This is a genomic window from Aeromonas sp. LsrichE-8G, assembly GCF_022869435.1.
GTDB lineage: Bacteria > Pseudomonadota > Gammaproteobacteria > Enterobacterales > Aeromonadaceae > Aeromonas > Aeromonas caviae.
Genome location: NZ_JALIHH010000006.1, coordinates 108,969 through 155,390, shown reverse-complemented (window position 1 = coordinate 155,390; position 46,422 = coordinate 108,969). Strand labels below are relative to the sequence as shown.

Sequence of the window (46,422 nt, the reverse complement as noted above, 5' to 3'; positions counted from 1 at the left end):
GCATCTTCCATCGCGCCATCGCTCAGGTTGTACCAATGCTGCATGCAGTGAATGCGTAGCATGGTTTCCAGCGGATAAGGTCGCCGGCCATTACCAGCCTTGGGATAAAACGGCTCGATGACTTCCACCATGTTTTGCCATGGCAGGATCTGCTCCATGCGGGACAAGAAAATCTCTTTTCTGGTCTGACGGTGCTTACTGCTGAATTCACTGTCGGCGAAGGTAAGTTGATGACTCATGATGAACCCTGCTCCATGGCTCCAGATGACAAACATGATCTCATATCAGGGACTTGTTCGCACCTTCCATAGATGAGATTTTTACTCTTGCTGACAAATTGCTTTCTACAACTGCTGTCTACGAATAACCATTCCTTAGGGGGAGCGTCCTCCCCCCTTTTTTCTACGATGACCTAGCGCCCGCCTGCCACATCGATAAAGGTGCCGGTGGCATAGGAGGCCTCGTCCGACAGCAGCCAGGCGATGGCGGTCGCCACCTCACGGGGTTCGCCGCCCCGTTGCAGCGGAATGGCCCCCTTGATCCTGTCCACCCGGCCGGGCTCGCCGCCGTCGGCATGCATCTCGGTGTAGATGAAACCCGGACGCACCCCGTTGACCCGGATCCCCTGAGCCGCCAGCTCCAGCGACAAGCCTCTGGTCAGCACGTCGACGGCCCCCTTGGCGGCGGCATAATCCACGTACTCCCCGGGGGAGCCCAGCCTGGCAGCGGCGGAAGAGACGTTGACGATGGCGCCCCCCGCCGTCATGCGGCGCACTGCCTCGCGGCAGCAGAGAAAGCAGCTGGTGACATTGGTGGTCAGGGTCTGGTTGATGCGCTCGGCGCTCATCTCCAGTACCCGCATCTGGGGCTGCAACCTGCCGGCGTTGTTCACCAGGTGGGTAACGGGGCCGAGCCGCGCGTCCATCTCCTCGAACAGGCGCACCACCTCGGCCTCCACGCTGACATCGGCCTGCACCGCGATGCACTCGACCGGATGGGTGGCCAGAATCTCAGCCACCACCGCCTCGGCGGACGCCTTGTCCTGACGATAGTTGAGACAGAGATGGTAACCCTGCGCCGCCAGATAGCGGGCCGTCGCGGCCCCGATACCTCTGCCACCGCCGGTGATCAGCACCCGTTTGTTCATGAACCCTCCCGGTTCCCGGTTTCGATGACTGCTTCGCATAGTACCTCATGTTGGCGACCACACCTCGTCCCGTGACGCCCGGCACAACAACAAAGAGCCCGCACGGGGCGGGCTCTTGATGGCAATAACGGGAGGTTGGCTATTTGAACAGACCCTTGAGCAGCTGGTCCGCCACCCCCTTCACCCCTTCGTTGTCGGCCTTGTCACCCAGCAGCTTCTTGAGACCGCGCTCGGCCTCCTTGCGGGCCTTCTCCTCCAGCACCTTGTTGTTGCTGAGCAAGGCCTTCACGTCGAGCTTGTAGCTCGGCGCCTGCCAGTGGCCGCCGATGCGCACCGGTATGGTGATGTCCTTGAGCTCATCCACCGTCTTGCCCCCCTGCCCCTTGCTGCTCTCCACCACGGAGGTGAGGAACAGGAAGTCGAGGGTCTCCGGCACCAGGGCGGTCTGGCCCTGCCCCTTCACCCGCAGGGCGGGGGCAAAGAGCTGGATGTCATCGCTCCTGGCAACCCCGTTGGCAATCTGGAAGCTGGCGGTGAGGGCGCTGAAGTCGGTCTTGCGCACCTCCTTCACCTGATCCGCCCCCTTGCCGGTCAGGGTGGCCCGCGCCTCGCGGATCATCTCCGCCAAGTTGATGCCGTGCAGGGCGCCATCGCTCAACTTGAGGTTCACCTTGCCCTGCATCCGGCTGCGCAGCGCCTGCTCGGAGAGTCCTGAGCCCTGCACCTGCACCTCCAGATCCCCTTTGCCTTCCAGCAGGTCGGTCTGGGCCAGGATCTGCAGCAGGGGCCGCACATCGACTCCCTGCACCCGCTTGCTGGCCTGATAGCGGGCGGGTTGCTGACGGGCATCGAGCAGACCGCTGGCGGTCACCTTGCCGCCGGCCACCCCGGCACTGAACTGCTTGAGGGTGAGCTGACCACCGGCCAGGGCCAGTTGCAGATCGACGGCGCTCAGATCCAGCCCCTTGAGGCGCAGGCTACCCAGTTGCAGGCGGCCAGCCAGGTCCACCGACTTGAGGGCGGTCAGATCCGGTTCGGCCGTGGAGAGCGCCCTGTTGGCGGGCACGGCGGTCTGTGCCGGCGTTCCGGCCGGTGCAGCCGCTCCCGAGGTGGCGGCCACAGGTGCAGCCTTGGCCGGTTGACCGAGCCAGCCGTCGAGATCCAGCTTCTCCCCCTTGAGGTCAAACCCTACCCTGGGCACGGCGCCAAGCTGCACGCTGCCGTTGCCGCTCAGCAGAGCATCATCCACCCCCATCACCAGGTTGCTGAGGGTGACGGCCTGCTTGTCCAGCTCGGCGCGGGCAAAGCCCGCCAGCTTCACCTGCATCTGCGGACGTGGCAGGGCATCGCCGCTGAGCTTGGCGGCCAGCACGGCATCCGATATCTCCAGCAGTTGCCGGTTCTCATCGAGGCGCGCCTTGAGGGTCCCCTCCAGGGTGCCGGCCAGGGTCGGCTTGTCCGCTGCCCCCTGTGCCCCTTGCAGACTGAGGGTGAGGCTGCTCCACTGCCCCAGCGCCAGCCGATCGGCCTTGAGGGAGAAGGCATCCAGCCGCTGGATCGGTTCGCTCAGGCTCCCCGCCAGTGCGACATCTTTCAGCTCGCTGCGGCTGGCATCGGACGCCAGCTTGAGCTGGGCCGACCCCTTGAGATCAAACGCCAGTTCACCCTGGGCACCCTTGGCGGCCAGGGTCACCGGTACCCACTCCCCCGGGGTCAACTGCCCCAGATCGAGATCCAGCCGGTCGAGCCGGGAGACGGTGCCGCTGCGATCGTCCCGCACCAGGGCGCTGGCATCCACCAGCGCGATGCCTTGCAGGCTGATCTGCCAGGGCTGCTCGTCACTGGCGGCAGGGGTCGTCGTTGCGGCAGGCTCGGAGGCCGCCTCCCCCTTGGGGTCGGCGGAGGCCTGGAGCAGATCCCTCAGGTTGGAGCTGCCGTCAGCCCTGGTCTGGATAAACAGGTGGGCACCGCTCAGGGTCACCTTGCCTATCTCCAGCCGATGGGAGAGCAGCGGCAGCAGGCCCACCGAGGCCTCACCCTGCTCGAAGCGCACCAGGTCGGGTTCGGCAAAGCCGGCGGGGTTGCGCAGCGCCACCTTCTCGAGGGAGAGACCGAGGCTTGGCCAGAAGCGCCAGCCTATCGCCCCCTCCATCACCAGCTCGCGGCCCGTGCTCTTGCGCACCTGTTCCGCCAGCTGGGGTTTGAACTGATTAGGATCGATGAGGGACACCAGGGCGGCGATGGCCACCACGGCGGCCAGCGCCAGTCCCAGCAGGATGTAGATGATCTTCTTCACGACGGACTCCTTGAATGCGGATCTTGTGGCTGACTATACCACCGGGGGGATAACAGATGGGGCCCGTCTGCCAAAACAAGCCCGCGGCGAGACAGGGATGGTCGCAGGTCGGCGTTCAAACGCGCGGCAATAAAAAGGGCCCCGCAGGGCCCTGATGATAGTGGATGGCTGACGCCCGTCTCGCTCGGATCAAGGCTGACGCGGCAGCTCCCGGTAGCCCATCTCGTACAGGGTGAAGGCATAGATGTCCGCGCTCTGCTCGATCAGTTTTGCCACCGGCGTCCCCGCCCCGTGCCCGGCATTGGTCTCGATGCGGATGAGCTGGGGATGGGGGCCGGCATTGTCGGCCTGCAGGGTGGCGGCAAACTTGAAGGAGTGGGCCGGCACCACCCGATCGTCGTGATCCGCCGTGGTCACCAGGGTCGAGGGGTAGCTGACCCCGGGCCGGACGTTGTGCAGGGGCGAGTAGCCCTTCAGGTAGTCGAACATCGCCTCGCTGTCGGCGCTGGTGCCGTAGTCATAGGCCCAGCCCGCCCCGGCGGTGAAGGTGTGGTAGCGCAGCATGTCGAGCACCCCCACCGCCGGCAGGGCGACCCGCATCAGATCCGGCCGCTGGGTCATCACGGCCCCCACCAGCAGACCGCCGTTGGAGCCACCTCGGATCGCCAGCCGATCGGTGCGGGTGTAGCCCTCGGCCTTGAGGTACTCGGCCGCCGCGATGAAATCGTCGAACACGTTCTGCTTGTTCTGCTGGGTGCCCGCCAGGTGCCAGGCCTGGCCGTACTCGCCGCCCCCGCGCAGGTTGGCCACCGCATAGACGCCCCCCAGATCCAGCCAGTTGGCTACCGACACGCTGAAGCTCGGGGTCAGGCTCACGTCGAAGCCGCCATAGCCGTAGAGGATCGTCGGGTTGCTGCCATCGAGTTTCAGCCCCTTGCGGTAGCTGATGATGAGCGGCACCCGGGTGCCGTCCTTGCTCTGGTAGAAGCGCTGCTCGGAAACGTAATCCTCCGGTTTGAACGGCGCCGCCGAGGCGCGATAGAGGCTGATGGCGCCGCTCTTGGGCTCGAACCGGTAGAGAGTCGGCGGCTGGGCATAGTGCTCGAAGCCGAAGTAGAGGGCGGGATCATCGTGCTTGCCGTTGAAGCCGCTGACGCTGCCAAGGCCGGGCAGCGCCACCTCGCGCACCCGCTTGCCTTCGTAGTCGAACTGCTCGACCCGGGCGGTGGCATCCACCATGTATTCGGCGAACAGATAGCCGCTGCCGCTGTGCACCGTCAGCACCTGCTGGCGCTCGGGGATGAGATCCCGCCAGCGGGCCGGACCCGGGTTGGCGGCATCCACCGTCACCAGCCGGCCATTGGGGGCGTCCCGGTTGGTCAGCAGGTAAAGGGTGCCGCCCTTGTTATCCACCAGGCTCACGTCCGCCTCCAGATCCCCCTGCACCGTCAGCAGCGGCGCGTTCTCCTGGCTCAGATCCTTCACATAGAGGCGGTTGCCTGAGGTGGAGTTCGCCGCCGAGATAAGCAGGAAGCGGTCATCTTCGGTGACGGTCGCCCCCACGTAACGGTGGTGCTGGGCCGGGATGGCGCCGAACACCAGCCGGTCATCCTCCTGCGCCGTGCCGAGCCGGTGGAAATAGACCTTGTGCTGATCGGTCCTGGCCGACAGCTCGCTGCCGTCGGGCTTGTCGTAGCTCGAGTAGAAGAAGCCCTCGTTGCCGAGCCAGCTGATGCCGCTGAACTTCACGTCCTTGAGGGGCGCTTCCAGCGGCTGCTTGCTCTCCACGTCCATCAAGTGGATCTCGCGCCAGTCGCTGCCGGCCAGCGACAATGAGTAGGCCAGGATGCGGCCGTCCCGGGAGAAGCTCAGCTGATCCAGCGCCGTGGTGCCGTCAGGGCTGAGGGTATTGGGATCGAGGAACACCTCGGCCGGCTTGCCCTCCTGCTGGCGCCACAGCACGTTCTGGTTCTGCAGGCCGTCGTTCTTGAAGAAGTAGTGGTAGCGCCCCTCGCGAAACGGCGCCCCCTCCTTGGCGTAGTTCCAGGACGCGGCGAGCTTCTCCTTGATGGCGGCGCGATACGGGATCTGCGCCAGGTAGTCACGGGTCACGGCGTTCTGGGCCTCGACCCAGGCCTCGGTCTCGGGGCTGCGGTCATCCTCCAGCCAGCGATAGGGGTCGGCCACGGCCTGGCCGAAGTAGTGATCCACCTGCTCACCCTGGCGGGTGACGGGGTAGTGAAGGCTCGCTTTCCCTGACATGGCATCCTCTTTGGTTGACTGACCGCTGCACGCACACAGCAGTGACAGGGCCAGCAGGCTGACAATGGCTCGCATCGAGGCGGCTCCCTGCAATTTCGGTGAAGCGGGCAGGGTAACAAAGAGTGCCGGATGGCCCAACCCCCCAGCGGGGTCGGCGTCGCCCTGCCGCCCCCCTTCATCTCGCAGGAGTCATATGACTTTTTTCGCTTAAGTTTGCCGCTTTATTTTGTTTGTTATCCGGCCCCTGGGTCACAGGATGGAATAAGAAACCAGCCAACGTGACACATTCAGGATAAAGCATGCCGTACAGCTACCTATCACATCTGCGGTGCAGCAAGACGGGCGAGATCCATGATGCCGATCAGCCCCAGCAACTGAGCCGGGTCGGTGCGCCACTGCTCGCCAGCTACGATCTCGAGGCCCTGAAGCAGGCCTGGCATCCGGCCGCCCTGCTGGGCCGTCCCGCCAGCCTGTGGCGTTATCACGAGCTGCTGCCGGTACGCGACCCCGCCCAGGTGGTCACCCTGGGGGAAGGCTTCACCCCCCTGCTGCCCCTGCCCACCCTGGGCAAGCAGATAGGCATCCCGGATCTCTGGATGAAGGATGAGAGCGTCATCCCCACCGGCTCCTTCAAGGCCCGTGGCGCCGCGGTCGGCGTCTCCCGCGCCCGGGAGCTCGGCGTCACCCACTTCGCCATGCCCACCAACGGCAACGCTGGTGCGGCCTGGGCGCTCTACGGCGCCCGCGCCGGGCTGCGCAGCACCATAGTCATGCCCCAGGCGGCCCCCGCCATCACCCGGCTGGAGACATCCTTGGCTGGCTCCCGCCTCTATCTGGTGGACGGCCTCATCAGCGACGCCGGTCGCCAGGTGGCCGAGGCGGTGGCCGAGCAGGGACTGTTCGATGCCTCCACCCTTAAGGAGCCCTATCGCATCGAGGGCAAGAAGACCATGGGGCTGGAGATCGCCGAGCAGCTCGGCTGGACCCTGCCGGACGTCATCCTCTACCCCACAGGTGGCGGAGTCGGCCTCATCGGTATCTACAAGGCGCTGCGGGAATTGCAGGAGCTGGGCTGGGTCAAGGGCGACCTGCCCCGGCTGGTGGCGGTGCAGGCGAGCGGCTGCGCCCCCATAGTCCAGGCCTGGCAACAGGGGGAGCGCGAGTCGCGCTTCTGGCCCGACTCCCAGACCCTGGCGTTCGGCATCAATGTGCCCAAGGCGCTGGGGGACTTTCTGGTGCTGGACGCCCTCTATCGCACCGAGGGCTGCGCCGTCGCGGTGGACGACAGGGCCATCCAGAGCGAGATCCGCCAGCTCGCCTCCCGGGAAGGCAGCTTCGTCTGCCCGGAAGGGGCGGCCGCCTTCGCCGCCGCCCGCCAGCTGCGAGAGTCGGGCTGGATCCAGGGGGGCGAGCGGGTGGTGGTGCTCAACACCGGCGCCGGCATCAAGTACCCGGACGCCATCACAGTGCTGCCCCAGCGGCTGCGCCGTGACGGGAGGATCCCGGCATGAGTTTCGACTGGTCCTTTGTCCTCACCACCCTGCCGGCCTTTGGCCAATCGGTCTGGGTCACCCTGCAACTCGGCGCCATCGTCATTGTCACCTCCCTCACCGTGGCCCTGCTCAACGTGACGCTGCAAAGCTTGCACAAGCCCTGGCTGAACCGGGTGATCCACGCCTATGTGGAGCTGGCCCGCAACACGCCGCTCCTGATCCAGCTGTTCTTTCTCTACTTCGGGCTGCCGGCGCTCGACCTGTCGCTGTCGGGCTTTGCCACTGCGGTGATCGCCATGACCTTCCTCGGCGGCGGCTACCTGACCGAGGCGCTGCGGGCCGGGGTGCAGGCGGTCCCCGCCAGTCAGCTGGAGGCGGGTCGGGCCATCGGCCTCTCCCGCTGGCAACTGCTGCGCCATGTGCAACTGCCCCAGGCCTGGCTCGCCAGCCTGCCGGCGCTGTTTGCCAACTTCATCTTCCTGCTCAAAGAGACCACGGTGGCCTCGGCGGTGGCGGTGCCCGAGCTCCTTTACACCACCAGGAACTACATCGCCCTCTACTACAAGACCTACGAGATGCTGGCGGTGCTGACCTTGATGTGCGTGTTGATCTTTCTGCCGCTCTCCTTGGCCCTGCGCGTCGTTGAAAGGAGGCTGCAGTATGGTCAGTTCGGTCACTGAATCGCTGATGCAGGCATCTATTTTCCTGCTGCCACCGTCACTCGCCACCAATGCAGAGGAAAGGAGGGATCAATATGGTCAGTCCGGTCACTGAATCGCTGATGCAGACGAGGATCCCGATGTGGGGACTTATCTTTCTGCCGCCGTCACTCGCCACCCATGCACAAAGAAGGAGGGATCACTATGGCCAGTCAGGTCACTGAGCAGTTGACGCAGGCGCTGCCGCTGCTGGCGGTGGGCGCGGGTCAGACCCTCGCCATCTCGCTGCTCGCCATCCTGTTCGCCACCCTGGGCGGGGTCGGTTACGGCGTGCTGGCCCAACAGGGGGGAAGGCTGACTCGGGGAGTGTTGCGGGTCTATCTGGAGCTGTTTCGGGTGGTGCCCGTGCTGGTCTGGCTCTACCTCTTCTTCTTCGGGCTGCCGATCTTCTTTGGCGTAGACATCCCGGCCTTCTGGTGCGCCGTGCTGGTGCTGGCCCTGTGGGGGGCCAGCGAGGTGGGCGAAGTGGTGCGCGGCGGCCTGGGATCCCTCGCCCGCGGTCAGCAGGAGGCCGGCCTGGCGCTCGGGCTCTCCCGCTGGCAGCTCTATCGCCACGTGCTGCTGCCCCAGGCGCTGCAACGGCTGACGCCACCGACCATCAACATCTACACCCGCATCATCAAGACCAGCTCGCTGGCGGTGCTGATCGGGGTGGTGGAGGTGATCAAGGTGGGCCAGCAAATCATCGAGCGCACCTATGGCTCGCTGCTTATCTACGGTCTGCTGTTCCTGTTCTTTTTTCTGGTCTGCTATCCGCTCTCGCTCACCTCGCGCCGGCTGGAGCAACAATGGGGTAATGCGGTATGACACCTCTGCTTGAGCTCAATGCTGTCAGCAAACAATTCGGCCAAAACCGGGTACTGGATGAGGTCAGCCTCACGGTGAACCCCGGGGAAGTGATCGTCATCCTGGGGCCGAGCGGCTGCGGCAAGAGCACCTTGCTGCGCACCCTGAACGGGCTCGAACCCATTCAGGGGGGCGACATTCGCTTCGATGGAGAGCGACTGGATGCCAGCACCGACTGGCAGCGGCTGCGCCAGCGGATCGGCATGGTGTTCCAGAGCTATCACCTCTTCCCCAACCTGACGGTGCTGGAGAACGTGCTGCTCGGCCCTCTGCAAGTACAGAAGCGGGAGCGGCAGGAGGCCCTGCTGCAGGCGGAGCAGCTGCTGACCCGCATTGGCCTGTGGGAGCGGCGCCACGACTATCCGCGCCAGCTCTCCGGCGGCCAGCAGCAGCGCATCGCCATCGTGCGGGCCCTGTGCATGAACCCGCAGGTGATGCTGTTTGACGAGGTGACCGCTGCGCTGGATCCCGAGATGGTGCAGGAGGTGCTGGAGGTTATCCGCGATCTCGCCGGCAGCGGCATGACCCTGCTCATCGTCACCCACGAGCTGGCGTTCGCCCAGGCGGTGGCGGATCGCATCGTCTTCATGGACGGCGGCCACATCCTGGAGCAGGCCGCCCCCCATCAATTTTTCGACAATCCCAGGAGCCAGCGTGCCCGTCAGTTCCTCGCCAAGTTTTCTTATACAACTGTCAGCAAACGAAAGGAGTCAGCATGAAGATAATTACCTCGGTCCTGTTTAGCGCCCTCATCGGCCTGGGCCTCGCCAGCGGCGCCGCCCAGGCAGAAGACGGTTCCCTCGCCAAGATCAAGGCGCGGGACAAGCTTATCGTCGGCGTCTTCACCGACAAGCCGCCGTTTGGCTATGTGGACGAGAAGGGCAACTACGTCGGCTTTGACACCGATCTCGGCCGCCGCTTCGCCAAGGATCTGCTGGGGGACGAGAACAAGGTCGAGTTCGTGGCGGTGGAGCCCGCCAGTCGCATCCCCTTCCTGCAGAGCGACAAGGTGGATCTGATCCTCGCCAACATGACGGTGACCCCGGAGCGGCGGCAGGTGGTGGACTTCACCAACCCGAACCTCAAGGTCGCGGTGCAGGTGCTGGTGCCGGAAGGCAGCGACGCCAAGAAGTTCGACGATCTGGCCAGCAAGCGGCTTATCGTCACCACCGGTACCACGGCCGACATCTGGCTGACCCGCAACCACCCGGACTGGAAGGTGCTCAAGTTCGAGAAGAACACCGAATCCCTGCAGGCCCTGGCCCAGGGCCGCGGCGATGCCTATGCCCAGGACAACCTGGTCTTGTTCAGCTGGGCCAAGGAGAACCCGGGCTATCGGGTACTGCCCGAGAAGCTGGGCTCGGAAGACCCCATCGCCCCGGCGGTGAAGAAGGGCAATATCGAGCTGCGTGACTGGGTCAACGACCGTCTCGCCAAGCTGGGGGAAGAGAAGTACCTGCTGAAACTCTACGACCAGTATGTGCGCGACAAGCTTAGCGCCGATACCGATCCCAACGACGTGATAGTGGAAGGAGGCAAGTGGCAGGGTTGAGCCCTGCCCCCACAGCAGTGCTGAGTGTGAAGTGTGTGATCTTTGGTTCCGTTGGTCTGCAAACCGCAAGGTTTGACCTTTCCAGGCGCCCCCTCCAGGTGGCGCCTTTTTTTGTTTGCAAGACCCCGGCAGGCGGGACACCCGCTCTGTGAGCCAGCTCCCCCTGCCCCGGGATGCCCTGTGCCATCCTCACTGAAACGGCAACGGGAGGAGAAACCCATGTGGATAGAGGCCGAGCCCGTCTACGGCGCCCTGGTGTCCCTGGCCATCGGGCTCATCATCGGGCTGGAGCGGGGCTGGCAGGTGCGCCAGCTCGGAGACAACCAGCGCATCGCCGGGATGCGCACCTATGGCCTCATCGGTCTGCTCGGCGGGGTCTGCGCCCTGCTGCTGCCAACCCTGGGGCCCTGGCTGGCCCTGCTCGGTCTGCTGACCGTGGTGACGGGGTGCGGCCTCTCGGTCTGGCTGGCCCAGCGCTGGCAGGGGGAGTTCGGCCTCACCAGCTCGGTAGCCATGGTGCTCACCTACCTGCTGGGGCTGATGTCGGTGCTGCAGAGCCCGAGCGAGGCGGTGGCCTGCGCCGTGCTGGCGGCCCTCCTGATGGGGCTCAAGGGCAAGATCCAGCAGGGGATGCTGTTCTTGAGCGAAATGGAGTTTCACGCCACCCTGCGTTTTCTGCTTATCTCCCTGGTGCTGCTGCCGGTGCTCCCCGATACCGAGATGGGTCCCCTCAATGCCTTCAATCCCTTCAAGATCTGGCTCATGGTGGTGGTGATCGCCGGCATCTCGTTCTGTGGTCACTTCGCGGTGCGCCTGCTCGGCACCCGCTCCGGGCTGGTGCTCACCAGCATGCTGGCGGGGCTCGCCTCCTCCACCGCCCTCACCCTGCAATTTGCCCGCCTCAACAAGGAGCAGGGAGGGCTGGAGCGGCTGCTGGCCACCGGCATTCTGCTGGCGGGAGCCACCATGTGGCTCAGGCTGCTGGCACTGGTGCTGATCATCCACGGAGAGCTGGCGCTGCGTCTGGCCGCCCCCCTGCTGCTACTGGCAGCCATCGTCTACGGCTTTGCCTTCTGGTTCTGGCGCCAGCGGGAAGAGATGCCGGACGGCCCGGTACAGCCCGAAACCCGCAACCCGCTGGATCTCGCCACCGCCATCAAGTTCGGTCTGCTGCTCGCCCTCATCGGCTTCATGGCCACCCTGCTGCAAAGCAAGGTGGGCAACTCCGGGGTCTATCTGCTGTCGCTGGTCTCCGGCATCACGGACGTGGACGCCATCACCCTCTCCCTCTCCCAGCTCGCCCAGAAGGAGCTGTCCCTGGAGGTAGCCGCCAGGGGCATACTGCTCGCCGGGCTGGTCAACTCCCTGGTGAAAGGGGTGCTGGCACTGGTGATTGGCGGACGCAGCCTGGGGCGGCGGGTCTTGCTCCCCTACCTCGTCTCCATCCTGCTCATCCTGCCCCTTGTCCTGATGACATGATGACGGGGATCACCTGACGGGCCCGGCACTCTGACACCCCCTCCCCTTGTCGCGTATACTGCCCCCTCTTGCAGCAGGAGGAGATGACCATGGCAAGCGACTGGGACAAGGTATTGGCTGGGGGCGCCCTGGACAGCCAGAGCGAGGAGATAGCGAACGACCGCATTCGCGGCCAGGCGCTGCTGAGCCGGCTCAACGCCTCACCGGCGGGGGATCACGTCCTGCGCCAGCAGATCTGCCGCGACCTCTTCGCCCACTGCCCCGACTCCTGCTGGATCAGCACCCCCTTCACCTGCGAATTCGGCCGCAACATCCACATCGGCGAGAAGACCTTCTTCAACTTCAACGTCACCATACTCGACGTGGGCGAGGTGCACATCGGCAACCATGTGCTGCTGGCCCCCAACGTGCAGATCTACACCGCCACCCACACCATGGATCATCTGGAGCGACGCAACTGGACCGCCTACAACAAACCGGTGCGGATCGGCGATGACTGCTGGATTGGCGGCGGAGCCATCATCTGCCCAGGCGTCACCATAGGGCCGCGCTCCATCATAGGGGCCGGCGCCGTGGTGACCCGGGACATCCCGGCGGACTCCTTGGCGGTGGGCAATCCGGCACGGGTGATCCGCACGCTACACCCGGGCGAGACCCGGGATCAGGCGTGCCTGTCATGATGGCTCTTGCCCTGCTGCCCCTGGCCTGGGCAGGCTGGCTCGGCGCGCACGATGCCAACTGGTGGCCGCTAGCCCTGATCCTGCTGATGAGCCTGCTGACCCTGGCCGTCTACGCCTGGGACAAACGCCAGGCCATTCGTGGTGGCTGGCGCGTGCCCGAGGCCCGCCTGCACCTGCTTGAGCTGTGCGGCGGCTGGCCTGGCGCCCTGGTCGCCCGCCAGTGGCTGCGCCACAAGACCCAGAAGGGGAGCTACCGCCTGCGGTTCTGGGCCATCGTCTGGGGGCAGTTGCTGCTGCTCGGGATCTGGCTCAGCTGGCCGCTCTGAACAACCAGGCAGGCATTGCCGCCCAAGGTCGGGTATGAGACAACGACAGCACGGGAGACAGATCCTCTCGTTCAAATATTGAAAGGAGTCATTCATGACCATGTGGACAGGTATCGTCCTGATCGTCTTTATCAGCGTGTCGTTCAGCTATCTCACCAAGCGCGCCCGCTACCAGATGGGGGATGCCCGCATTACCGACCGTCTTGGCAAGCAGGACATGATCATCAAGGAGTTGCAGGAGCGCATCGCCAATCTGGAGGCCATCGTCATCGAGGAGGAGAAACGCCGCCCGTTCAAGGAGCTCTGATCCGGCAAGCCGGGTGGCAAACCAACCAGCCCCCGGGCTGCAAGGGTTTGCCGCCGCCCCCGTTCGCACCCGCTCGCCCTCTGCCTGGCAAAACGAAATTTACAGCAGGATCAATCCCCTGCCATTTTTCGGCTGAATGATCGCCAAGCTGGCCCGTTCCCTGCTCCGTCATGACATCAGTCGTACGGAGAGTGACATCATGATCGCCATCGGCACCCTGCTTCCCCTCGCCTCCCTTGCCATCAAGCTCGGCAGCAAGCTGCTGGGCGACGGCACGCCGCCCGCCCAGACCGAGCCTGCCGTGCAGGAAGAGCACCTTGCCCCCACGGTGCAGAGCCTGTTCCAGCGCCTTGGCATCCAGGAGGCTGACAGCGAGCAGAACCGCCCTGCCATCAACCACTTCATGGGGGCGCTGATGCAGACCCTGGGCCAGGAATCCTCGGGCCAGTCGCTGCCCCAGGCCATCGATGCCGCCCGCATCCAGTTGGCAGACGGCACCCAGAGCACCCGCCTCGACGCGCTGCAGAGCGAGCTCGACACCCTCAAAGGCTCCCTTGGCAACAGCGACCTCAACCTCGATCAGCTGCTCTACGCCTTCAAGCAAACCCTGCCCAATGGCAAGGGGGAAGGTGTCGGCAAACTGCTCAATGCCAGCGCGTGAACGGGAGTGGAACCATGAAAAACGGCAACCTGGAGGTTGCCATTTTTGTCGGGCCGGATCCCATGATGCCACGCTAGGGCTGTGAAGGGGGCGGGTTCAGCATGGCGCCGGCCAGCGCGGTCTGCCCGCGATCCTGCAAGGTATTGGCCGCACCCAGGCGATCCGCTGTCTCCTTGTTCTGACCCAGCTTGAACTTGCCGACCAGCCGCTCAACCTCGATCTCTATGCCCACCACAGCCTGCACCATGGTCTCGAGATAGTCTCTCGGTGCATCCGCCATCTTCCAGGGAATGGACTCTCCCGCCTCGTGGGTACGGGTCAGGGTCGCGAGCAAGCGACGCACGAAGCGGGCATCGTCCCTCACCCGGATACGGCCATGGGCGTGTACCACGGCATAGTTCCAGGTGGGCACCTGCTGGTGATGCACCTGCTTGCCCGGATACCAGCTGGGGGAGATATAACCCTCGGCGGCCCGGAAGATCACCAGCACCTCGTCGCCGTCTTTCACCTCCTGCCAGAGCGGGTTGTTGCGGGCCACATGGGCCCGCAGCACACCGTGGGCCCCCTGCTCCCCATCGAACTCGAACGGCAGATGGTTGGCATCCAGCCCCCCTTCACCACAGGTGATCAGGGCCCCCAGAGGGTGCGCCTGCATCAGCTGGTGCAGCGCCTCGGGGTCGGTAACGGCGAAATGGGGTGGCAGGTACATGGGAACTCCTTGATCCGGTTGACGCGTCCATACGCATTGCAGCGGGATCATGCCCTGCCCGGCGCGGGCCGTCACCCCGAATGTGCCCACTGAGCCAGTTCATTGCCGCAGGTGCCGCAATTCCACATCATCATCCACAAACGCGATATAACACCCTATGTTCACGATGCGAATATCACCTTCACAGCCCAAGTGAATGGAAAAACAACATCAATGACAAAGATAATTCCGCTTTACCCCCCTCCCCCCTTCGCCAGATAGCCGATACGGTAGATCTCGCCCCCGCCAGGCAAGGGCGATGAGAGGGACAGGAGAAAATCCGCCTCCAGCCATTCCCATCGGGTGAGATCCCAGCCGCTCACCATGGCCTCGCCGTGCAGGTCGGCAAGCTCGCCGTGGGAAGTGACCTTGGTGCGCCGCAGCCTGGCCATGCAAGCCCCGTCGAGGGAGGCCGGATCCGGCGACCGCAGCAGATGCCAGGTCTCGATGCGGGGCCAGCCGAAATGCCGGGTGAGCGCCGCGAATCCCTCGCTTGCCAGGAATCGGTGCATCGCCTCGGCGCTGTGCCACACATAGAAGGGGGCATAGCGGTTCTCCTGCCCCGGCAGGGCCCCATCGTCCTGACGGCTGTAGAGATAGGCCTTGAACAACAGACCGGGAAAGCCGTCCAGTCTGGCGCCATTGCTGGCGATCCGCTGCTCGATCAGCGCCATGTCGTAGTCTGCGGGCAGGGTGAATCGGTAGTGCATGGCGATCATGAGGCCACCTCCTGTCTGAACATCCGGCCCTGGCCGAAACTCCACGCCTCGGCATCGTTCTGCTGGATCACCACCATGAGGTTGTCGGGATGGATCCCAAGCTCGGCCTCAAGGCGCTCGGCGAGACGTGCATAAAGCCGCTCCCTGGTCGCGGTGCTGCGCACCTTGCCCGCCAGGATCTGGAAGAGGATGAAACCCTGGTCCCGGCGGCCGGTCTGGTAGTGGGGGTCATAGATGAGCGCACTGGCAGGCAAGATCTCGAGGATCTGGAATTTATCCTTCGGCGGCACCTCGAACACCTCCACCAGGGTCTGGTGGTAGAGGGCGCTGAGTTGTTGCAGGTGTGCGTCGCTCATCCCCTCGCACAGGGTGATGCGGGTCAGCGGCATGGGGTCACCTCCTCGCGGGCGGGCAGATAGCCCACGGCCGTCACTGCGGCGGGCAAACCGGCGTAGAAGGCAAGATGGGTGAACAGCTCTTCCAGCTCATCCCGGGACAGGCCGTTTTGCCGGGCGAATGCAATATGCCAGGGCAGTTGTTGCACCCGGCCCAGTGACGCCAGGATGGCCAGGGTGATCAGGCTGCGCTCGCGGGCCGAGAGGGTGGGGCGCTGCCAGATATCGCCAAACAGCGTCTCTTCCGCCAGTCGGGCGAGTCGGGGGGCAAGCTGCGCCAGGGTGGCGCGATCGGGAACATCGGGTGTCATGGCAATCTCCTTGGTAGATGAAGCCACTCTCCCTCACTGCTACAATTTAAAAAATCGAAATATTTAAGACCAATCATCCCGATTATAAGGATAGTCATGTCACCCCTTCCCCCCAGTCTGGATCTCGATGCCCTGCGCAGCTACGTGCTGGGGCTGGAGTGCGGCAGCTTTGCGCTGGCGGCGCAGCGGCTGTGCCGCTCCACCTCGGCGGTCAGTGCCCAGTTGAAAAAACTCGAACAGCAGTGCGGCACCGTTCTGGTCATGAAGCAGGGACGTCACCTGGTGCCGACGGCCAGCGGTGAGCGCCTGCTGGGCTACGCCAAGCGGCTGCTGGAGCTCAATGACGAAGCCGTGCTCGCCCTCAAAGGGGAATTGCTGCAAGGGGAGATCCGGCTCGGGGTGCAGGAGGACTTCGGTGAATCTTTGCTCCCCGCCGTGCTGGGACCCCTCTGTCGCCAGCACCCGGCCCTGCGCATGACGACCCGCATCGATCGCAACGGGGCCCTGGTGCAGGGGATCAGGGAGGGCACCCTCGACATGGCCCTCGCCTGGCAGCCACAGGGAGAGCGGGAGGATCTTCCCCTCATCGAGGTGGTGCAACTGGCCTGGATTGCCCACCCCGAGTGGGACCCCGCCCCTTTGCTCGCGCGCGGGGAGCCCCTGCCCCTGGTGCTCTTCGATGCCCCCTGCCTGATGCGGGCACGGGCCATCCGCGCCCTCGACGATGCCGGGATCCCCTGGCGGATCGCCTTCACCAGCCAGAGCCTGGGTGGGATCTGGGCCGCCGTACAGGCCGGGCTCGGGATCACGGTGCGTTCCGCCATCGGCATGCCGGCCAGTCTCGCCACCCTCGGCGGCGTGCTGCCCTCACCGGGCACCCTGGGGGTGGTGCTGCTCACTGCCTGCCATGAAACCGACGAGGCCAGGAGCCAGTTGCAACGACTGCTCACGGACGCCGTGCATCATGCCAGCGCCTGGTCAACGCGCCCCACGGCGCCGAGGCGTACCCATAAAAAAACGGCAACCCTGGGGTTGCCGTTCTGCCTTCTTGTTCCCATGGCGAGCCGCTTGGCTTAACCCGCCCGTTTGGCCAGCCAGGCCTCGGCGGCGGTGAGGGCTGCCTCTATCTGCTCGCGAGCGACGCCTCCCTTGGCAACCCGCTTGGCCAGAGTCGCTTCCAGCTCCAGGTTCGGGTAAACATCCTCCCCCACCACGGGGCTGAAGCGCTGGAACTCGGGGAGGGAGAGTTCTTCCAGGGGCTTTTTCACCTGGATCGCATAGACCACGGTCTCGCCGACGATATGGTGCGCCTCACGGAACGGAATCCCCTTGGCCACCAGATAGTCCGCCAGCTCGGTGGCGTTGGCGTAGCCGCCCTGGGCCGCTGCCATGGTGCGCTCGCCATTGACCTTCAGATCGATGAGCACCAGCGCCGCCATGTCGAGGCAGTCGTGCCAGGTATCGAGGGCGTCGAACAGCCCCTCTTTGTCTTCCTGCATGTCCTTGTTGTAGGCCAGCGGCAGCGCCTTGAGGCTCATCAGCATGCCCATCTGGGCACCGACCACCCGGCCGGTCTTGCCACGAATGAGCTCCAGCGCGTCCGGGTTCTTCTTCTGCGGCATCAGCGACGAGCCGGAAGTGACGGCGTCAGACAGCTCGACAAAGCCCGCCTCGCCGGTGTTGTAGAAGATGAGGTCTTCGGCAAAGCGCGACAGGTGGGTCATGGAGAGGGACGCCACGTGCATCAGCTCCACCACGTGATCCCGGTCGGAGACCGAATCCAGGCTGTTGCGGGTGGCGCCGCTAAAGCCCATGTCGAGCGCCAGCGCCTCCCGGTCGATGGCATAGGCGGTGCCCGCCAGGGCGCCGCAGCCAAGCGGGCTGGTGTCGAGGCGCTTGAGGGCATCCTGCAGACGGGAATGGTCCCGCTCCAGCATCTCCACATAGGCCAGGGCCCAGTGGGCGTAAGTGACCGGCTGGGCACGCTGCAGGTGGGTGTAACCCGGCAGTACCGCGGCCTGGTTGGCACGGGCGGAGGCCACCAGCCCCTGTTGCAGGGCGGTGATGGAACCGAGCAGCAGCTCGCCCTGTGCCTTGCACCAGAGTTTGAGGTCGGTGGCGACCTGATCGTTGCGCGAGCGACCGGTGTGCAGCTTCTTGCCAAGGGCGCCGACGGCGTCGATGAGCTGGCTCTCGACCCAGGAGTGGATGTCTTCGGCGTCCGAGTTCAGGATCTGCTGGGGATCCTGCTGCACGGAGGCGAGCAGCACTTCCATCGCCTGCTGCAACTTGACCTGCTCACCCTCGGTCAACACGCCCACCTTGACCAGCGCTTTGGCCCAGGCCATGGAGCCCTGAATATCCTGCTCCGCCAGCCGGTAATCGAACCGCAGCGAATCGTTGAACTGCTTGAACCGGCTATCGGCTCCCTGACTGAAGCGTCCACCCCAAAGTGCCATACTGCTCTCCTTGAATGCGTTGTCGGCGGCGCCTTGCGCCGTCGAACTTGAAATCTTGCCCTGTTTTTCTGCGAGCCTGTTATCTCACAGAAGCGCCCAGGGCGCAGCCGCTCTTGTCACACCCGATGAGGATGGCAAAGGGCCTCTCTGCCTGTAAAAGAGGGGGCCATGCCCCCTCGTATCAACGGGTGATAGCGCTTGCTTAGCCGTGGGTATGGTCGCCACCGATGGCTTGATGCTGCTCTTTCATGGCGCGGATCCGGCTCGCCAGGGTGTAGAGACGGATGAAGCCTTCGGCATGGCTCTGGTCGTACACTTCGTCGGCACCGAAGGTGGCGAAGTCTTCGGAGTAGAGGCTGTTCGGCGACTTCTTCTGCACCGCGGTGACCTGACCCTTGTACATCTTCAGCACCACTTCACCGTCGAGCTCCTCGGCGATGGCGTTGGCGGAGGCGACAATGGCCTTGCACAGCGGGGTGAACCAGCGACCGTCATACACCAGGTGGGAGAACTCGGCGCCGAGTTTTTCCCGCCAGGCGCGGGTCGGTCTGTCCAGTACCAGCTCTTCCACGGCGCGCAGTGCGGCAACCATCACGGTACCACCCGGGGTCTCGTAGCAGCCACGGGACTTCATGCCCACCATCCGGTTCTCGGTGATGTCGATCCGGCCCACGCCGTGCTTGCCGGCACGCTCGTTCAGGGTGGTCAGGATCTGGTGCGGGCTGAGCGGCTGATCGTCAACGGCCACCACTTCGCCCTTGGCCACGGTCAGCTTGACGTATTCCGGCTCGTTCGGGGCATCCTCTGCAGAGACTGTCCACTGCCAGACCGCTTCGGACGGCTCGTTCCAGGTGCTCTCCAGCTCGCCACCCTCGGTGGAGATGTGCCAGGCGTTGGCGTCGCGGCTGTAGATCTTCTTCAGGGTCGCCTTGCAGGGGATGTTGCGGGCTTCCAGATAGGCCAGCAGATCTTCCCGGGAGCGCATGTCCCACAACCGCCACGGGGCGATCACTTTCAGCTGGGGCGCCAGAGCAGCTACCGCCCCTTCGAACCGCACCTGGTCGTTGCCCTTGCCGGTGCAACCGTGGGAGATGGCATCAGCCCCTTCCGCCAGGGCAGCCTCGACCATCGCCTTGGCGATCACCGGACGGGCCATGGAGGTACCCAGCAGGTAGGTGCCTTCATAGACGGCGCCGGTCTTCAGGGTCGGGTAGACGTACTCTTTGACGAACTCTTCCCGCAGATCCTTGACGATGCACTTGACCGCGCCGGAGGCGATGGCCTTCTGCTCGATCCCTTCCAGATCGTCACGCTCCTGACCGACGTCGGCGACGAAGGCGATGATTTCAGCGTCATAGTGCTCCTTCAGCCAGGGAATGATGGCCGAGGTATCCAGTCCGCCCGAGTAAGCCAGTACGATCTTGTTGATTCCGCTCATTTACTTCTCTCCGTGATGATTCGATAAAAAGGGGTGATTCCGGGTCGGTTGCCGGATTACTTCTGGCCCTGTCCGAACAGGGTCAGCAGCACGGCGTTCTGAATATGCATCCGGTTTTCTGCCTCATCCATGATGAGGGAGGCTGGGCCGTCCATGACCTCCGAGGTGATCTCCAGCTCCCGGTGGGCCGGCTGGCAGTGCAGCACGTGCTGGATGCCGGTCCGATCGAGCAGGGCCTGGTTGATCTGATAAGGCATGAAGATATCTTTTACCTGCTCCATTGGTGTGTTGTCACCCATGGAAACCCAGGTATCGGTATAAACCACGTCAAAGCCTTCGATATCCGCGACATCATCGCTGATATGTATGGTCGCGCCAGATTGAGCTGCCAGCGCCTGGGCCTGCAGGAAGATCTGGGTATCCGGGCCATGACCTTTCGGGCAGACCAGGGTCACGTCGGTGCCGAGGGTCGCCCCCAGCAGCAGCAGGGAGTGGCTCACGTTGTTGCCATCGCCGAGATAGGCCAGCTTCACCTTGGACAGGTCGCTGTAGTGCTCGCTGATGGTCATGAAATCCGCCAGCCCCTGGCAGGGGTGGTAGAGGTTGCACAGGCTGTTGACCACAGGCACCGAGCCGAACTCGGCCAGCTCGACCAGGGTCTGGTGATCGAATACCCGGGCGACGATGGCGTCACACCAGCGGGACAGGTTGCTGGCGAAATCCTTCACCGACTCCCGCTTGCCGAGCGCCCCGTTCTGCTGATCCAGATAGACGCTGTGACCACCCAGTTTGGCGATGCCGATGTCGAAGGTGACCCGGGTACGCAGGGAGGGCTTCTCGAACAGGGTGACCACGCTCTTGCCCGCCAGGGCCTGGCTGTATTTCTTCGGATCGGCCTTGACCGCCTTGCCAAGCGCCAGCAGCGCCTCGATCTGGGCCTTGCTTAAATCACTGTCTTTCAGAAGATGTTGCATCGGATTGTCCTTTTCCCGGTGGAGATCAGAGGGTGACCTGGGTGCCGACAGCGCCGCCAGCCAGCAGCTTGAGCAGCTGATCCGGGTAGCGCCAGCTGGCGACACAGACCGGCTTGCCCAGGGTTTCGGCGGCGTGCAGGGCGGCTTTCACCTTGACCGCCATGCCGTCCGTGATAACCCCCTTCTCCATCAGGTCCAGCGCGCTCTGCTTGTCCAGTTGCGGCACCAGCTTGCCCTTGCCATCCAGAATGCCGCTCACATCCGACAGCATCACCAGATCGGCGCCCAGCGCCTCGGCAATGGCGGTGGCCGCCTGATCCGCATTGACGTTCATCATCTGTCCGTCGGCGGTAATGCCGATGGAGCTCACCACCGGCAGGAAGCCCTGCCCCAGGATGCCGGCCACCAGCGCCGGGTTGCCCGGCTTGCAGTCACCGACCGCACCGAGATCCGGATCGAGCTGGGTCACCTGGCACAGACCGCCGTCGGCGAGGCACAGACCCACAGCAGGAATGCCGGTGGAGATGGCCTTGGCCATCATCATCTTGTTGGCGGTCCCGGCCAGGGCACCGGCAATCACGGGGATCTGCTCGAACGGGGTCACCCGCAGGCCGTTCTTCTTGGTGGAGGTCATGCCCAGCCCCTTGAGCAGGTCGTCCACCAGGCAGCCACCACCGTGCACCAGCACCAGAGGACGGTGCTGATCATCCAGGAAGGTCTTCAGGGTGGCGAACAGGGCGGTCAGGGCCTCGTCGTTCTCGATCAGGGCACCACCCAACTTGATTACCAGCGTCTGCTTGTCCATCTTCTCGATCCTTTCTTAAAGCGTTAAATCAGGCCGGTGGCCGGTTCAAAACCAAACTTGATATTTATGCACTGCATGGCTTGCGAGGCGGCCCCCTTGAGCAGGTTGTCGATGGCAGAAACCACCACCAGCATGTTGCCCTGCTGCTGCCAGGCGATGTCGCAGTAGGGCGTGCTCGCCACGCCGCGGATGGAGGGCATCTGGCCGGTGAGGCGTACCAGCGGCTTGCCTTCGTAGGCCTTGAGGTAGGCCTGATCCACCTGGGTGTGCGTCACCCCTTCCGCCAGTTGCACATAGATGGTGGCCAGGATGCCCCGCACATAGTTGCCGAGGTGGGGCTGGAACAGCACCTCCTTGCCAAGGTGGTGGCTGATCTCCGGCTGGTGCCTGTGATTGAAGGTGCCGTAGGGATTGAGGCTCACTTCGCAGAAACTGGTGTTGATGGCGGCCTTGCGACCGGCCCCGGAGACGCCGGAAACCGCATTGATGATGGGCTGCCACCCCTGAGCAATCAGCCCGGCCTGTTGCAGCGGCTTGAGGGCGCACAGGGAGGCGGTCGGGTAGCATCCCGGCACAGCAATCAGCTGGGCGGCCTTGACGGCATCGGCATTCCACTCGGCCAGACCGTAAGCGGCCTGCTCCAGCCACTGCTCATTCTCGTGAGTGAAGCCGTAGAAGGAGGAGTAGAACTGCTGATCGTTGACCCGGAAGGCACCGGAGAGATCGAACACCGGCAACCCCTTGGCCAGGAACTTGGGCGCGAGTTCCGCACTCACCTCGTGAGCAGTGGCCAGCACCACCAGATCGGCCTGGGTCAGGATCCGGGTCATGCCGTCTTCGTCCAGGGGCAGCAGCGGCTGATCCAGCTTGCCCACCCATTGGGGATGCAGGGAAGAGAAGCGCTTGTGGGCGTCCTGGCTGCCGGCGGAAACATAGAGGCCGAATAGCTCGAGTTGTGGATGGTTCTGGACCAGAGCGGCCAGTTCGGCCCCCGCGTAGCCACTGGCACCGACGATAACGGTCTTAAGCATGTTTGAGTATTCCAAGTCTGGGTTCGAAATTCACAGCATGGTGCTGCGGTGCAAGGGGTCGGCTATCGCCCCTTTGATGCAACGAGTGCGGAGGGGCAATTCAGGCGGATATGCGTCGTCGGTTACAGATCAGGTGACAGAACATTAACTTTCCCTTACAACTAGAGGCCTTGTCGATGAGCACTCGAACAGAATATTCATGCACTCACTTTGCATTTGTATTTTCTAACAGAAACACTCCGGGGACGCAAGGAGGAGCTGATGGCCAAACTGGATTTTTTTTCACTTTATAAGAATATTATTGCGATTCCCTCTATCAGCAGCACGGATACTCGCTGGGATCAGAGCAATGAGGCGGTAATCCGGCTGCTGGCCGACTGGTTCGGCCAGCTTGGATTCCAGTGCGAGGTGACGGCCCTGCCGGATCTGCCGGGCAAGTTCAACCTGGTGGCAACCTATGGTCAGGGAGAAGGGGGGCTGCTGCTCGCAGGTCACACGGATACGGTTCCCTTCGATGAAGGAGCCTGGACAAAGGATCCCTTCAAGGTGACCGAAGAGGGCAACCGCCTGTACGGGCTCGGCACCATCGACATGAAGGGCTTCTTCGCCTTTATCGTGGAAGCGCTCAAGGAAGTCGACCTCAAGACCCTGAGCAAGCCGCTGCGCATCCTGGCCACCGCCGATGAAGAGACCACCATGGCCGGGGCCCGCGCCATCGCCGCCGCAGCCGAACTCAAACCCGACTACGCGGTGATCGGCGAACCCACCGGGCTGGTGCCCGTGGTGGCCCACAAGGGCCACATGTCGGAAGCCATTCGCATCACAGGCCGAAGCGGCCACAGTTCGGATCCCGCCAACGGCGTCAATGCCATGGAGATCATGCACAAGGCCATGGGTCAGGTGCTCAGGCTCCAGCAGGATTTGAAGGAGAAGTACGCGGATCACCGCTTCGCCGTGCCCCAGCCCACCCTGAACCTCGGCTACATCCAGGGGGGCGACAGCCCGAACCGCATCTGCGGCTGCTGCGAGCTGCACATCGACATGCGCCCCACCCCGCAGGTGGGCCCCGACGAGCTGATGGGCATGTTGAAAGAGGCGCTCTCCCCCATCGAGATCCACCAGCCCGGCTGCCTGCACCTGCAGCACCTGCACGAACCCATTCCGGCCTATGCCTGCCAGGATGACTCCGAGCTGGTGCGGGAGGCGGAAAAGGCGAGCGGCCGGGCCGCCGAGTCCGTGAACTATTGCACCGAAGCCCCCTTTATCCAGCAGCTGGGTTGCGAGACCATAGTGATGGGCCCAGGCCATATCACCCAGGCCCACCAGCCCGATGAATACCTGGATCTGTCGTTCGTCAAACCGACCACGGCGGTGCTGCAGCACCTGATCCGGCGCTTCTGCGTCTAGCCAAACAGGGATGTAAGTAAGTTACATGACAGGCGCCTTGGGACAGGTGAGGGAAATACATGTTCTGAATCGGCTTGTTATTTGACCTTGCGCAGACAATCTGGGTAGATTGTCCCCCTAAGATGACGGAGCATATGTTGTAATCGCACAACAATAAGTGAGGTCGCCTCCCGCCTGGAAGGTCAGGAGGCACCAACAAAATAAGGATGTGGAATGAACGAAAAGTACGCCGCACTACGGGCCAACGTAGGCATGTTGGGCCAACTGCTGGGGAAATCCATCAAGGATCATCAGGGGCAGGCCTTCCTCGACAAGATTGAGACCATTCGCCAACTGGCCAAGTCTTCCCGCAAGGGGAACGAGGCAGACAGAGAGCGCCTGCTCGACACCCTGCGTACCCTCTCCGATGACGAACTGCTGCCCGTGGCCCGTGCCTTCAGCCAGTTCCTCAACCTGGCGAACGTGGCGGAGCAGTTCCACACCATCTCCCGTCGCTGCGAAGAGCAGGTCTGCACCCCGGACCCGCTGGAGCAGATGTTCGACAAGCTGAAAGCCTCCAACCTGTCCCAGGAGGCCATCATCCAGGCCGTGCGCGAGCTGGACATCGATCTGGTGCTGACCGCTCACCCCACCGAGGTGACCCGTCGTACCCTGATCCACAAGCACGTGCAGCTCAACGACTGCCTCGAGGCCCTGGAACTGTCCGATCTGCTGCCCCGCGAGCGGGACAAGATCCAGAGTCGCATCGAGCAACTGGTCAACCAGGCCTGGCACACCAACGAGATCCGCGAACAGCGCCCGACCCCGGTGGACGAAGCCAAGTGGGGCTTCGCCGTGGTAGAAAACAGCCTGTGGCCGGCCATCCCCGAATTCATGCGCAATCTGGACGAGCGCCTGCAACACCATCTGGGTGTGCGGCTGCCGCTGGACGCCGCGCCGGTCAAGTTCACCTCCTGGATGGGCGGTGACCGCGACGGCAACCCCTTCGTCACCGCCAAGGTGACCGCCGAAGTGCTGGAGCTGGGCCGCTGGATGGCGGTGAGCCTGTTCTACAAGGACATCAAGGAGCTCACCTCCGAGCTCTCCATGGCCGATTGCACCGACGCCGTGCGTGCCAGGGTCGGCGACAATCCCGAGCCCTATCGCGCCCTGGTGCGTGAGCTGCGCGAGCAACTGCGCGAGACCCAGGAGTACCTGACCGCCAAGGTACAGGGCCAGGCGAGCGAGAGCCGGGATCTGGTCAAGAGCACCGCCCAGCTGCGCGAGCCCCTGGAGCTCTGCTACCACTCCCTGCATGCCTGCGGCATGGGCAATATCGCCGACGGCATGCTGCTGGACGTGCTGCGCAAGCTGGCCTGCTTCGGCATCCACCTGGTCAAGCTGGACATCCGTCAGGATGGCGAGCGTCACGGTCAGGTCTTCTCCGAGCTGACCCGCTACCTGGGTGTGGGCGACTACGCCGAGTGGAGCGAAGAAGACAAGCAGGCCTTCCTGCTGCGCGAGCTGAACTCCCGCCGCCCCCTCATCCCGAGCGACTGGGATCCCAGTGCCGAGACCCGCGAGACCATCGACACCTGTCGCGTCATCGCCCAGCACGACCCCGATGCGTTCGGCATCTACATCATCTCCATGGCCGGTGCCCCGTCCGATGTCTTGGCGGTCCAGCTGTTGCTGAAGGAAGCTGGCTGCAAGTTCCGCATGCCGGTTGCCCCGCTGTTCGAGACCCAGGAAGACCTGATGGCGGGCACCGCCGTGATGGAACGCCTGCTGTCGGTGGACTGGTATCGCGGTTACATCCAGGGCCGTCAGTACGTGATGATCGGCTACTCCGACTCAGCCAAGGATGCGGGCATGATGGCCGCTGGCTGGGCCCAGTACGCCGCCATGGAATCCCTGGTGGCGCTGGCTGAAGCCAACAACATCCGCCTCACCCTGTTCCATGGCCGTGGCGGTACCGTCGGCCGTGGCGGCGCCCCCGCCCATCAGGCGATCCTCTCCCAACCCCCGGGATCCCTGCGCGGCGGCCTGCGGGTCACCGAACAGGGAGAGATGATCCGCTTCAAGTTCGGCCTGCCGAAGGTGGCCATCCAGAGCCTGAACCTCTACACCAGCGCCGTGCTGGAGGGGAACCTGCTGCCGCCGCCCAAGCCGAAAGAGAGCTGGCGCGCCGTGATGGAGCAGCTGGCGTCTGTCTCCTGCGATCACTACCGCAGTATCGTGCGCGGTCACCCGGACTTCGTGCCTTACTTCCGTGCCGCCACCCCGGAGATGGAGCTCGGCAAGCTGCCGCTCGGTTCCCGCCCCGCCAAGCGCAAGCCCAACGGCGGTGTCGAGAGCCTGCGCGCCATCCCCTGGATCTTCGCCTGGACCCAGAACCGGCTGATGCTGCCGGCCTGGCTCGGCGCCCACAAGGGATTGCAACAGGCCATCGACGACGGCCAGAAGAGTGTGCTGGACGAGATGAGCCGCCAGTGGCCCTTCTTCCGCACCCGTCTCGAAATGCTGGAGATGGTGTTCCTCAAGGCCGACCTCTGGCTGGCGGAATACTATGACACCCGCCTGGTGCCGGAGAACCTGTGGGCACTCGGCACGCAGCTGCGTCAGGAGCTTGCCGACTCCATCGAGGTGGTGCTGAAACTGCGCCCGCAGGGCGACCTGCTGGACGATCAGCCCTGGATCAAGGAGTCCATCAAGCTGCGCAACCCCTACACCGACCCGCTCAACGTGCTGCAGGCCGAGCTGCTCAATCGCTCCCGCAACCACCCGGAGACCCTGCACCCCGAGCTGGATCAGGCGCTGATGGTCACCATCGCCGGCATCGCCGCCGGCATGCGCAACACCGGCTGATCCCGGACCGTTGCAAACAAGGGCGCCCCGGCGCCCTTTTTCGTCTCTGCCGGGCACGGGGATCCCTATATTGCCGCCAGCACAGCCCCCTCTAAGGGAAAAAAACATCCACAACAAACAGGGCGCCATGATGGCGCCCTGTTTTATTTCGCGATATAGCCTCTCATCAGGATACCTGGTTGCGACCACGACGTTTTGCCTCATAAAGTCGCTGGTCCACGCACTGAAGCCAGTCATCCATGCGCCTGTAACTCATCTGATAGGGGGTGAGCCCCACGCTGATGGTGACGGTGATCGCCTGATGCTGGTACAGGAAGGTGTGCTGCTCCACCTGGTGCCGGATGCGCTCCATGATGGTGTGGGCCTCCTCCAGGGTCGTGCCCCGCAGCAGCAGGATGAACTCCTCCCCGCCAAATCGCGCCACCAGATCCTTGCTGCGCACCGCCTGCATCAGGAGCCCCGCCAGCGACGCCAGCACGGCATCCCCGGCAAGGTGTCCATATACATCATTGATTTGCTTGAAGAAGTCGATGTCAATCAAGGCCAAGCAGCAGGCCTCCCCTTCGGCGGGATGGTGCTGGACGTGATCCAGCAACACGTTTGCCTGCTGGAAAAAGCTGCTGCGGTTGGGCAGCTTGGTCAAGAAGTCGTGCTCGGCGTTGAAGCGCAGCACCCGCTCCATGCGGCTGCGCTCATCCTCCAGGTTGCGGGCGTGGATAAGGGTGCCAAGGGCCGTGGTGAGGGGCTCGAGCAGGCTGACATGGGTCTCGTCAAAGCCACCCGGGCGGTTGGCCAGGGCGATCATGCCGATCGCCTCTCCCTTGTGGCGGATGGGAATGCCGAGGAAGCTCTCCAGGTGTGGATGACCACGGGGGGAGACACCGCGACTGGCTGGATGGCTCGGCAGATCGTTGCAGCACACCAGGGTATTGTGGGTCACCACGTGCCCAAACAGGTTGTCGAGCTTGCTGAAGATGAGCCCGCCCCGGCTCTGGCGCTGCTGCTCATACCAGGCATGGGTCGCCTCGTCCCAGGAGACATTGGAGATGGAGGGGACATAGAGACTGGGGCGGCCATCCTCGTACTGGATGATGCCGATGAAACCATAGGAGCTTTCGCTCACGCTCAGCAGCCGCTCGAAGACGGTGTCGCAGGCGGAGCCGAGATTGCGATCGAGCAGAAAACTCTGGTGAGCGGCCACCACGATGTCAAACAGCTGGCTCTGCTGCTCGACCCGCTGCTTGGCCATCACAGCCGAGGTAATGTCGTGCGCCAGCTTGACCACCCCCAGCAGGATGCCTGCCTCGTCGGTCACGGGCATGTAGGTGGCATGGAGCCAGAGGGGGTTGCCACCTTGCCTGACCCGGCGAAACTCCCCCGACTGGATCTCGCCACCCAATACCCTCTGCCAGAAGAGCTCATGCTCGGCCTGCAGATCCGGCGGCAAGAGCATGAGATGGGACTGGCCCACCAGCGCTTCGGGGGGATAACCCAGCATGTCGCAAAACAGGGGATTGACCGACACCATGCGACCATCGAGATCGAACTCGACCATGCCATAGGCCCGATCAAGGGCGGTCAGCCTGGCGAGGGTCTCATATCGATCCATCGCGTCGATATCGCGAGCGCAAAGTGCTGTGGTATTCATGGCTACGATTCCTTTCGATCGCCGGCGCATTGCATTGGAATGCGGGGACAAGTGCCCAAATCATAGGATCCGGCACCCGGTTACGCTAACACAGGCCCCGATTGGGTGTGAAGACTGGTTCTTGCCACATCCGGCTCCCGGGCGCAGACTGTCTGGCCTTGCCACGGTTCGAGGAGACCCCATGACACCCGCCATCAACTTGCTGAAAAAGCTCAAGATCCCCCACAGGCTCTACCCCTACGAGTGCGAAGCCCACGACGACTTCGGCAAGCATGCCGCTACCCAGCTGGGTCTGCCCCAGGCGCAGGTGTTCAAGACCCTGCTCGCCCATCACGACAAGCAGGCGGTGGTGGCCATCGTGCCCTCCTCGGGCATGTGCAGCCTCAAGCAGCTCGCCAAGGCCACCGGGCTCAAGAAGGTGGAGATGATGAAGCCGGCGGAAGCCGAAAAGCTGACCGGCTACAAGGTGGGCGGCATCAGTCCCCTGGCCCAGAAGAAGCTGCTGCCCACCGTGCTGGACGACTCCGCCATGGCCTTCGACGAGATCCTGGTGAGCGGTGGCAAGCGGGGGCTCTCGGTCGGCGTGGCCCCCGGGGACATGGTCCGGCTGATGAACTGGATTGCGGCCCCCATCGGCGATCATCACGACTGAACAAACAAAAGAGGCGCCATGACTGGCGCCTCTTGCGTCTGGATGTCGGATCTGGCGCCTGTGTGCGAAGGATACCCAAAGCCCCGGCACCGGAAACCGCCCCGTCCCGGCGGGTGATCTGCCGCCCTCAACACGCCGCAGAGCGGCAGGCGGCGGTCAGTTCGGAGAGTCGGCGACGCTGACGCCCGGCATGGTCGAAGTTGCCGTCCTCCAGCCAGCGCTCGAAGCACCCTTTCAGGGCGGGCCACTCGCTGTCGATGACGGAGAACCAGGCCGTATCCCGGTTGTGTCCCTTGTCCACCCGCGCCTGACGGAAGGTCCCCTCATAGTGAAAGCCGAGGCGCAGGGCCGCCTGGCGCGAAGGCAGGTTCAGGGCATTGCACTTCCACTCGTAGCGCCGGTATCCCAGAGCAAAGGCATTGGCCATCATCAACACCATGGCCGCCGTCGCCAGCCGTGACTGCTGCATGGCGGGGGAGAAGTGAAGCCAGCCCACCTCTATACTGCCCGCCAGGGGGTCGATGCGCAGGTAGCTCGCCAGTCCCAGCGCCTTGCCGCTCGCCTCGTCGATGATGCCGTAGAACTGGGGATCCCGCTTGGTGGCGACCTCCCGCAGCCAGACCCCCATGGCGGCCTCGTCCGCGAAAGGGCCGCTGGTCAGGTAAGTCCACATGGCCCCGCTGTCGGCACTGAATGCCCGCCACAGATCCCCCAGATGGCGCTCGGGATCAAGGGGCTCGAGACGACAGCCCCAGCCATGCAGTGCACGGTGGGGAGGGAACTCAGCGCCGCGCCATTCTGGCAGCGCACGCCCCAGAGGCTGCCCAAAGTCGTTGAAAAGGGCGGCGCCGGACAGGGAGGCGTCGCCCCCCTCATTGCAACGTTCAACAGGCACAGGCAATTCCCCCTTCCAGCAGCACTCCGGGCTCGCTGCCCGTGGCGACGGCGAAACCGTCCTGACGCCACCAGTGCAGACCCCCTATCAACTCCTTGACCTCAAACCCGAGGGACGCCAGCTTGTAGGCCCCCTGGGTCGAACCGTTGCAGCCGATGCCGTCGCAATAGCAGACATACACCAGGTTCCGGTCCAGTACCGCCGTGGTCGACGCCGTCATGGTCCTGTGGGGGAAGGAGATGGCGCCGGGGATGTGCCCCTCGGCATAGTGTGCGGGGGAGCGGGTATCGATGACCACGATCCCCGCCGCCCCGGCCAGCAGATCGGCGGCCAGATCCGCCGGATCGGTACGAAACTTCAGCTGGGCCTCGAAAAAGGCGCTGGCTTCGGCGGCCCCTGCCACCCCTGTGCTCAATACATGACTCATCCTGAACGCTCCTGATGACTAGATGACGATCTCTGTGGTGACGACGGTGTTGACCGAGTTGGCGATGAAGCACTCCTCATGGGCCTGGTGGTGCAACTGCTCCAGATCGGCCAGGGCGGGCTCCTGCTCTCCCCCGAAGATCACCCTGGGACGCAGGGTGACCCGGGTCATGGCGAGGCGACCTTGCCCGTTTTTCGCCATGATGCCGACCGCTTCGTCCCGGTAGCTCTCTACCCGATAGCCCGCCTTCGCCGCCAGCCAGAGGAAGGTGAGCATGTGGCAACTGGAGAGGGCCGCCACAAACGCCTCTTCCGGGTCCACATGTTCCGCCACCGAGTAAGGCAGCGGCACCACATGGGGAGAGGAGGAGGCCGGCACCCTGACCCCGCCATCAAACGCCCACTCATGGGCCCGGCTGTAACGCTGATCGACGAAGGGCTCGTGTTCCCCCCGCTGCCAACTGATGGTGGCACTGTATTCCGACATGCAGACTCCTTGTGTTGCCAATCCGTGCCGCCTGCTGGCGCCACCCTGTGACCACCAATGTAGCGACAAAATGGCCTTGCCACGCCGACCAATTTTGCCAATATGGGCAGACCAATTTCATCGGGCCGCCACCATGACCATCCACCCCACCCGCTCTGCCCGTCGGTCGCCAGCCCCACAGCCGCGCCATGCCCTGCGAGCAGGATCCCTGCCTCGAAAGAGGTACAACCCCCGCGCCAACGGGAGCACACCATGACCGTTCTGCCAACGCTCTTCGCCAGCCAGCAGCAAGGGGATCTGCCCCTGCACGAACAACTGGTGCGTACCCTACGCGAGGCCATCCTGGCGGGCCACCTGCCCCTGCACAGCCGCCTCCCCGCCAGCCGTCTCCTGGCCCGGGATCTCGGTATCTCCCGCAGCACGGTGGAACTGGCCTATGGCCGGCTCGAGGCGGAGGGGTATCTGGTGCGCAAGGTGGGCGCCGGCAGCTTTGTCGCCCTGGCGGCGGTGCGCCCCGCGCCGCGCCCGCCCCAGTCAGCGGCTGGCCTCTCCCGTCGCGGCCAGGAGATGGCCCTGGGTGGCGCCTGTCACGACGTGCCCGAGGTGGGCACCACCTTTGCTTCCAGCCAGCCGGATCCCCGTCTCTTCCCCCAGGCACTCTGGGGTCGGCTGATGCAGCAACAGTGGCGCCAGCGCGCCAGCGACTGGATGAACTACGGGGATCCCCAGGGGCTTGGGGAACTTCGCGCCGCCATCAGCAGCTATCTGGTGCAGTCACGCGGCGTGGTGTGCGAGCCGGATCAGATCCTGATCCTCACCAGCTCCCAGCAGGGGATCCTGCTGGCGACCCAGTTGCTCATCGATGCCGGTGACACCGTCTGGGTGGAAGACCCCGGTTATCCCGGGGCTCGCACCGCCATGGAGAGCGCCGGTGCCCGGGTGCATCCGGTGCCGGTGGATGAAGAGGGGCTCAACCCTCATGGGGATCATCCTGCACCACGCCTCATCTACTGCACCCCGGCACACCAGTATCCCCTTGGCGTCCCCATGAGCCTGCCCCGCCGCATGGCGCTGCTGGCCGAGGCAGAGCGTCACGGCGCCTGGATCCTGGAGGACGATTACGACGGGGAGTACCAGTATGATCAGCGTCCCCTGCCCGCCCTGCAGGGGCTCGACGGCCAGGGGCGGGTGATCTATGTGGGCACCTTCAGCAAGGTGCTGTTCGGCTCGCTGCGCCTCGCCTACCTGGTGCTGCCCAGGCCGCTGATGGACTCCTTCTGCCGCGCCCGGGCCGCCGTCGACGGCCACAGCAACCAGTTGCAGCAAGCGGTCACGGCAGACTTCATCCGGGGCGGGCACTTCGCCACCCACCTGCGCCAGAGCCGCCTCCTCTACCAGAGCAGACGGGATCTGCTGCTGGCGGAACTGGCAGAGCACTGCCCGGGGCTTACTCCCATCCACAGCGGCGCCGGCCTGCAGTGCGCCGTGCTGCTGCCCCCCGGTGGCGAGGCGCGCTGGACCGATGCCGCCAACGCCTGCGGGCTGGGGCTGCGCCATCTGGGCCAGTTCTACCTGGGCCCGCCGACGCTGGAAGGGTGGCTGCTCGGCTTTGGCTGCCTCGACAACCAGACGCTGCGCCAGCTATGTCGTCGCCTGGGTCTCTTGATGAAATCCGCATGACCCCCTTCTCAAGAGGTCAGATCTGCCAGAGCCTGATAGCGCTGTGTCGACGGGAATGGCCCGTCTATACTGGGCACAATCCCGTTGCCTAACCCGGTCAAGATGCATCGAATCCTGCTCCTTTTGCTCGCCCTCTCCCTCCCGTCCCTCACGATGGCGGCCACCCGCTTCACCCTGATCACCGGGGAAACCCAACAGGATGTCCGCATGAATTATTACCGGGCGGCGATGCGGCTGGCGCTGGAGAAAACACGGCCCGATTACGGCGACTATGAACTGCTCGACGCCATCAGGATGAACAAGGCGAGGATGCGGCTCGAAGTGCAAACGCCGGGCAAGAATGCCCTCTTCATCGTCGACAGCTGGCCCCAGGAGATCCCTCAACCCGGCGTCACCCTGGTCCCCTTCCCCATCGATCTGGGCGTGCTCGGCTACCGGGTCTGTTTTGTCGGCAGCGCCCGTGCCCAGGCCCTGGCCGGGGTTCACACCCTGTCCCAGTTGCAGCAGTTCACGCAAGGGGTGGGCACAGGCTGGCGGGATGCCGACATCCTGCGCTACAACGGCTTCAGGGTGCAGGAGGTGGATAACTATGAGTCACTGTTTCGCCTGGTGGCCCGTGGCCGGATCGATCTCTTCTGCCGTGGTGCCAACGAGATATTGAGCGAGTGGAAAAACCACAGACCCGGCCTGCCGGGGCTGACCGTGGATAGCCATGTCGCCCTCTTCTATCCGCTCATCCACTCCCTCTACAGCCACGCCACCTACAGCAAGGAGCGCGAGCGCCTTTTGCGCGGCCTGCAACTGGCCTGGAAAGATGGCTCCCTGCAGCGCCTCTGGCGCCATCATTTCCAGCCTTCCCTGGTCTTTGCCCGGCTCGATTCACGCCAGATCTTCCGGCTGACCAACCCGCAGTTGCCCGACGAGAGCACCGACTACCGCTCCTATCTCTATGACCCGATGAGGGATGACTTTGGCATCGCTCCCTGACTGGCTCGCCGGTTTTCCCCTGTCAGGCAGGCTCCCCTTGCGCACTCTCTGCCTGGCGCTGCTGCTCTGGTTGCTGCCGACCTGCGTCATGGCCGCCCCCGGCAGCATTCGAGCCTGCATGGAGAACAGTGATTCGCCTCCCTGGTTGCTGATGTCCGGCGAGGGGATAGTGCAGTTCCACCTCAAGGAGGTGGCAAACCGGATCGGGCACCCCATCATTCTCACCCCCCTGCCCTGGAAACGCTGCCTCTCCCTCGTCAGCCAGGGCCAGCTCGATGCCGCCGTCAAGCTGAGCTACAGCGAAGAGCGTGCTCGCACCATAGGGGTCTATCCCATGCGACACGGAGCACCTGATCCCGCCAAGCGCCTGCTCACCGAGAGCTACAGCCTCTACCAGCCAAAAGGCGGACAGGTTCGCTGGGATGGCCGGCAACTCGTCGCCCATGGCGTCATTGCGGCGCAATCCGGCTTCTCCATCGTCGCCCAGCTGCAGGAGAGCGGTGTCAGGGTGGATGACTCCAGCAGGGAGCCACTGATCCTGCTCAAGAAGGTCGCGATGCAGCGCGCCGTTGCCGCCGCCCTGCAAACCGGGGTCGCAGAACGGACCCTGGCCGCCCACCCGCAGCTGCAGGCCACACTCGAGCGGATCACCCCTCCCCTGGTCGAAAAACCCTACTACCTCATCTTCTCCCACCCCTTCCATCAGGCCCACCCCGATCTCAGCCAACAGGTGTGGGACGAGATTGAGGAGGTGCGACACTCAGCAGCCTATGCCCGCTTCGTCACAGGCATGGCGTCACCGGGGACCCCCTAACCCCAGGCCCGCCCCTCAGCCCTGCTCGCGGCACAGGGCAAGCCAGGCCTCGGCGGTGCGGGAGAGGTAGCGATCCCCTGGCCAGATCACCCCGAGTCGCCAGCTCAGCGCCGGGGCCAGAGGGCGCAACACCAGCCCGTCCGGCGTCAGCCGCCGGCAGATGGGCTCTGGCAGGAAGGCGACCCCCATGCCGCTTCGCACCATGGCGGTGAGGAAGTCCCACTGGCTGCTGCGGGCCGCCACCTGGGGCACGAACCCGGCTTGCTCGCAGGCCTGCTCCAGCCGCTCGCTCAGGGTGAAGGCCTGGGTATAGAGCAGGAAGGGTTCGTCCCGCAGAGCCTCCAGCCGGATCTCGCCCCCCTCGCGCCAGCGGGGCAGGTCCGGTAGCACCACCCGGATGGGGTAACTGTCCAGATCCAGGGTGCAGAGGGCCCCCTCTTCCCTGGTCGGCAGCATGGTGATGGCGAGATCCAGCTCCCCCGCCAGCACCGCCTGCTCGATGCGCCGCCCGCCATATTCGACGATGGATAGCTCCACACCGGGGTAGCGGCTGCGATAGGTACGAATGAGATCCGCATAGACATGGCCCACCATGGGCGGGATGCCGAGAGCAAGACGCCCGGATTGCAGGCTCTGCAGATCCGCCAGCTCCGCCTCCAGCTGCTGCATCTCCGCCAGGATGGTCTGGGCCCGATTGAACAGCACCTGGCCGCTGTCGGTCAGGGTGAAGCGGCGGCCGACCCGGCTCAGCAGGGGCTGGCCCAGCTCCTCTTCCATGTTGCGGATCATTTTGCTGATGGTGGGCTGGGTGACGAACAGCTTCTCGGAGGCGCGGGTGAAGCTCTGCTCCCGCACCAGCTCGACGAAGTAACGCAAGGCTCGAATATCCATGGTGCTCTCTTGACGGGGATGGCTGGCTAAATCATGCCTATTTGGCATGATTTTGATAATTTAAATTCATTTTTTGCAGGTTTGGTCCCTCTCTATACTGTGAGCAGGTTCACAGAAAGACGCTTGCCATGAAAACCCTCTGCCTTCGCTGGTTGCAAACCCCCTTCCAAATCGCCCTGCTGGCGGCCATCTGGTTGCTGGCCGACATCGCAGTGCGCACCTTGCACCTGCCCCTGCCCGCCAACCTCACCGGCATGTTGCTGCTGCTGGTCTGCATCCTGCTCGGGGTGGTCAAGGCCCAGTGGTTCAGTGCCGGGGCCCGCTGGCTGCTGGCGGAGATGCTGCTCTTCTTCGTCCCCGCCGTGGTGGCCGTGGTCAACTATCAGGAGCTGCTGCTGCAGGAGGGGTGGCGCATCATGGTGGTCCTGATCGTCAGCACCGTGCTGGTGCTCGGCACTACGGCGCTGGTGGTGGACAGGGTCTATCGCCTCGAGCTGAAGCTGGCCCGCCGGAGTCGCCGCCATGTCTGACACCCTGCTCGGCCTGCTCTGCTTCGCCCTGACCCTGCTCTTCTACTACGCCAGCAAGTGGCTCTATGGCAAAAAGCGCATCCTGCCCCTGATGCCGCTGCTGCTGGCCCCCACCCTGCTGGTGGCCGTGGTGATGCTGTTCCACATTCCCTACCGGGACTACATGGCCGAATCCCACTGGCTGCTCTGGCTGCTGGGCCCTGCCACCGTCGCCTTCGCAGTGCCCGTCTACGAGAATCGCCAGCTGATGCGCCGCCACTGGCTCTCCCTCTCGGTCGGGGTCGTGGCGTCCGTGGTGATGGCGGTGGGCAGCACAGTGCTGCTGGCCCGCTGGCTCAACCTCTCCGAGCTGTTGCAGCGCAGCATGGCCATGAGATCCATCACCACCCCCTTCGCGGTGGAGGCGACCCGTTCTGTGGGTGGCAACGCCGATCTCACCGCCCTGTTCGTGGTGCTGACCGGCGTCATCGGCATGGCGGTGGGAGAAAGCGTGCTCACCGTGCTCGCCATCCGCAGCCGCCTCGGCAAGGGCGCGGGCTTTGGTGCCTCGGCCCACGGGGCCGGGACAGCCAGGGCCTATCAGATGGGCAACGAGGAGGGGGTGGTCTCCAGCATGGTGATGATGATCGCCGGCATGGCCACCGTGCTGCTCGCCCCCCTCCTGGGCCGGCTGTTCTGGTAACTCCACCACCCGATAACAGAAAAGGCGCCCTGGGGCGCCTTTTCTCATTGCATCGTGTCACGCAGCCTCAGAGGCTGGCGCAGATCTGCCAGAGATCGTACTGGATGGCGGCGGCCGTCACTTCCCGGCCCGCTCCCGGCCCCTGGATCACCAGGGGGTTGGTGCGATAGCTGTCGCTCTCGATGGCGAACACGTTGTCGCAGGGCAAGAGGTTGGCAAACGGGTGATGGGGCTCCAGCGCCTCCAGCCCGACGCGGGCCTTGCCGTCGTGTTCGAATCGGGCGACATAGCGCAGCACCTTGCCGACCCGGCGCGCCCCCTCGAAGGCGGTCTGGATAGGGTCATCCAGCTCCTTGAGCCTGTCCATGAACTGATCGGCGGTCACCTTGCGCAGGGCCACCGGCACCAGGTTCTCCAGCTCGATGTCGGCGGAGTCGAGCTCGAAGCCCGCCTCCCGCGCCAGGATGAGCAGCTTGCGGCGCACATCCTGACCGGAGAGATCCTCCCGGGGATCCGGCTCGGTCAGGCCGTGTTGCCACGCCTCGTCCACCAGTTCGGAGAAGGGGCGAGTGCCGTCATACTGCTGGAACAGCCAGGAGAGGGTGCCGGAGAAGATGCCGGAGACCCCCTGGATGCGGTCACCGCTCTGGCGCAGCATCTGGATGCTGGACTGGATGGGCAGCCCGGCCCCCACGGTGGCGTTGTAGCGCCATTGCACCTGGTGGTCGCGGCAGGTCTGCTTGATGCGCTGGTAAAACTCGCTGTCGGCGGCACCGGCAAACTTGTTGGCGGCGATGATGTGGATGCCGAGCTGGGCAAAGTCCGGGTAGTAGCGGCTCACCGTCTCGCTGGCGGTCATGTCGAGCGCGATCAGGGAGTCAAAACTGTGCTGCTCCAGCTGGGAGAGCAGCTCCGGCCAGATAAGCGGCTTGGGATTGAAGTTGTCCTGTACCTTGAGGGGATCCAGCCCCTCTTCGTCCAGCAGCCCGCCCTTGGAGTCGAAGACCCCGTAGAGGGTGAGCGCCAGATTGAGCTCATGCTCGAGGCGCGCCTTCTCGCGGGCGTAGAGCCCCAGCCAGTGACCGCCGATATTGCCTTTGCCGAACACCACCAGCCCGACCCGGGTCGGGCGGCTGAACAGGGCACTGTGCAGAGCGATGAGCAGCGGCTCCAGCACGATCTGGCGCAGCACGGCCACCAGGCTCAGGCCGTCTTTGGCCACCTGCACGAACTCCAGAGGCTGATCCGCCAGCAGCTGGTAGAAACGGTGGCACTGCTCGGCATTGTCGGTGACGCCGGCCCCCACCAGGGCGACCAGGCTGAACCCTTCCTTCTGGATGAGGCCGGTAAAGTTGCCCTGCAACTGGAAGTCACGGAGCACCTCGAAGGCCCCTTGTGCCACCTCCAGGGTGTAGGCCAGACGCAGCACCCGCCGATCCGGCTGGCGCTGCAGGGTGAGCGGATGGAGGCGATGGCGGGCCAGATGGGCCTCGATGGCCGCCACTGTCTGCTCAAAGTCAGTCTGCGGCAGCACCTTGAGCTCGATGAGGGCTATCTGATCCACCGAGGAGACGATGCGGGCACCGCCGGAGCGGGGCGCACGGCGCAGGATGTGGGTGCAGCCTTCGTCCGGATTGTAGCTGCAGCGCAGGGTGAGGCGCTGACGGCTGTCGGCCACCGGCTGCAGGGTACGCGAATGCAGCACCGAGGAGCCCAGGCGCGCCAGCTCGTTGGCCTCGGCCAGGCTCAGGCGCTCCAGCAGACGCGCCTCTTTCACCCGGCGCGGGTCGGCACTGTAGACCCCGGCCACGTCGCTCCAGATGGTAGTCGACTCCCCGTCCGCCAGCGCCGCCAGGAGGCTGGCACTGTAGTCGGAGCCGTTGCGCCCCAGCAGCAGGGAACGCCCCTCCATGTCGGCGGCGATGAAGCCGGTCACCACGATGCGACCGGCGTGCTCGGCCAGGCGGGCCTTGAGCAGCTCGCTGGAGAGGGCGGTATCCACCTTGATGAGGGCGCCGTCTTCTGCGCGCAGGAAACTGCGAGCATCGAGCCAGGCGGCCGCCTCACCCCGGCTGGTGAGCAGGGCAGCCAGCAGACGGGCGGACCACACCTCGCCAAAGGCGAGCAGGCCGTTGCGCTCGAAGCGGTCAAACTGCCCCTCCAGGGTCTTGGCGATCAGCTGCATGTCGCCCGTCAATTGCTGGCTCAGATCGAGGTGAAGCTCCCCTTCCAGCAGGCCGTCGATCAGGCTCTGCTGATAGGCGTGCAGGGCGGTGATGGCTTCGCCTGCGGCCTCATCCCCCGCTTCCGCCAGCTCCACCAGCTGGATCAGCCGGTTGGTGGTCTTGCCCGCGGCGGAGACCACCACCAGCTCGTTGCCCCCCACCTGTTGCTCGACGATGCTGGCGACCCGGCGATAACAGACCGGATCCGCCAAGCTGCTGCCGCCGAACTTGTGTACATGGCGCCGCTTGAAGACTGCCTCTGTTGCCACCACACACTCTCCTTGTTGTTGTTCCATTACTTCACCTGCTCTGCCTGTTGTGCCAACTGCGCCTGTTCAAACCCCTGGGCCAGATCGGCCACCAGATCCTCACCGTGTTCGATCCCCACCGACAGGCGCAGCAACTGGGCACTGATACCCGCCGCCTGCTGGGCCGCAGGGGTCATGGCCCTGTGGGTCATGCTGGCCGGATGGGCCACCAGACTCTCCACCCCGCCGAGGGACTCCGCCACCGAGAAGAGGCGCAGCCCCGCGAGGAAGGCGCGCAGCCCCGTCTCGTTGCAATCGAGCTCAAAACTTAGCATGGCGCCAAAGCCGGACTGTTGACGGCGCGCAATGTCGTGGCCCGGATGGCTCGGCAGGCTGGGGTGATAGATCCGCTTGACCAGCGGCTGCTGCTGCAAGAAGGCGAGGATGCGATCCGTGTTCTCCTGATGGGTGCGCAGGCGCGGAGCCAGGGTGCGCAGGCCCCGCAGGGTGAGGTAGGAGTCAAAGGCACCGGAGGTGAGCCCCAGGCAGTTGGCCCACCACACCAGGGAGTCGGCCAGAGCCTGATCCTTGGCGATCGCCACACCTCCTACCACGTCGGAGTGGCCGTTGATGTACTTGGTTGTGGAGTGGACCACCACGTCGGCACCAAGGGCCAGGGGCTGTTGCAGCAAGGGGGAGAGGAAGGTGTTGTCCACCACCACCTGGGCCCCCACCCCGTGGGAGGCCTCGGCGATGGCGGCGATGTCCACCACCCGCAGCAGCGGATTGGAGGGGGTCTCCACCCACACCAGTGCGGGTTTCTGGGCCAGTGCGGCGGCCAGCGCCCCCTCGTCTCCCTGATCCACGAACTGCACCTGGTAGTGGCCCTTGGCCGCCAGATACTCGAACAGGCGCCAGGTACCGCCGTAGCAGTCGTGGGGGGCGATCAGCAGATCCCCCGCCTTGAGCAGAGCCGTGGTCACCAGGTGAACGGCCCCCATGCCGGTGCCGGTCACCACGGCGCCGGCCCCCCCTTCCAGGGCCGCCAGGGCGTCCGCCAGATTGGTGCGGGTCGGGTTGCCGGAGCGGGCATAGTCGTATTGACGGGGCTCGCCAAAGTCGGCAAAGGTGTAGTTGCTGGAGAGGTAGATGGGGGGCACCACGGCACCGTGCTGCGTGTCTGTCTCAATCCCGGTGCGTACCGCCAGGGTGGCCTTGTGGGTCATGTCACTCTCCTTGATGGGTTGCCGGAGCCGGTCCGCCTCGTGGGTCGTCCAGCCCCGCTCTCATTTTCGCTGGCCGGACTGCCGGCCCATGGTGCACCACACTACGCCACCTTAAAAAAGCCGTCAACACTTCTAGACGTCTAAATGGCTTTGCTGTTGGATTGCCATTGAATTCCTTAAGGGTTAAAATCCGCGCTCACGGCCAAACGACTACAGGTGGGACATGGGTACAGAGTGGAACGGCGACTACGTCAGCCCCTATGCAGAGCACGGCAAGAAGAGCGAACAGGTCAAGAAGATAACCGTCTCGATCCCGCTCAAGGTGCTGAAGGTGTTGACCGATGAGCGCACCCGTCGCCAGGTGAACAACCTGCGTCATGCGACCAACAGCGAGCTGCTCTGCGAAGCCTTCCTGCACGCCTTCACCGGCCAGCCGCTGCCCTGTGACGACGACCTGCGCAAGGATCACCCGGACAGCGTCCCCGCCGAGGCCCGCGCCATCATGGAAGCCCTTGGCAAAGAGATCGAAGACTTCGACGCCGAGTAATGCGGCTGCCCATGGCAAACGATGCATCCCTTTCAATGACGCGGCCCGGTGCCGCGTCATGCTTATCTGCCGCCTCCCCCTTCAGCCTGCGTCACTACCAGAGCGACATACAGAGCCACAGTCATGACCACGCCCAGCTGGTGATCCCCCTCGTCGGCCCCCTCGAGATCGAGGTGCAGGGCCGGGGATGTCGCCTCGCCCCCGGTTTTGCCTGCATCATCGCCCCTGGCCTTCGCCACGACTACGCCGCCGACCCGGCGCACGTGTTTCTGGTGCAAGAGAGCCACTGGCTGCCGGCAGCCCTGGGGGACCGCCCCTTCGTCGAGCTGGATGAGGCCCAGCGCCACTACCTCGCCTTCCTGCACCGCATGGTGGCCGAGGGGCGCCACGTGGCCGGCATGGATCAAGTGTGGCTCGGGCTGCTGACCGAGGGACGCGGCATGGGCCCCGCCGTCGCTCCCCGCATAGCCCCTCGTATCGCCAAGGTGCAGCGTCATATGGAAGCCCACCTCGCAGACCCCCTCACCAACGAGGAACTCGCCGCCATCGCCTGCCTCGGCCTGAGCCAGTTCAAACACGCCTTTCGCCAGCAGGTGGGCACGAGCGTCTCCCACTACCTCAGGATGCGGCGCATGGCGCTGGCCCGCACCCTGCTGGCCCAGACCGCCCTGCCCATAGGCGAGGTGGCCAGCCGCTGCGGCTACCAGAACCAGGGAGCCTTTGCCGAGCGTTTCCTGGCCGAGACCGGACTGACCCCTTCCCTCTGGCGCCGGCAAAACGGCTGCCTGCCGTAATCGGTCGGCTCTTTGCCGAAGACAATCCCCGGGCACTCGAGGCATGCTGAGGCTCATGCAAGGTATGGGCAACGAGGAGCCAAGATGCAGACCATAAGCTGGCAGGATTTCGAGATGGTGGAGCTCAGGGTGGGCACCCTGGTGCGGGTCGAGCCCTTCCCCGAGGCGCGCCGCCCCGCCTACAAGGTGTGGGCGGATTTCGGCCCCGAGATCGGGGTGCGCAAGAGCAGCGCCCAGATCACCGACCTCTATCGACCGGAGGATCTGGTGGGCCGCCAGATCGTCGCCGTGGTGAACTTTCCCCCCAAGCAGATAGGCCCCATCCAGTCGGAGTTTCTGCTGACCGGCTTCTATCGCCCGGATGGCGCCGTGGTGATCGCCATCCCCGAGCAGGCGGTGGAGAACGGCGCCAAGCTGGGGTGAGACGACGGCAAGGCAACCAGAGAGCAGAAGCAAGAGAGGCGACCCCCGGGGTCGCCTCTCTTGTTTGATGCAGACGGCCTGGCTTATTTCAGCAGGCTGAACAGCAGGGCCGAGACCGCCAGGGCACCGGTCAGCAGGATGAAGCCGTTGACCCAACGGTGACGGAAGCGGGCCAGCGCCTCCACCTTGTAGATGGCCACCACCGGCATGATGAAGAGGATCATGGCGATGACGGGACCGGAGAGGGTCTCCATCAACCCCAGAATGCCCGGGTTGATGATGGCGGCGCCCCAGATGGCGAAGAACATCAGGGCGATGCCGAGCTTGTCCGCCTTCGCCAGCGGCAGGCCGGTGGGCTTGGCGATCAGGCTTTTCAGGCTCTCGCGGGCACCGAGGAAGTGGCCGAGGAAGGAGGAGCTGATGGCGATGAAGGCGATGAGCGGCCCCAGGGTCACGATCACCGGGTTGTCGGTGATGTTGGCGAGATAGGAGAGCACGGAGACGTTCTGGGCCTTGGCCTCGGCCAGCTGGGCCGGGGAGAGGCTCAGCACGCAGGAGAAGACGAAGAAGAGCACGAAGCCCACCAGCATGACGGTGGTGTTGCGCAGGATCAGGCCGCTCTTGGTTTCGGCCTGCTCCCCGTACTCCCGGCGCTGCACATTGGCAAAGCCCGAGATGGCGGCGGCGTGGCTGAAGGCAAACACGGTGACCGGCAGCGCCAGCCAGACGGTGTTGAGGAAGCTCGTGCCTTCAAAGGCGGTCACTTCCGGCCACTGCCACTGGGGAATGAGATAGCAGGAGAGGGCCAGCAGGATCGCCGCCAGCGGGTAGACCATGACGGCGAAGGCCCGCAGCATCGCCTTCTCGCCTGCCAGCATCACGGCGATCATGGCGAACACCAGCACGCCGGAGAGCATCACCCGATCCGGGGAGGCCAGGCCTAGCTGGTTGACCATGAAGCTCTCCACCGTGTTGGTCAGCCCGACGCCGTAGATGAGCAGGATCGGGAAGATGGAGAGGAAATAGAGCGCCGAGATGAGGCGCCCGGCCATCTTGCCGAAATGCTCCTCGGCCACCTCGGTGAAGTCGGCCTGGGGGCGCGACGACGAGAGCACGAAACGCGCCAGCCCGCGGTGGGCCAGGAAGGTCATGGGACCGGCCAGCACGGCGACGATGACGAGGGGCCAGATCCCCCCCAGACCCAGGTTGATGGGCAGGAACAGAATGCCGGCGCCGACGGCGGTGCCGAACAGGCTGATGACCCAATGGGTGTCGTGGCGACGCCAGCCGGTGCTGGCCATGGTGGAGGGGGAACCGGACAGCTCCCGTGAGACGTCTGCAGATAAACTCATCGATAAATCACTTTTACGTAGTATTAAAATCTAAAAACATTGTGCTCTTTTAGCATTTAATTCTCAAAAATGGAGACTGGCAGATCTCACTGGCAAAGCCCTGTTCCACCAGTGAGATTGGGAGGAAATCTCACCCCGAATTATTCAATTAATCCTGATACAAACCAAAAGTTAGGAATATAAAACCAAAATTAAAACCCACGCCGATTTTTTGTTTCGATGAAATGCATGTTTTCAGAATTAACTGAAAATTATGCCAGTGCAGCCAGATTGGATGTGATGATCCACTGCCGTTATCGCCATCACTAGCGAATCTCCCTAAAATCCCCGTAACCAGCCAGTGGATCACACCAATGCAATCAGGCGACCCTGTGGTCGCCTGATTGCATTCTCTGCGAGCTGGTCGACCCGTCAGTGGGCCAGAATGCGACCCCAGGCGAGATCCGGGTCCCCCATCACGATGAAGTCCGGGTTCTCCAGCGACTCGGTCTCGTTGTAGCTCAGCGGTTGCAGCGCCAGGCTGAGGATGCGCCCCCCTGCCGCCTCCACGATGCACTGGGCGGCAGCGGTATCCCACTCCCCGGTGGGGCCCAGGCGCACGTAGCAATCCGCCACGCCTTCCGCTACCAGACAGGACTTGAGGGAGCTGGAGCCGAGCGGGATCAGCTCGTAGTGGATGGCCGGGTTGAGGCGGCGGGTCAGGTTCTCCAGTTTCTGGCGGCGGCTGATGGCCACCACCAGGGAGTCAGGCTGATCGTGTTCATGATGGATGGCGCTGATGGGACGGCTCTCGCCGTTCGCCTCCTTGAAGGCGCCGTGACCGCGCACCGCCCAGTAAAGCAGATCGGATTCGGGGGCATAGATGACCCCGAGCACCGGGACATTGTCCCGCACCAGGGCGATCAGGGTGGCGAAGTCGCCGCTGCCTGCGATGAACTCACCAGTGCCGTCCAGCGGGTCCACCAGCCAGTACTGGCGCCAGTTCGCACGCTGGCTGAAGGGGATGTCGGCCGCCTCTTCGGTCAGCACGGGGACATGGGGAGTGAGCGCTGCCAGCGCCTGTTTGAGGTAGGCATCGGCAGCAAGATCGGCACTGGTGACCGGGGTCGCATCCTCCTTCAACTGGCGTTCGAACTGACCGCCGCGATAGATCTCGTGAAGGATCCTGCCCGCCTCACGGGCGATCTCCTTGACCTCGGGTATCCAGGCCAACAACTCCTGCATGGTGCTTACCTCTGCCTCTGATTGCCAAACAGACCCTCTGCGGGCTAATTTCCCTGCTCCGCCAGCCATTTGCTGGCCAGCAGCAGGGCACTGATGCTGCGCGACTCGGTGAAGTCCGGTCGTGCCAGCAACTCGTCGATCCGGTTGAGGGGCCAGGGGATCACCTCGAGAGGCTCGGGCTCGTCACCGACCCGCTGCTCGGGGTAGAGATCCCGCGCCAGCAAGATGTCCATCCGGCTGGAGAAATACCCCGGCGCCAGCGACACCTGCTTGAGCAGGGTCAGGCTGCTCGCCCCGAAGCCCGCCTCCTCCATCAGCTCCCGGTTGCCCGCCTCGAAGGCATTTTCACCGGGGTCTATCAATCCCTTGGGGAAACCCAGCTCGTAGGAGTGGGTGCCCGCCGCGTACTCGCGCACCAGCAGCAGGGTGTGGGCATCGAACAGGGGCACCACCATGACGGCACCCCGATTGCCGCCGCGCATCCGCTCGTAGACCCGCTCCTCGCCGTTGGAGAATTTCAGGTGAAGGGACTCCACCTTGAACAGCCGGCTCTCGGCCACGATCTCGGCCTTGAGGATCTCCGGCTTGCTCTTGTCATGGGCCATGGTCTCGACACTGAGGTGGACGGGATTGCGCTTGTGAGGATCGCTCATCGGGGGCTGACTGCTCGTTAAAAAATCGTGTTTCAAGAGTAAACGACTCCCCTGCCGAACACCACGGGGCAAAGAGGGGAAAGATGTCTTAAAAATCCGTTATAATGCGCCCCGTTTTTCCCATCACCACAGACATCGCGAGGCCCCATGTCGACTCCCCTGCCCTGGCACCAGATTGATACCGTGTTGCTCGACATGGATGGCACCCTGATCGATCTCCATTTTGACAGCCATCTGTGGCAAACCCTGGTGCCGGCGCGCTACGCCGAGCGACTCGGCCTGCCGCTGGCCGAGGCGAAGGCGCAGATAGACACCCACTATCATGCGGTCAACGGCACCCTCGACTGGTACTGCGTGGATTACTGGACCCGGACGCTCGGGCTCGACATCCGCGCCCTCAAGCAGGAGATCCTGGCGAAGATCCAGTGGCGCCCCAACGTCATTCCCTTCCTGACCGCACTCAAGGCCGCCGGCAAGCAGGTGGTGCTCTTCACCAATGCCCATCCCGCCAGCCTGTCGGTGAAGGATGCACGCCTCGGCCTCGCCCAGCACCTCGATCTGATGGTGAGCACCCATGAGCTCGGGTGGTCGAAGGAGAGCCAGCACTGCTGGCAGGCACTGGCCGAGCGGCTGGCGTTCGACCCGGCCCGCACCCTCTTCGTGGATGACAGCGAGCGGATCCTGGCCGCCTCGGCCGAGTTCGGCATCGCTCACCAGCTCGGCATCCGTCACCCCGACAGCCAGATGCCGCCGCTCACCTTCCAGCACTTCCCGGCGCTCGAGGACTACGCCGACCTGCTCCCTCTCGGCGCCTGACACGCACAAGGCCCTCTTCACGAGGGCCTTGTCACATCAGCTCAACAGCCTGCCGAGCGCATCCCGTTCATGAAAGCCCTCAGGCCGCATCGCGCGGGGCCAGCGCCCCCATGCCGACCAGGTAGTCGAGGGCGCTTGGGGTGAAGCCGACCTCCGTGAGGTGCGCCGCCGTGAAAGGGGCTGCATGCAGAGGCAGGCCGCGGCTCACCCGTTCCATCCAGTCCGGATTGCCAAGGGCCGCCGTGCCCACCGCCACCAGATCGGCGCCACCGGCCAGAGCCCGCTCCGCCGAATCTGCGTCGCTAATCTTGCCCGCCACC

General features: G+C 64.3%; 47 protein-coding genes (1 of these 47 cut by a window edge). 23 read left to right on the top strand and 24 right to left on the bottom strand.

Translation table 11 applies throughout. The features are described 5' to 3' along the window. From MUW49_RS01940 to MUW49_RS01925, 4 genes are all read right to left on the bottom strand, one after another. Positions 1-239, bottom strand: a 239-nt coding sequence (locus MUW49_RS01940) for a transposase (RefSeq protein ID WP_213044662.1), incomplete at its 3' end; no start/stop codon positions are given. A 173-nt stretch (positions 240-412) separates the two neighbouring features. Continuing rightward, the gene (locus MUW49_RS01935; protein WP_201871871.1) at positions 413-1,147 is read right to left on the bottom strand and encodes an SDR family oxidoreductase; all 735 of its coding nucleotides are present in this window, start codon (positions 1,145-1,147) and stop codon (positions 413-415) included. Positions 1,148-1,286: 139 nt separating this feature from the next. Next, complete coding sequence (locus MUW49_RS01930; RefSeq protein WP_244812356.1) at positions 1,287-3,443, bottom strand: AsmA family protein; 2,157 nt, start codon at positions 3,441-3,443, stop codon at positions 1,287-1,289. Positions 3,444-3,632: 189 nt separating this feature from the next. Further along, positions 3,633-5,780, bottom strand: coding sequence for a prolyl oligopeptidase family serine peptidase (locus MUW49_RS01925; RefSeq protein ID WP_244812355.1), 2,148 nt, complete (start codon positions 5,778-5,780; stop codon positions 3,633-3,635). 224 nt (positions 5,781-6,004) lie between these two features. Between MUW49_RS01925 and MUW49_RS01920 the strand changes: the two genes are divergently transcribed. From MUW49_RS01920 to MUW49_RS01875, 10 genes are all read left to right on the top strand, one after another. Continuing rightward, positions 6,005-7,216 carry a threonine synthase gene (locus MUW49_RS01920; RefSeq protein WP_216945042.1) on the top strand — a complete coding sequence of 404 codons (1,212 nt, stop codon included), beginning with the start codon at positions 6,005-6,007 and terminating at the stop codon, positions 7,214-7,216. After that, entirely contained in the window at positions 7,213-7,878 is a 666-nt protein-coding gene (locus MUW49_RS01915; protein WP_216945041.1) for an amino acid ABC transporter permease, read from the top strand. The genes MUW49_RS01920 and MUW49_RS01915 overlap by 4 nt, the downstream gene beginning before the upstream one ends. A gap of 183 nt (positions 7,879-8,061) precedes the next feature. Then, on the top strand, positions 8,062-8,724 hold the full coding sequence (locus tag MUW49_RS01910) for an amino acid ABC transporter permease (protein WP_161470288.1): 663 nt from the start codon (positions 8,062-8,064) through the stop codon (positions 8,722-8,724). Next, a complete protein-coding gene (locus MUW49_RS01905; protein ID WP_161470289.1) occupies positions 8,721-9,482 on the top strand; it encodes an amino acid ABC transporter ATP-binding protein in 762 nt (253 codons plus the stop codon). Before MUW49_RS01910 ends, MUW49_RS01905 begins: the two co-directional genes overlap by 4 nt. Continuing rightward, on the top strand, positions 9,479-10,315 hold the full coding sequence (locus MUW49_RS01900) for a transporter substrate-binding domain-containing protein (protein WP_161470290.1): 837 nt from the start codon (positions 9,479-9,481) through the stop codon (positions 10,313-10,315). The genes MUW49_RS01905 and MUW49_RS01900 overlap by 4 nt, the downstream gene beginning before the upstream one ends. Positions 10,316-10,534: 219 nt before the next feature. Next, complete coding sequence (locus MUW49_RS01895; RefSeq protein ID WP_161470291.1) at positions 10,535-11,794, top strand: MgtC/SapB family protein; 1,260 nt, start codon at positions 10,535-10,537, stop codon at positions 11,792-11,794. A gap of 89 nt (positions 11,795-11,883) precedes the next feature. After that, positions 11,884-12,474 (top strand): sugar O-acetyltransferase, encoded by a 591-nt coding sequence (locus tag MUW49_RS01890; RefSeq protein ID WP_161470292.1) that lies wholly within the window; start codon positions 11,884-11,886, stop codon positions 12,472-12,474. Next, positions 12,471-12,800: a DUF1294 domain-containing protein gene (locus MUW49_RS01885; protein WP_161470293.1), complete on the top strand. Its 330-nt coding sequence runs from the start codon at positions 12,471-12,473 to the stop codon at positions 12,798-12,800. Before MUW49_RS01890 ends, MUW49_RS01885 begins: the two co-directional genes overlap by 4 nt. A gap of 94 nt (positions 12,801-12,894) precedes the next feature. Beyond that, a complete protein-coding gene (locus MUW49_RS01880; RefSeq protein ID WP_041211694.1) occupies positions 12,895-13,107 on the top strand; it encodes a hypothetical protein in 213 nt (70 codons plus the stop codon). Between the two features lie 199 nt (positions 13,108-13,306). Then, the gene (locus MUW49_RS01875) at positions 13,307-13,768 is read left to right on the top strand and encodes a hypothetical protein (protein ID WP_045522239.1); all 462 of its coding nucleotides are present in this window, start codon (positions 13,307-13,309) and stop codon (positions 13,766-13,768) included. A gap of 73 nt (positions 13,769-13,841) precedes the next feature. On the opposite strand, the gene MUW49_RS01870 is transcribed toward MUW49_RS01875, so the two are convergent. The 4 genes from MUW49_RS01870 to MUW49_RS01855 form a co-directional block, all read right to left on the bottom strand. Continuing rightward, positions 13,842-14,477 (bottom strand): FMN-binding negative transcriptional regulator, encoded by a 636-nt coding sequence (locus MUW49_RS01870; RefSeq protein ID WP_161470294.1) that lies wholly within the window; start codon positions 14,475-14,477, stop codon positions 13,842-13,844. A gap of 233 nt (positions 14,478-14,710) precedes the next feature. Then, complete coding sequence (locus tag MUW49_RS01865; protein WP_244812354.1) at positions 14,711-15,235, bottom strand: DUF4865 family protein; 525 nt, start codon at positions 15,233-15,235, stop codon at positions 14,711-14,713. Further along, a complete protein-coding gene (locus MUW49_RS01860) occupies positions 15,232-15,624 on the bottom strand; it encodes a tautomerase family protein (protein ID WP_128313078.1) in 393 nt (130 codons plus the stop codon). The genes MUW49_RS01865 and MUW49_RS01860 overlap by 4 nt, the downstream gene beginning before the upstream one ends. Then, positions 15,615-15,941 (bottom strand): carboxymuconolactone decarboxylase family protein, encoded by a 327-nt coding sequence (locus MUW49_RS01855; RefSeq protein ID WP_128313077.1) that lies wholly within the window; start codon positions 15,939-15,941, stop codon positions 15,615-15,617. The genes MUW49_RS01860 and MUW49_RS01855 overlap by 10 nt, the downstream gene beginning before the upstream one ends. Positions 15,942-16,037: 96 nt before the next feature. Between MUW49_RS01855 and MUW49_RS01850 the strand changes: the two genes are divergently transcribed. Beyond that, entirely contained in the window at positions 16,038-17,018 is a 981-nt protein-coding gene (locus MUW49_RS01850; protein WP_223954762.1) for a LysR substrate-binding domain-containing protein, read from the top strand. Here MUW49_RS01850 and argH read toward each other — a convergent pair. From argH to argC, 5 genes are all read right to left on the bottom strand, one after another. Next, positions 17,015-18,400, bottom strand: coding sequence for an argininosuccinate lyase (argH, locus tag MUW49_RS01845; RefSeq protein ID WP_128313695.1), 1,386 nt, complete (start codon positions 18,398-18,400; stop codon positions 17,015-17,017). The genes MUW49_RS01850 and argH overlap by 4 nt on opposite strands. A 202-nt stretch (positions 18,401-18,602) precedes the next feature. Next, positions 18,603-19,838, bottom strand: coding sequence for an argininosuccinate synthase (locus MUW49_RS01840; protein ID WP_010675687.1), 1,236 nt, complete (start codon positions 19,836-19,838; stop codon positions 18,603-18,605). A 56-nt stretch (positions 19,839-19,894) separates the two neighbouring features. Continuing rightward, positions 19,895-20,812: an ornithine carbamoyltransferase gene (locus MUW49_RS01835; RefSeq protein ID WP_010675688.1), complete on the bottom strand. Its 918-nt coding sequence runs from the start codon at positions 20,810-20,812 to the stop codon at positions 19,895-19,897. Positions 20,813-20,837: 25 nt separating this feature from the next. After that, the gene (gene argB / locus MUW49_RS01830; protein ID WP_010675689.1) at positions 20,838-21,617 is read right to left on the bottom strand and encodes an acetylglutamate kinase; all 780 of its coding nucleotides are present in this window, start codon (positions 21,615-21,617) and stop codon (positions 20,838-20,840) included. A 23-nt stretch (positions 21,618-21,640) separates the two neighbouring features. Next, positions 21,641-22,648, bottom strand: coding sequence for an N-acetyl-gamma-glutamyl-phosphate reductase (argC, locus tag MUW49_RS01825; protein WP_042864921.1), 1,008 nt, complete (start codon positions 22,646-22,648; stop codon positions 21,641-21,643). 261 nt (positions 22,649-22,909) lie between these two features. On the opposite strand from argC, the gene argE reads away from it, so the two are divergent. Both argE and ppc read left to right on the top strand, forming a co-directional pair. Next, a complete protein-coding gene (argE, locus tag MUW49_RS01820; protein ID WP_039040568.1) occupies positions 22,910-24,055 on the top strand; it encodes an acetylornithine deacetylase in 1,146 nt (381 codons plus the stop codon). A gap of 213 nt (positions 24,056-24,268) precedes the next feature. Beyond that, positions 24,269-26,902 (top strand): phosphoenolpyruvate carboxylase, encoded by a 2,634-nt coding sequence (ppc, locus tag MUW49_RS01815; RefSeq protein WP_043152777.1) that lies wholly within the window; start codon positions 24,269-24,271, stop codon positions 26,900-26,902. A gap of 166 nt (positions 26,903-27,068) precedes the next feature. On the opposite strand, the gene MUW49_RS01810 is transcribed toward ppc, so the two are convergent. Continuing rightward, entirely contained in the window at positions 27,069-28,550 is a 1,482-nt protein-coding gene (locus tag MUW49_RS01810; RefSeq protein WP_069651918.1) for a sensor domain-containing diguanylate cyclase, read from the bottom strand. Positions 28,551-28,731: 181 nt separating this feature from the next. Between MUW49_RS01810 and ybaK the strand changes: the two genes are divergently transcribed. Continuing rightward, the gene (gene ybaK, locus MUW49_RS01805) at positions 28,732-29,202 is read left to right on the top strand and encodes a Cys-tRNA(Pro) deacylase (RefSeq protein ID WP_043152781.1); all 471 of its coding nucleotides are present in this window, start codon (positions 28,732-28,734) and stop codon (positions 29,200-29,202) included. A gap of 127 nt (positions 29,203-29,329) precedes the next feature. On the opposite strand, the gene MUW49_RS01800 is transcribed toward ybaK, so the two are convergent. From MUW49_RS01800 to MUW49_RS01790, 3 genes are read right to left on the bottom strand one after another with little or no spacing between them, the layout of a single operon-like run. Beyond that, on the bottom strand, positions 29,330-30,097 hold the full coding sequence (locus MUW49_RS01800) for a GNAT family protein (RefSeq protein ID WP_244812353.1): 768 nt from the start codon (positions 30,095-30,097) through the stop codon (positions 29,330-29,332). Further along, a complete protein-coding gene (locus tag MUW49_RS01795; protein ID WP_042878345.1) occupies positions 30,087-30,524 on the bottom strand; it encodes a rhodanese-like domain-containing protein in 438 nt (145 codons plus the stop codon). The genes MUW49_RS01800 and MUW49_RS01795 overlap by 11 nt, the downstream gene beginning before the upstream one ends. A gap of 18 nt (positions 30,525-30,542) precedes the next feature. Next, the gene (locus MUW49_RS01790; protein ID WP_010675697.1) at positions 30,543-31,010 is read right to left on the bottom strand and encodes an OsmC family protein; all 468 of its coding nucleotides are present in this window, start codon (positions 31,008-31,010) and stop codon (positions 30,543-30,545) included. Between the two features lie 252 nt (positions 31,011-31,262). Here MUW49_RS01790 and MUW49_RS01785 point away from each other — a divergent pair, with 252 nt between their 5' ends. The 3 genes from MUW49_RS01785 (at position 31,263) to MUW49_RS01775 (ending at position 34,491) form a co-directional block, all read left to right on the top strand. Then, positions 31,263-32,690 (top strand): PLP-dependent aminotransferase family protein, encoded by a 1,428-nt coding sequence (locus tag MUW49_RS01785; RefSeq protein WP_103858797.1) that lies wholly within the window; start codon positions 31,263-31,265, stop codon positions 32,688-32,690. Positions 32,691-32,792: 102 nt separating this feature from the next. After that, entirely contained in the window at positions 32,793-33,677 is an 885-nt protein-coding gene (locus MUW49_RS01780) for a hypothetical protein (protein WP_043152958.1), read from the top strand. Further along, entirely contained in the window at positions 33,661-34,491 is an 831-nt protein-coding gene (locus MUW49_RS01775; protein WP_223930336.1) for a transporter substrate-binding domain-containing protein, read from the top strand. The genes MUW49_RS01780 and MUW49_RS01775 overlap by 17 nt, the downstream gene beginning before the upstream one ends. A 15-nt stretch (positions 34,492-34,506) precedes the next feature. Here the strand turns inward: MUW49_RS01775 and MUW49_RS01770 are convergent, their stop codons facing one another. After that, positions 34,507-35,382 (bottom strand): LysR family transcriptional regulator, encoded by an 876-nt coding sequence (locus tag MUW49_RS01770; protein WP_171865714.1) that lies wholly within the window; start codon positions 35,380-35,382, stop codon positions 34,507-34,509. A 128-nt stretch (positions 35,383-35,510) separates the two neighbouring features. Here MUW49_RS01770 and MUW49_RS01765 point away from each other — a divergent pair, with 128 nt between their 5' ends. Both MUW49_RS01765 and MUW49_RS01760 read left to right on the top strand, forming a co-directional pair. Beyond that, positions 35,511-35,912 carry a CidA/LrgA family protein gene (locus MUW49_RS01765; RefSeq protein ID WP_039040574.1) on the top strand — a complete coding sequence of 134 codons (402 nt, stop codon included), beginning with the start codon at positions 35,511-35,513 and terminating at the stop codon, positions 35,910-35,912. Then, positions 35,905-36,594 carry an LrgB family protein gene (locus MUW49_RS01760; RefSeq protein ID WP_010675703.1) on the top strand — a complete coding sequence of 230 codons (690 nt, stop codon included), beginning with the start codon at positions 35,905-35,907 and terminating at the stop codon, positions 36,592-36,594. The genes MUW49_RS01765 and MUW49_RS01760 overlap by 8 nt, the downstream gene beginning before the upstream one ends. Before the next feature lie 67 nt (positions 36,595-36,661). On the opposite strand, the gene MUW49_RS01755 is transcribed toward MUW49_RS01760, so the two are convergent. Both MUW49_RS01755 and metB read right to left on the bottom strand, forming a co-directional pair. Then, positions 36,662-39,115 (bottom strand): bifunctional aspartate kinase/homoserine dehydrogenase II, encoded by a 2,454-nt coding sequence (locus tag MUW49_RS01755; RefSeq protein ID WP_128296181.1) that lies wholly within the window; start codon positions 39,113-39,115, stop codon positions 36,662-36,664. After that, on the bottom strand, positions 39,115-40,293 hold the full coding sequence (metB, locus tag MUW49_RS01750; RefSeq protein WP_069651922.1) for a cystathionine gamma-synthase: 1,179 nt from the start codon (positions 40,291-40,293) through the stop codon (positions 39,115-39,117). Before metB ends, MUW49_RS01755 begins: the two co-directional genes overlap by 1 nt. A 223-nt stretch (positions 40,294-40,516) precedes the next feature. Between metB and metJ the strand changes: the two genes are divergently transcribed. The 3 genes from metJ to MUW49_RS01735 all read left to right on the top strand — a co-directional run bounded on the left by metJ (position 40,517) and on the right by MUW49_RS01735 (position 42,057). After that, positions 40,517-40,840, top strand: a complete 324-nt coding sequence (gene metJ / locus MUW49_RS01745; protein ID WP_005327165.1) for a met regulon transcriptional regulator MetJ — start codon at positions 40,517-40,519, stop codon at positions 40,838-40,840. Positions 40,841-40,875: 35 nt separating this feature from the next. Then, positions 40,876-41,634: an AraC family transcriptional regulator gene (locus MUW49_RS01740; RefSeq protein ID WP_171865717.1), complete on the top strand. Its 759-nt coding sequence runs from the start codon at positions 40,876-40,878 to the stop codon at positions 41,632-41,634. Positions 41,635-41,718: 84 nt separating this feature from the next. Next, positions 41,719-42,057 (top strand): tRNA-binding protein, encoded by a 339-nt coding sequence (locus MUW49_RS01735; protein ID WP_103261510.1) that lies wholly within the window; start codon positions 41,719-41,721, stop codon positions 42,055-42,057. A gap of 83 nt (positions 42,058-42,140) precedes the next feature. On the opposite strand, the gene MUW49_RS01730 is transcribed toward MUW49_RS01735, so the two are convergent. From MUW49_RS01730 to nudE, 3 genes are all read right to left on the bottom strand, one after another. Next, a complete protein-coding gene (locus MUW49_RS01730; protein WP_124812922.1) occupies positions 42,141-43,409 on the bottom strand; it encodes an aromatic amino acid transport family protein in 1,269 nt (422 codons plus the stop codon). A 411-nt stretch (positions 43,410-43,820) separates the two neighbouring features. Further along, entirely contained in the window at positions 43,821-44,633 is an 813-nt protein-coding gene (cysQ, locus tag MUW49_RS01725) for a 3'(2'),5'-bisphosphate nucleotidase CysQ (RefSeq protein WP_010675709.1), read from the bottom strand. Between the two features lie 44 nt (positions 44,634-44,677). After that, entirely contained in the window at positions 44,678-45,286 is a 609-nt protein-coding gene (gene nudE, locus MUW49_RS01720; RefSeq protein WP_039040577.1) for an ADP compounds hydrolase NudE, read from the bottom strand. 147 nt (positions 45,287-45,433) lie between these two features. Between nudE and yrfG the strand changes: the two genes are divergently transcribed. Further along, positions 45,434-46,102, top strand: a complete 669-nt coding sequence (gene yrfG, locus MUW49_RS01715; RefSeq protein ID WP_244812352.1) for a GMP/IMP nucleotidase — start codon at positions 45,434-45,436, stop codon at positions 46,100-46,102. Between the two features lie 79 nt (positions 46,103-46,181). Here yrfG and MUW49_RS01710 read toward each other — a convergent pair whose 3' ends face one another. Beyond that, on the bottom strand, positions 46,182-46,422 hold the final stretch of the coding sequence (locus MUW49_RS01710) for an NADH:flavin oxidoreductase (protein ID WP_161470344.1). Its footprint extends 866 nt past the window's final position; 241 of the gene's 1,107 nt are visible here — the last part of the coding sequence; its start codon lies beyond the right edge, outside the window; the stop codon is at positions 46,182-46,184.

What these genes read in the sequence shown, in the direction of transcription:
- MUW49_RS01875 (WP_045522239.1), top strand. Translation starts at nt 13,307, where the DNA reads ATGATCGCCATCGGCACCCTGCTTCCCCTCGCCTCCCTTGCCATCAAG.
- MUW49_RS01850 (WP_223954762.1), top strand. Translation starts at nt 16,038, where the DNA reads ATGTCACCCCTTCCCCCCAGTCTGGATCTCGATGCCCTGCGCAGCTAC.
- MUW49_RS01860 (WP_128313078.1), bottom strand. Translation starts at nt 15,624, where the DNA reads ATGCCGCTGACCCGCATCACCCTGTGCGAGGGGATGAGCGACGCACAC.
- MUW49_RS01790 (WP_010675697.1), bottom strand. Translation starts at nt 31,010, where the DNA reads ATGTCGGAATACAGTGCCACCATCAGTTGGCAGCGGGGGGAACACGAG.
- MUW49_RS01810 (WP_069651918.1), bottom strand. Translation starts at nt 28,550, where the DNA reads ATGAATACCACAGCACTTTGCGCTCGCGATATCGACGCGATGGATCGA.
- MUW49_RS01920 (WP_216945042.1), top strand. Translation starts at nt 6,005, where the DNA reads ATGCCGTACAGCTACCTATCACATCTGCGGTGCAGCAAGACGGGCGAG.
- MUW49_RS01855 (WP_128313077.1), bottom strand. Translation starts at nt 15,941, where the DNA reads ATGACACCCGATGTTCCCGATCGCGCCACCCTGGCGCAGCTTGCCCCC.
- MUW49_RS01780 (WP_043152958.1), top strand. Translation starts at nt 32,793, where the DNA reads ATGCATCGAATCCTGCTCCTTTTGCTCGCCCTCTCCCTCCCGTCCCTC.
- MUW49_RS01885 (WP_161470293.1), top strand. Translation starts at nt 12,471, where the DNA reads ATGATGGCTCTTGCCCTGCTGCCCCTGGCCTGGGCAGGCTGGCTCGGC.
- argH (WP_128313695.1), bottom strand. Translation starts at nt 18,400, where the DNA reads ATGGCACTTTGGGGTGGACGCTTCAGTCAGGGAGCCGATAGCCGGTTC.
- MUW49_RS01905 (WP_161470289.1), top strand. Translation starts at nt 8,721, where the DNA reads ATGACACCTCTGCTTGAGCTCAATGCTGTCAGCAAACAATTCGGCCAA.
- ybaK (WP_043152781.1), top strand. Translation starts at nt 28,732, where the DNA reads ATGACACCCGCCATCAACTTGCTGAAAAAGCTCAAGATCCCCCACAGG.
- MUW49_RS01795 (WP_042878345.1), bottom strand. Translation starts at nt 30,524, where the DNA reads ATGAGTCATGTATTGAGCACAGGGGTGGCAGGGGCCGCCGAAGCCAGC.
- MUW49_RS01865 (WP_244812354.1), bottom strand. Translation starts at nt 15,235, where the DNA reads ATGATCGCCATGCACTACCGATTCACCCTGCCCGCAGACTACGACATG.
- MUW49_RS01900 (WP_161470290.1), top strand. Translation starts at nt 9,479, where the DNA reads ATGAAGATAATTACCTCGGTCCTGTTTAGCGCCCTCATCGGCCTGGGC.
- cysQ (WP_010675709.1), bottom strand. Translation starts at nt 44,633, where the DNA reads ATGCAGGAGTTGTTGGCCTGGATACCCGAGGTCAAGGAGATCGCCCGT.
- MUW49_RS01735 (WP_103261510.1), top strand. Translation starts at nt 41,719, where the DNA reads ATGCAGACCATAAGCTGGCAGGATTTCGAGATGGTGGAGCTCAGGGTG.
- argE (WP_039040568.1), top strand. Translation starts at nt 22,910, where the DNA reads ATGGCCAAACTGGATTTTTTTTCACTTTATAAGAATATTATTGCGATT.
- MUW49_RS01740 (WP_171865717.1), top strand. Translation starts at nt 40,876, where the DNA reads ATGACGCGGCCCGGTGCCGCGTCATGCTTATCTGCCGCCTCCCCCTTC.
- MUW49_RS01910 (WP_161470288.1), top strand. Translation starts at nt 8,062, where the DNA reads ATGGCCAGTCAGGTCACTGAGCAGTTGACGCAGGCGCTGCCGCTGCTG.
- MUW49_RS01835 (WP_010675688.1), bottom strand. Translation starts at nt 20,812, where the DNA reads ATGCAACATCTTCTGAAAGACAGTGATTTAAGCAAGGCCCAGATCGAG.
- ppc (WP_043152777.1), top strand. Translation starts at nt 24,269, where the DNA reads ATGAACGAAAAGTACGCCGCACTACGGGCCAACGTAGGCATGTTGGGC.
- MUW49_RS01880 (WP_041211694.1), top strand. Translation starts at nt 12,895, where the DNA reads ATGACCATGTGGACAGGTATCGTCCTGATCGTCTTTATCAGCGTGTCG.
- yrfG (WP_244812352.1), top strand. Translation starts at nt 45,434, where the DNA reads ATGTCGACTCCCCTGCCCTGGCACCAGATTGATACCGTGTTGCTCGAC.
- MUW49_RS01755 (WP_128296181.1), bottom strand. Translation starts at nt 39,115, where the DNA reads ATGGAACAACAACAAGGAGAGTGTGTGGTGGCAACAGAGGCAGTCTTC.
- metJ (WP_005327165.1), top strand. Translation starts at nt 40,517, where the DNA reads ATGGGTACAGAGTGGAACGGCGACTACGTCAGCCCCTATGCAGAGCAC.
- MUW49_RS01785 (WP_103858797.1), top strand. Translation starts at nt 31,263, where the DNA reads ATGACCGTTCTGCCAACGCTCTTCGCCAGCCAGCAGCAAGGGGATCTG.
- nudE (WP_039040577.1), bottom strand. Translation starts at nt 45,286, where the DNA reads ATGAGCGATCCTCACAAGCGCAATCCCGTCCACCTCAGTGTCGAGACC.
- MUW49_RS01840 (WP_010675687.1), bottom strand. Translation starts at nt 19,838, where the DNA reads ATGAGCGGAATCAACAAGATCGTACTGGCTTACTCGGGCGGACTGGAT.
- MUW49_RS01770 (WP_171865714.1), bottom strand. Translation starts at nt 35,382, where the DNA reads ATGGATATTCGAGCCTTGCGTTACTTCGTCGAGCTGGTGCGGGAGCAG.
- MUW49_RS01760 (WP_010675703.1), top strand. Translation starts at nt 35,905, where the DNA reads ATGTCTGACACCCTGCTCGGCCTGCTCTGCTTCGCCCTGACCCTGCTC.
- argB (WP_010675689.1), bottom strand. Translation starts at nt 21,617, where the DNA reads ATGGACAAGCAGACGCTGGTAATCAAGTTGGGTGGTGCCCTGATCGAG.
- MUW49_RS01935 (WP_201871871.1), bottom strand. Translation starts at nt 1,147, where the DNA reads ATGAACAAACGGGTGCTGATCACCGGCGGTGGCAGAGGTATCGGGGCC.
- argC (WP_042864921.1), bottom strand. Translation starts at nt 22,648, where the DNA reads ATGCTTAAGACCGTTATCGTCGGTGCCAGTGGCTACGCGGGGGCCGAA.
- MUW49_RS01730 (WP_124812922.1), bottom strand. Translation starts at nt 43,409, where the DNA reads ATGAGTTTATCTGCAGACGTCTCACGGGAGCTGTCCGGTTCCCCCTCC.
- MUW49_RS01895 (WP_161470291.1), top strand. Translation starts at nt 10,535, where the DNA reads ATGTGGATAGAGGCCGAGCCCGTCTACGGCGCCCTGGTGTCCCTGGCC.
- MUW49_RS01765 (WP_039040574.1), top strand. Translation starts at nt 35,511, where the DNA reads ATGAAAACCCTCTGCCTTCGCTGGTTGCAAACCCCCTTCCAAATCGCC.
- MUW49_RS01870 (WP_161470294.1), bottom strand. Translation starts at nt 14,477, where the DNA reads ATGTACCTGCCACCCCATTTCGCCGTTACCGACCCCGAGGCGCTGCAC.
- MUW49_RS01890 (WP_161470292.1), top strand. Translation starts at nt 11,884, where the DNA reads ATGGCAAGCGACTGGGACAAGGTATTGGCTGGGGGCGCCCTGGACAGC.
- metB (WP_069651922.1), bottom strand. Translation starts at nt 40,293, where the DNA reads ATGACCCACAAGGCCACCCTGGCGGTACGCACCGGGATTGAGACAGAC.
- MUW49_RS01915 (WP_216945041.1), top strand. Translation starts at nt 7,213, where the DNA reads ATGAGTTTCGACTGGTCCTTTGTCCTCACCACCCTGCCGGCCTTTGGC.
- MUW49_RS01925 (WP_244812355.1), bottom strand. Translation starts at nt 5,780, where the DNA reads ATGCGAGCCATTGTCAGCCTGCTGGCCCTGTCACTGCTGTGTGCGTGC.